The organism is Propioniciclava tarda (assembly GCF_900182665.1).
In the GTDB taxonomy this organism is placed as follows: domain Bacteria; phylum Actinomycetota; class Actinomycetes; order Propionibacteriales; family Propionibacteriaceae; genus Propioniciclava; species Propioniciclava tarda.
The window spans coordinates 113975-170771 of sequence record NZ_FXTL01000002.1 but is presented as its reverse complement, the minus strand read 5'-3'; the positions used below and the strand labels follow the sequence as shown (position 1 = coordinate 170771).

The 56797-nt window shown below is 69.9% G+C and carries 53 protein-coding genes, 1 tRNA gene and 1 pseudogene (1 of these 55 only partly in view); 11 read left to right on the top strand and 44 right to left on the bottom strand.

Annotated features, from left to right (window positions below; translation table 11 throughout):
- Positions 1-77 precede the first annotated feature (77 nt).
- The 3 genes from FN821_RS02750 (at position 78) to FN821_RS02740 (ending at position 1712) form a co-directional block, all read left to right on the top strand.
- A complete protein-coding gene (locus FN821_RS02750; RefSeq protein ID WP_131171026.1) occupies positions 78-551 on the top strand; it encodes a nucleotidyltransferase domain-containing protein in 474 nt (157 codons plus the stop codon).
- Positions 551-922, top strand: a complete 372-nt coding sequence (locus FN821_RS02745) for a HepT-like ribonuclease domain-containing protein (protein WP_131171025.1) — start codon at positions 551-553, stop codon at positions 920-922. Before FN821_RS02750 ends, FN821_RS02745 begins: the two co-directional genes overlap by 1 nt.
- A 367-nt stretch (positions 923-1289) precedes the next feature.
- Positions 1290-1712: a relaxase domain-containing protein gene (locus FN821_RS02740; protein ID WP_131171024.1), complete on the top strand. Its 423-nt coding sequence runs from the start codon at positions 1290-1292 to the stop codon at positions 1710-1712.
- Positions 1713-1731: 19 nt separating this feature from the next.
- On the opposite strand, the gene FN821_RS02735 is transcribed toward FN821_RS02740, so the two are convergent.
- Both FN821_RS02735 and FN821_RS02730 read right to left on the bottom strand, forming a co-directional pair.
- Positions 1732-2409 (bottom strand): potassium channel family protein, encoded by a 678-nt coding sequence (locus tag FN821_RS02735; RefSeq protein ID WP_131171023.1) that lies wholly within the window; start codon positions 2407-2409, stop codon positions 1732-1734.
- Between the two features lie 762 nt (positions 2410-3171).
- A tRNA-Pro gene (locus FN821_RS02730) sits at positions 3172-3245 on the bottom strand.
- A 95-nt stretch (positions 3246-3340) separates the two neighbouring features.
- Between FN821_RS02730 and FN821_RS02725 the strand changes: the two genes are divergently transcribed.
- Complete coding sequence (locus FN821_RS02725; RefSeq protein WP_131171022.1) at positions 3341-3979, top strand: class I SAM-dependent DNA methyltransferase; 639 nt, start codon at positions 3341-3343, stop codon at positions 3977-3979.
- Here FN821_RS02725 and FN821_RS02720 read toward each other — a convergent pair.
- The 7 genes from FN821_RS02720 to FN821_RS02690 form a co-directional block, all read right to left on the bottom strand.
- Positions 3968-5263: an MFS transporter gene (locus FN821_RS02720; RefSeq protein ID WP_131171021.1), complete on the bottom strand. Its 1296-nt coding sequence runs from the start codon at positions 5261-5263 to the stop codon at positions 3968-3970. The genes FN821_RS02725 and FN821_RS02720 overlap by 12 nt on opposite strands.
- A gap of 42 nt (positions 5264-5305) precedes the next feature.
- The gene (locus FN821_RS02715) at positions 5306-6346 is read right to left on the bottom strand and encodes an alanine racemase (protein ID WP_131171020.1); all 1041 of its coding nucleotides are present in this window, start codon (positions 6344-6346) and stop codon (positions 5306-5308) included.
- A gap of 63 nt (positions 6347-6409) precedes the next feature.
- The gene (gene der / locus FN821_RS02710) at positions 6410-7729 is read right to left on the bottom strand and encodes a ribosome biogenesis GTPase Der (RefSeq protein WP_131171019.1); all 1320 of its coding nucleotides are present in this window, start codon (positions 7727-7729) and stop codon (positions 6410-6412) included.
- Positions 7726-8397 carry a (d)CMP kinase gene (cmk, locus tag FN821_RS02705; RefSeq protein WP_131171018.1) on the bottom strand — a complete coding sequence of 224 codons (672 nt, stop codon included), beginning with the start codon at positions 8395-8397 and terminating at the stop codon, positions 7726-7728. Before cmk ends, der begins: the two co-directional genes overlap by 4 nt.
- Positions 8398-8444: 47 nt before the next feature.
- On the bottom strand, positions 8445-9527 hold the full coding sequence (locus FN821_RS02700) for a prephenate dehydrogenase (RefSeq protein ID WP_131171017.1): 1083 nt from the start codon (positions 9525-9527) through the stop codon (positions 8445-8447).
- Entirely contained in the window at positions 9524-9712 is a 189-nt protein-coding gene (locus tag FN821_RS02695) for a ubiquitin-like protein Pup (RefSeq protein WP_131171016.1), read from the bottom strand. The genes FN821_RS02700 and FN821_RS02695 overlap by 4 nt, the downstream gene beginning before the upstream one ends.
- Entirely contained in the window at positions 9709-11118 is a 1410-nt protein-coding gene (locus FN821_RS02690) for a proteasome accessory factor PafA2 family protein (RefSeq protein WP_165489207.1), read from the bottom strand. Before FN821_RS02690 ends, FN821_RS02695 begins: the two co-directional genes overlap by 4 nt.
- Positions 11119-11179: 61 nt before the next feature.
- Between FN821_RS02690 and FN821_RS02685 the strand changes: the two genes are divergently transcribed.
- From FN821_RS02685 to FN821_RS02660, 6 genes are all read left to right on the top strand, one after another.
- Positions 11180-11539, top strand: a complete 360-nt coding sequence (locus FN821_RS02685) for a DUF3054 domain-containing protein (protein ID WP_131171014.1) — start codon at positions 11180-11182, stop codon at positions 11537-11539.
- Entirely contained in the window at positions 11536-12294 is a 759-nt protein-coding gene (locus FN821_RS02680; protein ID WP_131171013.1) for an HAD-IIB family hydrolase, read from the top strand. Before FN821_RS02685 ends, FN821_RS02680 begins: the two co-directional genes overlap by 4 nt.
- 167 nt (positions 12295-12461) lie before the next feature.
- A complete protein-coding gene (locus tag FN821_RS02675) occupies positions 12462-14771 on the top strand; it encodes a carbon starvation CstA family protein (protein WP_131171012.1) in 2310 nt (769 codons plus the stop codon).
- Positions 14771-15040, top strand: a complete 270-nt coding sequence (locus FN821_RS02670) for a YbdD/YjiX family protein (protein ID WP_131171011.1) — start codon at positions 14771-14773, stop codon at positions 15038-15040. Before FN821_RS02675 ends, FN821_RS02670 begins: the two co-directional genes overlap by 1 nt.
- Positions 15041-15234: 194 nt before the next feature.
- On the top strand, positions 15235-16314 hold the full coding sequence (gene serC, locus FN821_RS02665) for a 3-phosphoserine/phosphohydroxythreonine transaminase (RefSeq protein WP_221929104.1): 1080 nt from the start codon (positions 15235-15237) through the stop codon (positions 16312-16314).
- Between the two features lie 21 nt (positions 16315-16335).
- Positions 16336-17508 (top strand): 3-phosphoglycerate dehydrogenase family protein, encoded by a 1173-nt coding sequence (locus tag FN821_RS02660; protein ID WP_131171009.1) that lies wholly within the window; start codon positions 16336-16338, stop codon positions 17506-17508.
- 27 nt (positions 17509-17535) lie between these two features.
- Here the strand turns inward: FN821_RS02660 and FN821_RS02655 are convergent, their stop codons facing one another.
- The 5 genes and pseudogenes from FN821_RS02655 to metH form a co-directional block, all read right to left on the bottom strand.
- Positions 17536-18168, bottom strand: coding sequence for a DUF2087 domain-containing protein (locus FN821_RS02655; RefSeq protein WP_131171008.1), 633 nt, complete (start codon positions 18166-18168; stop codon positions 17536-17538).
- Positions 18169-18228: 60 nt separating this feature from the next.
- Positions 18229-19245 (bottom strand): potassium channel family protein, encoded by a 1017-nt coding sequence (locus tag FN821_RS02650; protein ID WP_131171007.1) that lies wholly within the window; start codon positions 19243-19245, stop codon positions 18229-18231.
- Positions 19246-19328: 83 nt separating this feature from the next.
- Positions 19329-20942, bottom strand: a complete 1614-nt coding sequence (gene arc, locus FN821_RS02645; RefSeq protein WP_165489206.1) for a proteasome ATPase — start codon at positions 20940-20942, stop codon at positions 19329-19331.
- A pseudogene (locus FN821_RS02640) lies at positions 20939-21829 on the bottom strand (tRNA (adenine-N1)-methyltransferase); the annotation flags it as partial. The pseudogene FN821_RS02640 and the gene arc, both read right to left, overlap by 4 nt.
- Before the next feature lie 28 nt (positions 21830-21857).
- Positions 21858-25325 carry a methionine synthase gene (gene metH, locus FN821_RS02635; protein ID WP_131171004.1) on the bottom strand — a complete coding sequence of 1156 codons (3468 nt, stop codon included), beginning with the start codon at positions 25323-25325 and terminating at the stop codon, positions 21858-21860.
- Positions 25326-25399: 74 nt separating this feature from the next.
- Between metH and FN821_RS02630 the strand changes: the two genes are divergently transcribed.
- Complete coding sequence (locus FN821_RS02630) at positions 25400-26194, top strand: PAC2 family protein (RefSeq protein WP_131171003.1); 795 nt, start codon at positions 25400-25402, stop codon at positions 26192-26194.
- Here the strand turns inward: FN821_RS02630 and rpe are convergent, their stop codons facing one another.
- The 30 genes from rpe to FN821_RS02480 form a co-directional block, all read right to left on the bottom strand.
- Positions 26195-26872 (bottom strand): ribulose-phosphate 3-epimerase, encoded by a 678-nt coding sequence (gene rpe, locus FN821_RS02625; protein ID WP_131171002.1) that lies wholly within the window; start codon positions 26870-26872, stop codon positions 26195-26197.
- Between the two features lie 10 nt (positions 26873-26882).
- Entirely contained in the window at positions 26883-27347 is a 465-nt protein-coding gene (locus FN821_RS02620) for a hypothetical protein (RefSeq protein ID WP_131171001.1), read from the bottom strand.
- A gap of 42 nt (positions 27348-27389) precedes the next feature.
- Positions 27390-28004 (bottom strand): NADPH-dependent F420 reductase, encoded by a 615-nt coding sequence (locus FN821_RS02615; RefSeq protein ID WP_131171000.1) that lies wholly within the window; start codon positions 28002-28004, stop codon positions 27390-27392.
- A 56-nt stretch (positions 28005-28060) separates the two neighbouring features.
- Positions 28061-29410, bottom strand: coding sequence for an RsmB/NOP family class I SAM-dependent RNA methyltransferase (locus FN821_RS02610; protein WP_421958033.1), 1350 nt, complete (start codon positions 29408-29410; stop codon positions 28061-28063).
- On the bottom strand, positions 29407-30330 hold the full coding sequence (fmt, locus tag FN821_RS02605) for a methionyl-tRNA formyltransferase (RefSeq protein ID WP_131170998.1): 924 nt from the start codon (positions 30328-30330) through the stop codon (positions 29407-29409). The genes FN821_RS02610 and fmt overlap by 4 nt, the downstream gene beginning before the upstream one ends.
- A 196-nt stretch (positions 30331-30526) precedes the next feature.
- Positions 30527-32488: a primosomal protein N' gene (locus FN821_RS02600; protein ID WP_131170997.1), complete on the bottom strand. Its 1962-nt coding sequence runs from the start codon at positions 32486-32488 to the stop codon at positions 30527-30529.
- Between the two features lie 42 nt (positions 32489-32530).
- Positions 32531-33721 carry a methionine adenosyltransferase gene (metK, locus tag FN821_RS02595; RefSeq protein ID WP_165489205.1) on the bottom strand — a complete coding sequence of 397 codons (1191 nt, stop codon included), beginning with the start codon at positions 33719-33721 and terminating at the stop codon, positions 32531-32533.
- Between the two features lie 14 nt (positions 33722-33735).
- Positions 33736-35151 carry an adenosylhomocysteinase gene (gene ahcY / locus FN821_RS02590; protein ID WP_131170995.1) on the bottom strand — a complete coding sequence of 472 codons (1416 nt, stop codon included), beginning with the start codon at positions 35149-35151 and terminating at the stop codon, positions 33736-33738.
- A 53-nt stretch (positions 35152-35204) separates the two neighbouring features.
- Positions 35205-36413: a bifunctional phosphopantothenoylcysteine decarboxylase/phosphopantothenate--cysteine ligase CoaBC gene (gene coaBC / locus FN821_RS02585; RefSeq protein ID WP_131170994.1), complete on the bottom strand. Its 1209-nt coding sequence runs from the start codon at positions 36411-36413 to the stop codon at positions 35205-35207.
- A gap of 10 nt (positions 36414-36423) precedes the next feature.
- Positions 36424-36762, bottom strand: coding sequence for a DNA-directed RNA polymerase subunit omega (gene rpoZ, locus FN821_RS02580; protein ID WP_277751005.1), 339 nt, complete (start codon positions 36760-36762; stop codon positions 36424-36426).
- Positions 36759-37340: a guanylate kinase gene (gmk, locus tag FN821_RS02575; protein ID WP_131170993.1), complete on the bottom strand. Its 582-nt coding sequence runs from the start codon at positions 37338-37340 to the stop codon at positions 36759-36761. The genes rpoZ and gmk overlap by 4 nt, the downstream gene beginning before the upstream one ends.
- Positions 37337-37660 carry an integration host factor, actinobacterial type gene (gene mihF, locus FN821_RS02570; RefSeq protein WP_131170992.1) on the bottom strand — a complete coding sequence of 108 codons (324 nt, stop codon included), beginning with the start codon at positions 37658-37660 and terminating at the stop codon, positions 37337-37339. The genes gmk and mihF overlap by 4 nt, the downstream gene beginning before the upstream one ends.
- A 63-nt stretch (positions 37661-37723) precedes the next feature.
- The gene (gene pyrF / locus FN821_RS02565; protein ID WP_131170991.1) at positions 37724-38527 is read right to left on the bottom strand and encodes an orotidine-5'-phosphate decarboxylase; all 804 of its coding nucleotides are present in this window, start codon (positions 38525-38527) and stop codon (positions 37724-37726) included.
- Between the two features lie 9 nt (positions 38528-38536).
- A complete protein-coding gene (locus FN821_RS02560) occupies positions 38537-39622 on the bottom strand; it encodes a quinone-dependent dihydroorotate dehydrogenase (RefSeq protein ID WP_131170990.1) in 1086 nt (361 codons plus the stop codon).
- The gene (carB, locus tag FN821_RS02555) at positions 39619-42948 is read right to left on the bottom strand and encodes a carbamoyl-phosphate synthase large subunit (protein ID WP_131170989.1); all 3330 of its coding nucleotides are present in this window, start codon (positions 42946-42948) and stop codon (positions 39619-39621) included. Before carB ends, FN821_RS02560 begins: the two co-directional genes overlap by 4 nt.
- A gap of 1 nt (position 42949) precedes the next feature.
- The gene (gene carA / locus FN821_RS02550) at positions 42950-44098 is read right to left on the bottom strand and encodes a glutamine-hydrolyzing carbamoyl-phosphate synthase small subunit (protein WP_131170988.1); all 1149 of its coding nucleotides are present in this window, start codon (positions 44096-44098) and stop codon (positions 42950-42952) included.
- Positions 44099-44122: 24 nt separating this feature from the next.
- On the bottom strand, positions 44123-44656 hold the full coding sequence (gene nusB / locus FN821_RS02545; protein ID WP_241660060.1) for a transcription antitermination factor NusB: 534 nt from the start codon (positions 44654-44656) through the stop codon (positions 44123-44125).
- Entirely contained in the window at positions 44649-45212 is a 564-nt protein-coding gene (gene efp, locus FN821_RS02540) for an elongation factor P (protein WP_131170987.1), read from the bottom strand. Before efp ends, nusB begins: the two co-directional genes overlap by 8 nt.
- Positions 45213-45304: 92 nt before the next feature.
- Positions 45305-45925 carry a response regulator gene (locus FN821_RS02535; RefSeq protein WP_131170986.1) on the bottom strand — a complete coding sequence of 207 codons (621 nt, stop codon included), beginning with the start codon at positions 45923-45925 and terminating at the stop codon, positions 45305-45307.
- Positions 45922-47118, bottom strand: a complete 1197-nt coding sequence (locus FN821_RS02530; protein ID WP_131170985.1) for a sensor histidine kinase — start codon at positions 47116-47118, stop codon at positions 45922-45924. The genes FN821_RS02535 and FN821_RS02530 overlap by 4 nt, the downstream gene beginning before the upstream one ends.
- A gap of 20 nt (positions 47119-47138) precedes the next feature.
- Positions 47139-47603, bottom strand: a complete 465-nt coding sequence (locus tag FN821_RS02525; protein ID WP_206661964.1) for a DUF2871 domain-containing protein — start codon at positions 47601-47603, stop codon at positions 47139-47141.
- A 22-nt stretch (positions 47604-47625) separates the two neighbouring features.
- Positions 47626-48021, bottom strand: coding sequence for an HsmA family protein (locus FN821_RS02520; protein ID WP_131170984.1), 396 nt, complete (start codon positions 48019-48021; stop codon positions 47626-47628).
- A 64-nt stretch (positions 48022-48085) separates the two neighbouring features.
- Positions 48086-48781 (bottom strand): FMN-binding negative transcriptional regulator, encoded by a 696-nt coding sequence (locus tag FN821_RS02515; RefSeq protein ID WP_165489204.1) that lies wholly within the window; start codon positions 48779-48781, stop codon positions 48086-48088.
- Between the two features lie 4 nt (positions 48782-48785).
- Positions 48786-49862, bottom strand: coding sequence for a 3-dehydroquinate synthase (gene aroB / locus FN821_RS02510; protein ID WP_131170982.1), 1077 nt, complete (start codon positions 49860-49862; stop codon positions 48786-48788).
- Positions 49859-50371 (bottom strand): shikimate kinase, encoded by a 513-nt coding sequence (locus FN821_RS02505; protein ID WP_131170981.1) that lies wholly within the window; start codon positions 50369-50371, stop codon positions 49859-49861. Before FN821_RS02505 ends, aroB begins: the two co-directional genes overlap by 4 nt.
- A complete protein-coding gene (gene aroC / locus FN821_RS02500) occupies positions 50368-51552 on the bottom strand; it encodes a chorismate synthase (RefSeq protein ID WP_131170980.1) in 1185 nt (394 codons plus the stop codon). Before aroC ends, FN821_RS02505 begins: the two co-directional genes overlap by 4 nt.
- A 55-nt stretch (positions 51553-51607) precedes the next feature.
- Complete coding sequence (gene mltG, locus FN821_RS02495; RefSeq protein ID WP_165489203.1) at positions 51608-52807, bottom strand: endolytic transglycosylase MltG; 1200 nt, start codon at positions 52805-52807, stop codon at positions 51608-51610.
- 23 nt (positions 52808-52830) lie between these two features.
- The gene (gene ruvX, locus FN821_RS02490; RefSeq protein WP_131170978.1) at positions 52831-53328 is read right to left on the bottom strand and encodes a Holliday junction resolvase RuvX; all 498 of its coding nucleotides are present in this window, start codon (positions 53326-53328) and stop codon (positions 52831-52833) included.
- Positions 53325-56003 carry an alanine--tRNA ligase gene (gene alaS, locus FN821_RS02485; RefSeq protein ID WP_131171192.1) on the bottom strand — a complete coding sequence of 893 codons (2679 nt, stop codon included), beginning with the start codon at positions 56001-56003 and terminating at the stop codon, positions 53325-53327. The genes ruvX and alaS overlap by 4 nt, the downstream gene beginning before the upstream one ends.
- Positions 56004-56153: 150 nt before the next feature.
- Positions 56154-56797: the final stretch of a replication-associated recombination protein A gene (locus tag FN821_RS02480; protein ID WP_131170977.1), read on the bottom strand. 724 nt of this gene lie beyond the right edge of the window; the window shows 644 of its 1368 coding nt (coding positions 725-1368); its start codon lies beyond the right edge, outside the window — the gene reads right to left on this strand; it ends in the stop codon at positions 56154-56156.

Sequence of the window (56797 nt, the reverse complement as noted above, 5' to 3'; positions counted from 1 at the left end):
TCGCCGCGGATCGACGTCGTCGCACGGCTACCGATGGCGTATCCGAGCGGCCTTGACCGGCCAGATAAGATGTCCTTATGAGCTTGGTGGTGGAGTATCGCAGCGCGCGGCATCAGGAGGAGGTCGCGAAGCTCCGGCGCGCGCTGGCGTTGCGTGCCCTGGTCGCCGCCGGCTCCAGCCAGCGTGAGATCGCGGAGGTTCTGGGTGTCAGCCAGCCGGCGGTCAGCCAGCAGCTCAAGGCCGCGCAGTCAGTCGCCACAGTGCACCCTGAGACCCTCCTCGAGGCTGCCGCGCCGATCCTGGTCGATGTCGCCCGGACTCGCGGGTTCGCCCGGTTGGCCGTGTTCGGGTCCGTGGCCCGAAGGAAGGCTCGGTCAGACTCCGACATCGACCTGCTCGTCGAGGCACCCGCGGATGCTGGCATCAAGGACGTGCTCGCCCTCCGTGACGCATTTCAGGCGATCCTGGGGCGTCCGGTCGACCTGGTGACCTACGCCGGACTGCGGGCTGGCCTCGACGACGACGTCCGACGCGAGGCGGTGCTGCTGTGATGGATCGCAAGGTCGCCAAGGATCTCCTCCACGTTCGCGATTGGCTCGACCGCGCGCGCGACATCGTCAGCCGTGGTCAGGACGCCTACGCTGAAGACGCGCTGCTTCAAGAAGCTGGCGACTCGCTGATGATGAAGCTCGGCGAGGCGGCGAGCCGGCTGGCCCGCGCCAACGTCGAGCCGCCCCCAGGGGTCGCGTGGTCCGATGCCATCGCCAACCGCAACTGGCTGATCCACCAGTACGACCAGATCGACCGAGGACTCACATGGGTGACGCTCACCCGTGACCTCGCAGGATGGCGAGCCGCGCTCGAGGCACTGTTCACCGGGGCTCAGCGTGCGTTGGCGTCCGAGCAGTCCGAAGCCGGCTGATCAGAGCGAGTAGCTGACCCTCGCCCTGGGCGAGCTCGCCGTTGCCAGAATACGGGCCCGCCCGACACTGGCGCAGGAGCCGACCGGGCGTTCCGTGGTCCTTGCCCTGAGCCCCGCCTTCGAGAACCCCGTCGGCTCACCAACGTCAGGCCAGCCCGACCCCGGGCCACACGTCGACCCTTCGCCGACCGCAGCACGGACCTGCAACCACGCGCGCTCCTCCGACGCCGACGCGACGAACGCCGACGGTGAATGTCCCTCCCCAATGTCCCGACGTCCTCATGTGGCACACACCTAGTGCACGCGGTTGAGAAAGTCCGGCCGAGGTGTCCGTGGAGGGGGTCGAACGTTACTTCTGGATAGTGTGATGAGCCTGCACAAGATCCCCGCCGGATCAGGGTACGACTACCTCACCCGGCAGGTCGCCGTGCAGGACACCAGCGAGAGAGGCCACCTCGGACTGGCCTCCTACTACACCGAACGCGGCGAAACCCCCGGCCAATGGATGGGCTCCGGGATAGCCGGCATCGACGGCTTGACCGCCGGCGACATCGTGACCGCCGAGCAGATGCAGAACCTGTTCGGCGCCGGCTTGCACCCGTTGGCGCAGCAGCGGATGGACGCCCTCCACGGTCCCGGGCTCACCGAGGCCGACTACCTGGCGGTGTCCCGGCTGGGGTCACCGTTCAAGATCCACGCCGGCGACGTCTCGCCGTTCCGGGCATCGAAGACGCTCGGCGCGGTAAAGGGCCTAGAAACAGCGAGAACGCCCCCACCCGGCAAAGGGTAGGGGCGTTTCCTCGTCGCTGCTAGTTCTCTCCGGCCCGGCGTTGCTCGGCCTCCACCTGTTCGGCGGCGACGTCCGCGCGGACCCGTTCAACCATCCACGACGCCAACATGGCCGTGACCGTGCTCAAGATCGTGACGCCTCCCACCATCAACCCGACCGCGACGAAACGCCCCATTGTGGTTACCGGGTAGCGGTCGCCGTAGCCGACGGTCGTCATGGTCGTGAACGCCCACCACAGGGCGTCGCCGAACGTGTCGATGTTGCCGCCGGGCACCTCGCGTTCGGCGTCCAGCACGGCCAGGGCCCCGACGAACCCGAGCAGCGACGCCCCGCCGATCACGTACGTGAGGATGCGGCCGCGCAGTCGACTCGCGGCGCTCGTGTCGATGAACTTGAGCATCGTCACCAGCCGTAACAGCCGCAGCGGGCGCATCAGGGGAAGGGCGATGATCGCCAAGTCGAGCAGGTGCCGCCGGACGTAGGCGCGCCGGTCGGGCGACAGCATCAGCCGCACCGCGTAGTCGACCGCGAACGCGCCCCACACGAGCCAAGTGAGGACCTCGCAGGTGTCCCGGATCGTCACCGGGAGTTCGGGCCAGATGATCGGCACGGCGTAGGCGACCAGGAACGCGACGGCCGCGGCTGTCAATGCCGGGTCGGCTCGTCGCTCCCACGTCGCCAGTCGTCCCCCCGCCATAGACGCGAGGCTATCGCCTCCCCCTGGTTGAACGCCGAAAACGCCCGCATCCGCGAAGGGTGTGGGCGTTCCTCGTGTTCGGTCGTTCTACGGGGCAGACGGACGGCCGCGGGCACACCAGACGGACCAGTCGCCCGCGACTTCCTCGGCGACCGGCCGCTCGACATCCTCCCGGTCAAGCTCCCACAACAGCAGGCCGCGGCGCCGCCCGGCGCGGGCGTGGATCGCTTCGAGGGCGGCTGCCCGGGCGTCCTCGCGGCGTGTCCAGTCGGCGGCGATGATCGCCGGAGCTCGGCAACCTCGGCCGGGGTGAAGTCGCGCGGCCCGAACGCCGTCGGCACTGTTGCGGCCGTCTCGCGGCGCTTCATCACCCCGACGACGGCCGAACCCCACCGGGCCCGCGCCGCCCGGATCGCCCGATCCGAGGCGGTCGACGGGCGCCGCACGTCCCGGCCGCCCTGGTCGGCATCGTCGGCGGCCGCATCCTGCAGCCCGAGTTGCCGCAGCAGCGAGCCGAGCAGCGCCCGCGACTGCCGCGCCTCCCGCAACAGCGGCTGGGCGGCATGCGTCGGTGGCGATCACTGGCGACGTTTACGGGCATGTCGCGCCGGACGTGGCGTCGGATGCGCTGGCCCGGTTGGGTGCGGCACTGTCCGCCGCGAAATAGGTGTGCCGAAATGGTGTGCAGACAACGAAACCGCTCCCCTCCCCTGCCGTGATGGCCGGGTCAGAAAGCGGTTGCGACTAGGACTTTCGTCCTTGTCGGGCTGACAGGATTTGAACCTGCGACCCCTTGACCCCCAGTCAAGTGCGCTACCAAGCTGCGCTACAGCCCGCCTCGGTGGCCGCAGCCACCGAGGGTTTACCTTACACGGTCGGTTAGTCCTTGTCGTATCGGACACCCACGGGCCGCGACTGGCACAATCGCGCCATGCACGAGACGTTCTTCGATGAGGCCGCGGCAACCTGGGACGACGATCCGGCCAAGGTGGTTCGAGCCCGGGAAATCGCGGACGGCATCGCCGCCGCCATCCCGCTCACCGGCAACGAGGACGCCCTCGAGTTCGGCTGCGGCACCGGACTCATCACCTTCGCCCTCGGCGACCGCGTCGGACACGTCACCCTGGCCGACTCCTCCCCCGGCATGCTGGCGGTGGTCCGCGACCGCATCGCCGCCCTACCGGACGCCTCCCGCGGACGCTACGAGGCGTCCCTGCTCGATCTGACGACGGACGCCCTCGCGCCGGCGTCCGTCGACCTGATCTATGCCTCCATGTCGCTGCACCACGTGGCCGACGTCGCGGCGGTGCTGGCCACGTTCCGGACGGCCCTTCGCCCCGGCGGGCACCTTGCCATCGCCGACCTCGACCATGACCCCGACGGACAGTTCCACGCCCATCACGACCACTTCGTCGGCCACCACGGCTTCGATCGCGACGCGCTGGCGTCCGAGCTGGAGACTGCTGGCTTCAGCCGTCCGACGTTCACGACGGTCAGCACCATCAACAAGCACACCCACGAGGGGACCGCCGACTTCGACGTCTTCCTCGCCGTCTGCTCAGTGGTCTGACGGCAGCGCCGCCTCGACCCGATAGCGCCAGAAGGCGGGGGCGGCCACCGCGGCCACCAGCACCAGAACCACGACGAGCACCCCTCCTCCACCGGCGGCCCAGGCCGTCCCCACGGCGCTCGCCGCGAAGCCGTGCACCACGTCGGCGAGCCGAGGACCACCCGCGACCACGACGATGAAAATGCCCTGCAGGCGTCCACGGACGGCATCATCGGCAGCGTTGAGCAGCATCGTGCTGCGGAACGCGGCCGAGACCATGTCTGCCGTGCCGCCGACGACCTGGGCGAGCAACGCGACGACCAGCATCGGGTACAGCGCGCCCGGAGCCAGCCCCACGGCCAGCCCGAACACGGCCATCGCCGCTCCCCACACGGTGATCGCCCAGATCACCGCGCGGCCCTGGTACCGGACGCGAGACACCCAGCCCGAGAACACGCCCCCGATCAGGACGCCCACCGGCATCGCCGCGTACAGCAGCGCGAAGACGGTGCCGCCCTCGGTCGGACCCCCGAAGCTCTCGTGCGCGATCTGCGGGAACAAAGCCCGCGCCATCCCGAACACCATCGCGATCAGGTCGACGACGAACGACATCAGCAGGACGGTCCGGCCGCGCAGGTAGGCAAAGCCCTCGACCACCGAGCGGAGACCGGGCGAGCCCTGCGGGTTGTCCACCGGCAGCGAGGGCAGCTTGACCACCGCGTAGAGGGTCGCGAACAAGAAGACCGTGTCGATCAAGTAGAGGACGGGAAAGCCCAGCACCGGGATCAGCGCCCCGCCCACCAGCGGGCCCGCGATGGCGCCGAACGAGAACACCGTCATGGCCAGTGATTGCGCCGCGGGCAACTGCTCGGCTGGCAGCAGCTTCGGCAGGATGGCGCTGCGCGTCGGTTGATTGATCCCGAACATGGCCTGCTGGACCGCGAAGATCCCGAGCAGCAGCCACACGTTGTTCAGCCCCAGAGCGGCCTGGACGAAGAAGGCCGCGCTGGTCGCGATGATGCCGAGCGTCGTCAGGATCAGCAGCGTGCGCCGGTTCAGATGATCGGCCAGCGCACCTCCGTAGAGGCCGAAGATGATCAAGGGGACCAGCCCGAACAGTCCGGTCAGGCCCACATAGGCCGAGCTCTCGGTGATCGCGAAGATCTGGGCCGGCACCGCGACCACGGTCAGCTGCGCGCCGATCACCGTGACGATGTTGGCCTGGAAGAGCCGCCGATACGCCGGCGTCCGCAGCGGTGTGGTGTCGGCCACCATGCCGCGCAGTCGCCGCGTCAGTTGAGCCATCCGAGCATCAAATCAGAAGGCGGACGCCGTCCCGCGCACGTCTCAACTGTTCCGTCCGCGCGCCGCGACGGCCCAGGTGCCGACGCGGCGTCCAGAGTCGAAGACCGCCAACTCGTCGGCCAAGTTCACCGCGTTGCAGGCGTGATGAGGCACGACGCGAACCGTCGATCCCAGGGGCGGCAGCGCCTCGCCAACAAGGTCGGCGACCGCGTGGTGCTCGGACAAGATCACGAGCCGCGCGTCCGGGTGGTCGAGGAGTCGTCCGAAGCCGGACGCCCACGGCGCGCGATCCGCGCCGAGGGCCTTCGAGCCCGCGTCGAGGACGAGGCGACCGCCCGCGTGCGACACGACGGTCGCGTGACAGGTGAGGGCGATCCGGTCGGGGGTGCACGAGCCCAACTCCCATTGCTGCGCGTCGTTGAACACGTAGACGCCCGGACGCGACTCGGTCATCCCGAACCCCGTGCCTTCCAGGCTCGGCGTCGAGCCCCCGGAGATGATCACCGGCTCGACCCCCGCGCCCCGCAGGGCGGACGCGGCCTCGGCCAGGGCGTCCTGCTCATCGAGGGCGGCGTCCAGGCGGCCGGTGGGGCTATAGCTGTGTCCGGGGAAGGTGAAGATCCCGACCACGTCCAGACCGGACGCCGCCGCGTCCGTCGCCAGCTGGCCCGCATCGGCCGGTCTCACGCCGCTGCGATGGTGTCCCGAGTCCACCTCGACCAACGCACGCGCGCCGACGCCGGACCAGCCGCGCGCGGCGTCCAGGCTGTCGATGCCGATCAGGACGCGCCGCCGCGACGCCAACGCGGCGAGCCGCGCGCGGGCGTCCGGGTGGGGCCAGAGCGGGTAGGCGATGAAGAGATCGTTGAAGCCGGCGTCCGCGAAGACCTCTGCCTCGCCGATCGTGGCGACGGTGATCCCGGACGCGCCGGCCTCGACCTGGAGGCGTCCGATCTCGATGCACTTGTGGGTCTTGACGTGCGGGCGCAGGCGCAGTCCCCTGGCGTCCGCCCAGGTCTGGGCACGGGCGATGTTGGCCTGGAGCACCGGCAGATCGACGGCCAGAAAGGGCGTGTCAGTCATGGCGCCTACGTAGGCCACGTTCGCGGCGGAGTTGTTGTTCCAGGACACCAGCAACTCCGCCCGCTATTTCTTGCCGCGCTTCTCCCGCGCCTTGACCTCGACCCGGACGGGAGTCCCGACGAACCCGAACTCCTCGCGCAGCCGCCGCTCGACAAAGCGCGTGTACTGCGGGTCGAGCAGCCCGGACGTGAACAGCACGAACGTCGGCGGGCAGTTCTGCGCCTCGGTGCCGAACAGGATGCGCGGCTGCTTGCCGCCGCGGACCGGGTGCGGATGCGACGCCGCGACGCGGCCGAGGAACGAGTTCAACTGGCCCGTGGTGATCCGCGTCTCCCAGCCGGCGAGTGCGTCGTCGATGGCCTTCTTCAGCTTGTCGACGTTGCGTCCGGACAGGGCCGAGATGTTGACGCTGGGCGCCCACTTGAACGCCTGGATGTCCTGCTCGATCTCACGGGTGAGGTAGCGGCGGCGCTCTTCGTCGGTGAGGTCCCACTTGTTGTAAGCGATCACCAGCGCCTTGCCGGCTTCCTCGACCATGCTCAGGATCTTGAGATCCTGGTCGGAGATCGTCTCGGACGCGTCCAGGACGACGACGCACACCTCCGCGCGCTCGATGGCGCCTTGGGTGCGCAGCGACGCGTAGTACTCATGGCCGGACGCCTCCTTGACCCGCTTGCGCAGGCCGGCGGTGTCGATGAAGCGGTAGAGCTCGCCGCCCAACTCGACCAACTCGTCGACCGGGTCGACGGTCGTGCCGGCCACGTTGTCGACGACGGAGCGCTGCTGGCCCGTCAGCTTGTTCAGCAGGGACGACTTGCCCACGTTCGGCTTGCCGACGATCGCGATGCGCCGCGGACCGCCGACCTCCTCCTCGGCCCGCTCGGGCGCGTCCGGCAGGACGGCCAGGACGGCGTCCAGCAGGTCGCCGGACCCGCGTCCATGCAGGGCAGAGACTCCGAACGGCTCCCCCAGCCCGAGGTTCCACATCGAGGACGCCTCGGCTTCCGTCCGCTGGTCGTCGACCTTGTTCGCGGCCAGGATCACCGGCTTCTTCGACTGCCGCAGCACCCGGACGACCGCCTCGTCCTCGTCGGTGATGCCGACGGTGGCGTCCACGACGAACAGCACGGCGTCCGAGGCGTCGATGGCCAGCTCGGCCTGCTCGGCGATGCGTGCGGCCATGCCCTTGGCGTCGCTGATCCAGCCGCCGGTGTCGACCACCACGAACTCGCGTCCGTTCCAGGTCGCGTCGTAGCTGACGCGGTCGCGGGTGACGCCCGGCAGGTCCTGAACGACCGCCTCGCGGCGGCCCAGGATGCGGTTGACGAGCATGGACTTGCCCACGTTGGGGCGTCCGACGACGGCGAGAACGGGCTTGGTCATGAGCGGGCCTCCTCGGCCATGGCGACGATGGTGGAGACCGCTTCGTCGAAGGTCAGGTTGGTGGTGTCGAGCAGGTGGACGCCGTCGGCCGGCCTCGTGAACTCGACGAGTTTCGAGTCGGCCTTGTCGCGGTTCAGGACCTGATCGCGCAGCTTCTCGGCGCTGACGGACGCCCCGACGTCGCCCCGGCGGCGCGCCAGGCGGGCGTCCTCGGAGGCGGTCAGCAGGATGCGCACGGCGGCGTCCGGGTAGACGACCGTGGTGATGTCGCGGCCTTCGGCGACGCAGCCGCGGGCGTCCGAGTCGATCAGCGCCCGCTGGCGGCGCACGAGGTCGGCGCGGCAGTCGGGGTTGGTGGAGACGGCTGAGGCGTTCTCGGTGACGCGTCCGCTGCGGATCTCGTGCGTGACGTCGCGTCCGTTCACCTTGACCCAGTAGTCGTCCGGGTCGAGCGAGATGTCGATAGCGGCCTCGCGGGTAGCGCGAGCGACGGCGTCCGCATCGTCACGGCTGACGCCGGAGTCCAGGAACGCGACCGTCACCGCGCGGTACATCGCGCCGGTGTCGAGGTAGCCGATGCCGAGTCGACGCGCGACCTCTTTGGACGTCGTCGACTTGCCGGACCCAGCGGGTCCGTCGATGGCGATCACGAGGGGCTTCGAACTCACCGGATGATTCTACGGGGGAAGTCCGGTCGCCTCGACCAGGGCCCCGGCTAGTGCCGAACCGTCCAGCCCGCCGCTTCCATGGTCTGCTCCAGCTCGGACGCCTTCGCCTCCGTCACCTGGACCGCCAGCCAGCCGACCTCACGCTCGGCGTCGTGCTCGATGGACACGTCCTCGACGTTGAAGCCCGCCTCGCCGATGTCGGCGAACAGCCGCGCCAGCGCGCCGGGGGCGTCCGGGATCTCGATGGTGACCTGCGCGAACTCGCGCGCCGGCGTCCCGTGTTTGCCCGGGATGAGGCGGGTGCCCTGGCGTCCCCACTCCAGGAAGTCTTCGAGGTCGGCGTCCGTCCGGTCGGGGTCGTCGAGGATGTCGATCAGGCGCCCCAGGGCGGCCTGGACCTCGACCAACTGCTCGCGGACGGCGTCCGCGTTGGCGGAGATGATCTGCCGCCAGAGTCCGGGATCCCCGGTCGAGATGCGGGTGACGTCCCGCAGGCCCTGCCCAGCCAGCTTCAGGTGCGACGCCGGCACCTCGTTCAGGACGCCTCCGGTCAGCGCGCTCATCAGGTGTGGCAGATGCGACACCTGGGCGACGGCCTCGTCGTGGTGCGCCGGACCCAACGTCACGATCCGCGCGCCGCAGAGGCGGGCGAGTTCCTGGACGTCCAGAACGGTGGCGGCCGCCGCCGTGTCGTGCGGAGCCACCACCCAGGTGCGATCGACGAACAGGTCGGCGCGGGCCGCGACCGGTCCGGCGAGGTGCGAGCCCGCCATCGGGTGCCCCCCGCAGTACCGCTTCAGCCCGGACGCCCGCCGCGCGCGCAGGTCATTGATCACCGTCCCCTTCACCGAGCCGACGTCGGTCACGGTCGCGTGCGGGTAGGTCTTCAGCGCGGACGCCACCACGTCGGAGAGCCGGTCCGGCGGCACGGCCACGACGACGAGCCGGACGTCCCCCGGAGCCACCGGATCGGTCGTCCCCGCGCCCCTGGACGCGGCCACTGCGACGTGCGCCGGAACCAGGTCCGTGACGTGGACGGCGATGCCCGCCGCCGTCAGCGCGCAGCCGACGGACGCCCCCACCAGCCCGGACCCGATGATCAGCGTCGGCGACAGCTCGATGGCCCTCACTGTCCGCCCTTCTGCACGAAGCTGCGGACGTACTCCTCGGCGTCCGCCTCCAGGACGCTGTCGATCTCGTCGAGGATGGCGTCGTAGTCGACGGCCTTCGCCGCGCGATGCGTCGACGTGAGCTCGGACGCCGACGCGTCGTCGGTCGCCTGCCGCGTCCGCCGACGCTGGATCCGTTCGCTCACGAGCGGGCAGTGTAGTCGGACGCCGCCGCGCGGCCCGCGCTGGCCGCATCCCAGTCGGCGCACAGCCGGTCGATGGTCGCGGACACGTCGATGCTGCCGCGCGCATGCCCGAGCGGTTCGCTCATCCGCAGGTTGTGGATGCGCCCTCGCGAGTCCCGGACGTGGACCGAGTCCCAGGTCGCCGCGACGACGGCGTCCGGGTGGTTGGCGACGAGGTGACCGCGTGCGAAGGCGCGCGTGTCCGTCGGCGGCCCCGCGACCGCCTCGGCGACCGCCGCCGGCTCGATCCACCGGACGAGGCGTCCTGCTCGTTCCAGCGCCGAGAACGGGGACGCCGAGGCGTCCAGGTCGGCCCAGGCGAGATCGAGCTGAGCCACCCTCGGCGCATCCCAAGCCAGTCCCTGCCGCTCCCGGACGGCCTCGAGGAGGCCCAACTTGGCCGTCCAGTCCAGGCGATCGGCGGTCGAGGCTGGATCCCGGTCCAGGTCGTCCAGCACCTCGGACCACTCCCGCACGACCTCGTCGCCCTCGGCGAACTCAGCGGTGGCCAGGTAGGCCGCGCAGGCGTCCCGGTGGCGCCGCTGGAGGTCGATCGCGGACGCCGTCCCGCCGCCGACCAGGGGCAGGGCCGCGCGCACGGAAAGATCCCGACTGACCGTGCGGAAGGCGGCGACCGGGTCGGCGAGGCGTCCGGGCGGGGTGAAGCCCGCCTCCAAGGCGGCGAGCGACAGGGACGCCGTCGCCAGCTTCAGCCAGGTGGCGTAGGGGCTGCGGTTGGCGTCACCGGCGATGACGTGCAGCCGCCGCCACCGGGACGGACGCGCGTGCGGCTCATCGCGCGTGTTGACCAGGCCGCGGTTGGCCGTCGTGTCCAGCCCGGACACGCGCTCGAAGAAGTCGGCACGCTGCGACAGTTGATACTCGGCCGAATCGCCGTGCGTGCCCAGCCCGACCCGTCCGGCACCGGTGAAAACCACCCGGGTCACCAGGAACGTGGGCAGGGCGTCGACGATGCTCTCCCACTCCAGGGCGCGCGACAGCAGGTAGTTCTCGTGGAACCCGTACGAACTGCCCTTGCCGTCGGTGTTGTTCTTGAACAGTTTCAGCCGAACCCCCAGCCGGCGGGACGCCTCCGCCGCCGCCCGCAGGACGATCGCGTCCCCGGCCAGGTCGTGCGCGGTGGCGTCCGCCGCATTGGTCGTCTCCGGCGTGGAGTACTCGGGATGTCCATGGTCGACATAGAGCCGGGCACCGTTACCCAACACGCGGTTGTGGGTCTCGGCGAGCGACGGCGTCCCCGGGCCGGGGTAGCTGTCGACGACGGCGGCAGACAGCACCTCCGGGTCGGCGGCGGGCTCGTCGGGGGCGAGGATCCCGTACTCCGTCTCGGTACCGATGATGGCCATCCCCCGATCGTACGAGGGTCGCTCGCGCGGGAGGCGTCCGGGGTGAAGTAGCCTCGTCGCCATGCCCAGGGTGCTCGCCATCGTGCTCGACGTCGCGTCGGTCCTCGTCTTCGCCGCCATCGGACGCCTCTCGCACGGCGAGTCCCTCGACGCCACCCAGCTCGGCCGGACCGCAGCCCCGTTCCTGGCGGCCACGCTGATGGTCTGGGTCGCGATGATCATGAAGCCGTTCCTGGAGTCGTCCTCGCGCCAGGGCCTGGCCGTCTGGGCCGTCACGCTGGTGCTCGGCATGTTGTTCCGAGCCATGCTGGGCGGAGGCGTCCAGGTGTCGTTCGTCATCGTCGCGGGCATCGCGCTCGGCGTCCTGATGCTCGGCTGGCGGGCGCTCGCGCACCTCGCGACGCGAAAGGCAGCACGGTGACCAACCCGCCGCGCCTGGTCGCCTTCGATCTGGACGACACCCTCGCTCCGTCCAAGTCGCCGCTCCCCCAGCCGATCACCGACCTGCTCACGACCCTGCTCACGCGCGTGCCCGTCTGCATCATCTCCGGCGGTCAGTTCGAGCAGTTCGACAAGCAGGTCATCGCCCGCCTGGCAGACGGGCCGCAGCTCGAGCGCCTCCACCTGATGCCCACCAACGGCACCCGCTACGACACCTACAGCGACGGCCGCTGGAGGGTCCAGTACAAGCACGACCTGCCACGCGACCTTCGCGACCGAGCGCTGGCCGTGCTCGAAGAGCAGGCCAAACGGCTCGGCCTCTGGGAGAGCCAGACGTGGGGGCCCATCCTCGAGGACCGCGGCTCGCAGATCACGTTCTCCGCCCTAGGCCAAGCGGCCCCGGTCGACGCCAAGAAGGCGTGGGATCCGGACGGCTCGAAGCGCGCCGGCCTGCAGGCCGCCGTGGCACCGCACCTGCCGGAATTGGACGTGCACGCCGGCGGGTCGACGTCGATCGATATCACCAGCAAGGGCATCGACAAGGCCCACGGCATCTCCCGACTCGCTCAGATGCTGGGCCTGGAGTTCGACGAGATCCTCTTCGTGGGCGACCGGCTCGAGCCCGGCGGCAACGACTTCCCGGTGAAGGCGCTGGGCGTGGCGACCCACCAGGTCACCGGCTGGGAGGACACCCTCACGTACGTCACCGACCTCCTGCCGCGCCTGGATTCGTAGCCGTCGGACGCCTTCGCCGCGGTTCGGTGTTTTTTGCACGCACCGACACACCACAGGCGTAGTGTCCTGAACGGTGGCGGGGTGAACCAGATCCCAAGGACCACGCCACTAGGGAAGAAGAAGTCCCTCACCGATCCAACAGAGTTGTTGCTGCGTCAGGAGTCCCTATGACCGCGCCCCTCACCTTGGGCAACAAGATCAAGGCCGACCCGGAGCTGCCTCCGGTCGCCGTGATCGAGCCCCCGACCATGTCCGCACGAACCAAGATCATCTACGGCATCATCGGCGTCCTCGCGGCCGTCGCCTGGGGCGTCATCGCCTTCATGCGTGGCGAGAACGTCAGCGCCGGCTGGTTCGTCCTCGCTGCCGTGGGCAGCTATCTCATCGCCCTACGCTTCTACGCCCGGCTGATCGAGCTGAAGATCAACCAGCCTGACGACACCCGTGCCACCCCGGCCGAGGAGTTCGCCAACGGCAAGGACTTCATGCCCACCCACCGCGTCGTCCTGTTCGGCCACCACTTCGCCGCGATCGCCGGCGCCGGCCCGCTCGTCGGACCCGTCCTCGCGGCCCAGATGGGCTACCTGCCCGGAACGCTGTGGATCATCTTCGGCGTCATCCTCGCCGGCGCCGTCCAGGACTACATGGTCATGCACCTGGCCATCCGCCGCCGCGGCCGCTCGCTCGGGCAGATGTGCCGCGACGAACTCGGCTTCGTCGGTGGCTGGCTCGCCATCATCGGCGTCATGACGATCATGCTCATCTTGATCGCCGTCCTCGTGATCGTCATCATCGGCGCCCTCGCCGAGTCCCCCTGGGGCGTGTTCTCCATCGCGATGACCATCCCGATCGCCCTCTTCATGGGCGTCTACATGCGCTACCTGCGTCCGGGCAAGGTCTCTGAGGCGTCCGTCATCGGTCTGGTCCTCCTGCTCGCCGCCATCGCCGGCGGCAGCCTGGTCGCCAACAACCCGGCACTGGCCGCGATCTTCACGATGAGCAAGCTCAACCTGGCCTACGCGATCTGCATCTACGGCTTCGCGGCCGCCATCCTGCCGGTCTGGCTGCTGCTGGCCCCCCGCGACTACCTGTCCACCTTCATGAAGGTCGGCACCATCGTGATGCTCGCGCTCGCCGTCCTGGTCGTGCTCCCCGTCATGCAGATGCCGGCGGTCACCAAGTTCGCGCTCACGGGCACCGGCCCGGCCTTCGCCGGCAACCTGTTCCCGTTCCTCTTCATCACGATCGCGTGTGGAGCGCTGTCCGGCTTCCATTCGCTGATCAGCTCGGGCACGACGCCCAAGATGATCCAGAAGGAGTCTCAGGCCCGCATGATCGGCTACGGCGGCATGCTGACCGAGTCGTTCGTCGCGATCAACGCGTTGATCATGGCGTGCGTCCTCGACCCGCACATCTACTTCGGCATGAACGCCCCCGCCGGTCTCACCGGTGGCACTCCGGAGACCGCGGCCGCCTACGTCAACAAGCTCGGCCTCGTCAGCGGCGCCGGAAATCCGCTCCCGGACGCCTCCGCCGCCGTCTTCTCCAACGCCGCCACCTCGGTGGGCGAGAAGTCGATCATCTCGCGCACCGGCGGCGCCCCGACGCTCGCGTTCGGCATGGCCGACGTGCTCGCCCAGATCCCGTTCCTGCCCGCGATGAAGGCCTTCTGGTACCACTTCGCGGTCATGTTCGAGGCGCTGTTCATCCTGACGACGGTGGACGCCGGCACGCGCGTCGCCCGCTTCATGCTGTCCGACACGATCTCCAACATCCCCGGGCTCATCAAGTTCCGCGATCCCTCGTGGCGTCCGGGTGCCTGGGCCGCCACCGCGCTCGTGGTGCTCGGCTGGGGCTCGATCGTCGTCATGGGCGTCACCGACCCCCTCGGCGGCATCTACGTGCTCTACCCGCTGTTCGGCATCGCCAACCAGCTCCTCGCGGCGATCGCGTTGACCCTCGTCTTCACGGTCGTGATGAAGCGTGGCCTGTTCAAGTGGGCCTGGATCCCCGGCATCCCGCTGGTCTGGGATCTCTTCATCACCATGTGGGCGAGCTTCGAGAAGATCTTCAGCAGCAACCCGGCGATCGGCTACTGGGCGTCCAACGCGGCAGCCGCCAAGGCGCTGGCCGCCGGCAAGCCCTACTCGACCGCCACCACGCCCGCTCAGGTCGAGACGGTCGTCCGCAACACCGCCATCCAGGGGAGCCTGTCGATCCTGTACGCGGTGCTGGTGCTCGGCGTGTTCGTCGTCGGTGTCTGGGTGTCCATCAAGGCCTTCCGGGCCGGCGGACTCCCCACCAGCGAGCAGAAGGGGATTCCGTCGAAGATCTTCGGACCGGCGGGCTTCGTCGCCACGCCCCTGGAGAAGGAAGTCCTCGCCGACTGGAAGGCGGCGGGCAAGGATCCCGACGGCGGCTTCAGCCACGCCCACACGGAAGCCGATCACAAGGTCTCGGACCTGATCGCCGACTGATGAACCAGTTCGCCACCAGCTCGGAGCCGGGCGGAGTGATCCGCCCGGCTTCGGCCGGCGTCCGTTCAGACGACGAAGGGACGCCGCTGGCTCGGCTCTTCGCCGGGACCACGCAGTTCCTCAAGGGCATTTCCGGCCTGGACGCCTACGAGCGCTATCTCCGCCATCAGGCGGCCCATCACCCGGACGCCGCCGTCCTCGGCGAGGCCGACTTCTGGCGCAGCCGCTGGGCCAACGAGGAGAAGAACCCCAAAGCGCGCTGCTGCTAAGGCCCGCGCCAGGCGCTGTGAAACCCGACTGATAACTAAAGCTCGGGTTCGTTCTACTTTGCGCAAAGTATTGGTCCGTTCCGCCACCGCGGACCGGACTTTTCACTATCGTGAGAGGTGACCGGTTGACCCGGTGAGACCCACCGACCGGCCCCACGGCCGGACGTCGCGCCCTGTCATAGGAAGGACGAATCGTGCGCGTTTACAACTTCTCTGCTGGCCCCGCAATGCTGCCGCTGGAGGTGCTGGAGCGGGCCAAGGACGAACTGCTCGACTGGGCAGGCACCGGCATGTCCGTCATGGAGCACTCACACCGCGGCAAGGCTTACGTCGAGCGTGCGGCCGCCGTCGAGGCGTCCCTGCGCGAGGTCATGGGCGTCCCGGACAACTACAAGTGCCTGTTCCTCCAGGGCGGCGCCTACGGCGAGTTCGCCGCGCTGCCCCTGAACCTCTCGGCCGCCGGCCAGAGCATCGACTTCATCAACACCGGCGACTGGTCCACGAAGGCCATCGCCGAGGCCAAGAAGTACGCCGTCCCGAACGTCATCGCGTCCACCAAGGAGGGTGGCTTCACCGACGTCCCGGACGCCGACAGCTTCACGGTCAACCCGGACTCGGCTTACCTGCACTACACGCCCAACGAGACGATCCGTGGCGTCGAGTTCGACTACATCCCTGATTCCAAGGGCCTGCCGCTGATCGCGGACTTCTCCTCGACGATCCTGTCGCGGCCGATCAACGTCACCGACTTCGACGTCATCTTCGCGGGCGCCCAGAAGAACATGGGCCCCTCGGGCCTCGTCACCGTCATCGTCAAGGACGACCTGCTGGGCAAGGCTCGGGTCGAGTGCCCGAGCGTCTGGGACTACACCCAGCAGGCGGCCGCCGACTCGATGCTCAACACCCCGAACACCTTCGGCTGGTACCTGCTCGGCCTCGTGCTCGACTGGGTCAAGGACAACGGCGGACTCGAGGGCATGGGCCAGCGCAACAAGGCCAAGGCCGACGTGCTGTACGACTACATCGACGGCTCCGGCTACTGGACGAACCCGGTCGCCAAGCGCGCCCGCTCGTGGATGAACATCCCGTTCCTCCAGCCGAACGCCGAGCTCGACAAGCAGTTCGTGTCCGAGGCGGCCAAGGCCGGCCTGACGAACCTCGCCGGTCACCGCTCCGTCGGCGGCATGCGCGCGTCGATCTACAACGCCGTCCCGCTGGAAGGCGTCCAGGCCCTCGTCGAGTTCATGAAGGAGTTCGCGCAGAAGAACGGCTAGTCCGTTCGCGCGGTGAGAACCATGTACAAGATCGCAACGCTCAACAACATCAGCCCCCTGGGCCTGGATCGGCTGCCGAAGGATCGCTACGAGATCGGCAACGACCTCGTTGATCCGGACGCCTACATCCTGCGCTCGTTCAAGATGCACGGCATGGAGGTCCCGGCCTCCGTCGTGGCCGTCGCCCGCGCCGGCGCCGGCACGAACAACATTCCCGTCGACGAGTACGCCAAGGCGGGCATCGTCGTGTTCAACACCCCGGGCGCCAACGCGAACGCGGTGAAGGAGCTCGTGCTGGCCGGCATGCTGGTCGGCGCGCGCAACATCTCCAAGGGCGCGACGTTTGCCGACGGCCTCGAAGGCACTGACGAGGAGATCACCAAGGCGGTCGAGGCTGGCAAGAAGAACTTCGTCGGCTTCGAGCTCCCCGGCAAGACGCTCGGCGTCATCGGCCTGGGCGCCATCGGTGGCGGCGTGGCCAACTCGGCCGTGGCCCTGGGCATGAACGTGATCGGGTACGACCCCGCCATCACGATCAACCACGCCTGGAACCTGTCCAGCAGCGTCGAGCGGGTCAACGACGTCGACGAGATCTTCAAGCGAGCCGACGTCGTCACGGTGCACGTGCCGCTGATCGAGCCGACCAAGAACCTCGTCAACGCCGAGCGGCTCGCGATGATGAAGCCCAACGGGACCGTGTTGAACTTCGCCCGCGGCGGCATCGTCGACGACGCCGCGATCGTCGAGGCCCTCAACGCCGGACGCCTCGGGGCGTACGTCTGCGACTTCCCGAGCAACGCCCTCAAGGGCTGCGCGAAGGTGCTGGCGCTGCCGCACCTCGGGGCGTCCACGAATGAGGCCGAGGACAACTGCGCGGTCATGGCCGCTCAGGAACTCCGCGACTTCCTGGAGAACGGGAACATCACCAACTCGGTCAACTTCCCCGAGGCCATGCTGCACGCTCGTGAGGACGGCGAGACCCGCCTCTCGATCGCCAGCGACAACGCTCCCGACACGATCGCCCGCCTGACCGGCGCCATCAGCGCGGCCGGCCTGGCCGTCGCCCACCTGGTGCACAAGTCGCGCGGCGACCTCGACTACACGCTCCTCGATGTCCCGGGCTCCGTCCCCGGCGACGTGGTCGAGAAGCTGAAGTCCATGCCGGGCGTCCGCAAGGTGCGCGTGATGGCCTGACCGGCCCCCATCGGCGGCGCCCGGGGCTCAGGCCCCGGGCGCCGTTGCGTTCAGCGACGACCGGATGAGGGCCCCCAGCCACGCAGACTCCCCCGCGGGCACCTCCTGGCGCTCGTTCGCGTCGCGCTCGGGTGGGGCGTCCACGACGCGGTAGATGCCGCCCGAGCGGGTCAGGTAGCGGTAGTCGACCAGCTCGCGGCGCAGGAAGGCGACGTCGTCGTGCGCCGGACGCAGCAGGTCGTTCACCTCGGGCTCGGTGTAGTCGCGTCCGGCCTCGAAGCGGCGCAGCAGTTCGACCAGCACGGCGACCCGGGCGCGGCGCTTCGCCGGGATCGCGGTGAGGCGTCCATTGATGAAGAAGGTCCGCACGACCTTGGCCTGGTAGGGATCGTCCAGAGCGGGGGCCTGCGGGCCGTCGGCGCCCACGGAACGTAGCAACTCGGAGTTGAGGCGGTAGAGGCGCCGGTTGCCGTCCGGGGTGACGGTGACGATGCCGACCTCGCTCAGCCGCTTCATGTGGTGGCTGATCGTCGGAGCCGACAGCTTCAGGGCCTCGGCGAGTTCGGCGCCGGTCTTAGGCTCGGACGCCACCAGGCCCAGGATCTTGAGGCGGGTTTCGTCCGCGATGGTCTTCAGCAGGGTCACGGCGTCAGCGGCCATGGCGACTCCCTTCGATGATGGTCTAACTTCACATTAGACACACATCGAACCTAGGACCAATCAGAGCCCTTCGCTCATCGCCCGCATCGCCGAGGTGGAGCCCGAGACGATCAGCGACTCCCCCAGCTCCAAGCAGCGCTCGTCGACCGGGTTCGGCTCGTAGATGCCGGGGTCGTGGCGGATCGCCAGGGTGAACAGGCCCCGCTTGCGCAGCTGGCCCACCGTCTGGCCGGCCAGGCGCTTGTCGACCGTGATCTCCTCCATGCCGAACGACAGGTCGCCGCGCGAGAGCGCCGCGTCGATGAAGTCGACGACGCCCGGCTTGAGGGCCAGCTGGACGACGCGGCGTCCGGCCATCTCGTACGGGGAAATCGTGCGGTCGGCACCGGCCTGAAGCACCTTCTTCATGACCGCCCCGGTGCTGGCGCGTCCGACGATGAAGAGGTCGGGATTGAGCGAGCGAGCCGAGATCACGACGTACACGTTGTTGGCGTCGGAGTCGATAACGCTGACCAGGCCCTTCGCCTGTTCGACGCCGGCGCGGAGCAGCACCGAGTCGGACGTGCCGTCGCCAGGAACGACGAGAAAACCGTCCGAGACGGCCCGATCCAGCGAGTCTTGCCCGACGTCCAGGACCACCACCTGCTGCCCGTCGTCGCGCAGCTCGGCGGCGACGAGCGATCCGACCCGGCCGTAGCCGCAGACGATGAAGTGCCCGCGCAGGGCGTCCACTTGCTTCTGCATCCGTTTGACCTCTCGCTTGCCGCTGGCCATTTCGCTGACGAGGCTTTCCGCCGCGATGCCCACCGTGCCGAAGATGATGGCCACGCCCAGGATCGACAGGAACATCGTCCACAGCTCGCCCGGCCGATCCATGGGGTGGATCTCTTTCAGCCCCAGCGTGGCCAGGACGCCGATCGTCATGTAGATGGAGTCGAAGAAGTCCCAGCCCTCGATGACCATGTAGCCGAAGGCACCCACCAGGGCCACCAGCCCCATCCCGACCAGCCATAACAAGGCGTTTCGCACCGGGCGGGAAACGTGGGGCCAGAGCCGCCTCCGCACGATGTCGGGCATGGCGGGAGTCTAAGGCTCAGCCCCCGTCGCGGAGGGGGCTATGCCTCACCCCGCGAACGTCCTTCTGCCGAGTCGGCGCGGAATCAGTCGACGGGCAGCGACCTGCTTCCGTGCAGGGTGCGCAGGAAGACGATGCGCTCTCCGCGGCGTCCGGACACGCGGGCCCAGTCGTCGGGGTTCGTCGTGTTCGGCAGCTCTTCGTTCTCGGCGATCTCGGTGCGGCACGCGTCCAGGACGTGGGCGCGGCGGATGCCACGTTCGCCGCCCGCGAGCAGCTCCTTGATCGCGAGCTTCTTGGCCCGCGCCACGATGTTGGCCAGCATCGCGCCGGAGACGAAGTCGCCGACGTACAGGGTCTCCTTGGCCCCCGAGGCATAGGTGACCTCGACGAACCGGTTGGCGTCCGAGCGGTCGTACAGGGCCGCGACGGCGTCCGCCAAGAGCTGTCGGCGGTACGGGTCTGGTCCGCCGGCGGCGTCCAGCTCGCGCTCGTTGAGAGGCACGGACGCCGTGAGGTACCGGTCCAGGATCTCGGCGGCGCCGACCTCGTCGGGGCGCTCCAGCTTGATCTTCACGTCGAGGCGTCCCGGACGCAGGATGGCCGGGTCGATGAGGTCCTCGCGGTTGGTGGCCCCGATCACGATGACGTTCTCGAGCGACTCGACGCCGTCGATCTCGGCGAGCAACTGCGGCACGACCGTCGACTCGACGTCGGAGCTGACGCCCGAGCCGCGGGTGCGGAAGAGCGAGTCCATCTCGTCGAAGAACACCACCACCGGACGCCCCTCGGCGGCCAGTTCGCGGGCGCGGGCGAAGATCACGCGGATCTGCCGCTCGGTCTCGCCCACGTACTTGTCGAGCAACTCCGGGCCCTTGACGTTGAGGAAATACGAGCCGGACGCGTTGGCCACCGCCTTGGCGATCATGGTCTTGCCGCAGCCGGGCGGCCCGTAGAGCAGCACGCCCTTGGGCGCGGCCAGGCCAAACTCGGCGAAGAGGTCGCGGTGCAGGAACGGCAGCTCGATGGCGTCCGTGATGAGTTCGATCTGCGCGCCGAGGCCACCGATGTCGGCGTAGGTGACGTCCGGAACCTCGTCGAGGCGCAGTTCCTCGACATCGCTGCGGACGACTCGTTGGAGGGCAAGGAGTGCCCGCCGATCTGCGATCAGCGAGTCCCCCGGCGCGATCTCAACCTCGACGAGCCCGGACGCCCGGGCAAGCAGCACCTGCTCGTCGCCTCCGGTCGAGACCAGCAGCAGGTCACCGATGGCCTCCCTCACCCGGACGAGCTCTCCCCCCGGCTGGTCGTCGGCCACGCCGACGATGGTGTGGGCCTCGTTCAGCAGCACCCGTTGCCCGATCCGCAGACCGGACGCCGACACGTCCGGAACGCACGCCACGCGCAGGAGGCGTCCGGACGCCGACACGTCGACGGCGTCCTCGCCAGGCAGCCCGACGACGATCGCGAAGGACGCCGGGGGGCGCCCGAGGGACTCCAGCTGCTCGCGCACCGCCAGCAGCGACTCACGCGCGTCGCGCAGGGTGGCGTTCAGCTTCTCGTTCGTCTGGGCGAGCGCCCGTGCGTCCGCGCGCGCCTCGGCGAGGCGGCGCTCCGTCAGCTCGGACGCCCTGATGCGCGCGTCCAGCAAGCGCCGAGCCTCGTCCAGCTCGGCCTGCGGCGTCCGCTCGGTGCTCACTCGTCGTCCTTGTCGGGAGGCAGCTGCTGGACCCAGGCCGGCCTCGGTCCGTTGTAGTCGGGGCCGTAGGCCCCAGGGGCCGGACGCCGACGCCGCAGCGGCGCCTTCACCCCGGGCGCCAACCGCCGGGCGAAGACGAGGTAGCCCGTGTGACCGGTGGTGGTGTGCGCCGGACGGATCGCCAGGCCCTCGGCATGCCACTCCCGGACGGAGTACTCGCGGGCCCACGGCTCGGTGAAGCCCTCGTGGGTGCGGATCATGTCCATGACGCGGCCCATCTGGGTGGTGGTGGCGACGTAGCAGCACAGATAGCCACCCGGGACGAGCACCTCGGCGATCGAGGCGACGCAGTCCCACGGGGCGAGCATGTCGAGGATGACGCGGTCGACAGGCTCGGGGCCGCGCGTCTCGACGAGGTCGCCCACCCGCAGCTGCCAGGCCGGATGGGGCGCGCCGAAGAACGTCTCGACGTTCTTGCGGGCGACCTTTGCGAACTCCTCGCGGCGCTCGTAGGAGTAGACCGTGCCGGACTCGCCGACCGCGCGAAGCAGGGCCATCGTGAGCGCGCCCGAGCCGACCCCGGCCTCCAAGACGCGGGCGCCGGGGAAGATGTCGGCCTGCATCAGAATCGCGGCGGCGTCCTTGGGGTAAATCACGGCGGCTCCGCGGGGCATCGAGACCGTGAACTCGTTGAGCACCGGCCGGAATGCCAGGAACAGGTGCCCTCCGACCGAGCGCGCGACGCAGCCTTCCGGCTGGCCGATGAGGTCGTCGTGCGAGACGCCGCCGTGCGTGGTGTGGAAGGTCCCGCCCTCGCGCAGCAGCACCGAGTGGCGGCGTCCCTTCTGGTCGGTCACGGTGACGCGCTCGCCCGCCACCAGCGGTCCGGTCAGGACGCCCGAGAGCACCTGGTCATCAGCGGGCATTGAAGTACTTCGCTTCCGGGTGGTGGACGACGAGGGCGTCCGTGGCCTGTTCGGGGTGTAGCTGGAACTCCTCGCTCAGCTCGACGCCGATCCGCGAGGGATCAAGCAGGGCGACGACCTTGGCCCGCTCCTCCAGGTCGGGGCAGGCGGGATAGCCGAAGCTGTACCGGGACCCGCGGTGCGCCTGATGGGCGATGATCTCGCGGATGCTGCCCTCGCCTTCAGCCAGGCCGAGTTCGGCGCGAACGCGGGCGTGCCACATCTCGGCCAGGGCCTCGGTGAGCTGGACGGAGAGGCCGTGCAGTTCCAGGTAGTCGCGGTAGGAGTTCGACTCGAACAGCTTCGCGGTCGCGTTCGAGACGGCCGAGCCCATCGTGGCGAGTTGGAAAGGAATGACGTCCATGCCCAGCTCCCGGGCCTCGTCGGCGTCCCGGAAGAAGTCGGCCAGGCAGAGGCGGCGTCCGGCGGGCTGCCGCGGGAACGTGAACCGGGTCAGCTCGCGGGTGTGATCGTCCGGATCGACGACGACCAGGTCGTTGCCGGTGGAGTAGCAGGGCCAGTAGCCGTAGACGACCGCGAACTCGCCGAGTTGATCGGTCTTGATGCGGTCCAGCCAGGCCCGCAGGCGTGGGCGTCCGTCGGTCTCGACAAGTTCTTCGTAGCTGCGGTCCTTGGACGCCCGCAGTCCCCAGCGGCCCTTGAAGGTCGCGTCCTCGTCGAGCCAGTCAACGATCTCGGCGAGCTTGATGCCCTTGACGACCCGGCTGCCCCAGAACGGCGGCTTGGGCACGTCGACGCCCCGAGCTACCTCCGACCGGACGCCGTCGGCGTCCGCCTCGATCTCGGGGCGGTCGACCTGGGCGATGCGCCGCAGGCGCGGCGCCGGCAGGGACGCCCCCGGCTCGCCCCGCTTGACGGCCATGACGGCGTCCATCAACGCGAGCCCCTCGAAGGCATCCTTGGCGTAGCGGACCTCGCCCGAGTACAGGCCGTTCAAGTCCTCCTCGACGTAGGTGCGGGTCAGCGCGGCGCCCCCCAGCAGCACCGGGAAGTGGCCCAGGCCGCGGGCGTCCATCTCGAGCAGGTTGTCGCGCATGACGACCGTGGACTTCACCAGCAAGCCGGACATGCCGATCGCGTCGGCCTTGCTCGCTTCTGCCGCCTCCAGGATCGCGGCGACCGGCTGCTTGATGCCGATGTTGACGACGGTGTAGCCGTTGTTGGTGAGGATGATGTCGACGAGGTTCTTGCCGATGTCGTGGACGTCGCCCTTCACTGTGGCCAGCACGATCGTGCCCTTGCCCGCATCATCGGTCGACTCGATGTGGGGCTCGAGGTGCGCGACCGCCTTCTTCATCACCTCGGCGGACGCCAGCACGAACGGCAGCTGCATCTGCCCGGAGCCGAACAGCTCGCCCACCGTCTTCATGCCAGCCAGCAGGTCGTCGTTGATGATGTCGAGCGCGGGCTTGGCCGCCAGCGCCTCGTCGAGGTCGTCGGCGAGGCCGCGATCGTCGGCGTCCACGATGCGCCGCTGCAGCCGCTCGCCCAGGGGCAGGCCGGCCAGCTCGGCCGCGCGGGCCTCCTTGGTGGCGGCCGTCGTCACGCCGTCGAACAGCTCCAGGAAGCGGGCCAGCGGGTCGTAGCCCTCGCGGCGGCGGTCGTAGACCATGTCGAGCGCGACCTCGCGCTGCTCCTCGGGGATGCGCGCCATCGGCAGGATCTTGGAGGGATGCACGATCGCGCTGCTGAGGCCGGCGTCCACGCACTCGTTGAGGAACACCGAGTTGAGGACGACCCGCGCGGCCGGGTTCAGCCCGAAGCTGACGTTCGAGACGCCCAGGGTCGTCTGCACGTCGGGGTGCGCGGCGGTGATCCGGCGAATGGCCTCGATCGTCTCCAGGGCGTCGCGGCGGGTCTCCTCCTGGCCGGTGCCGATGGGGAACGTCAGGCAGTCGACGATGATGTCGGACGTCGCCATGCCCCAGTTGGTGGTCAGGTCGTTGATGAGCCGCTCGGCGACCTTGACCTTCCAGTCGGCGGTCCGGGCTTGGCCCTCCTCGTCGATGGTCAGCGCCACGACGGCGGCGCCGTGCTCAGCCACCATCGGCATCACGCGCGCGTAGCGGGAGCCCGGGCCGTCGCCGTCCTCGTAGTTGACCGAGTTGATGACGCTGCGTCCGGCCAAGGACTCGAGCCCGGCCTGGATGACGTGCGGCTCGGTCGAGTCGATCACGATGGGCAGCGGCACCGCCGTGTTGAGGCGGAACGCCAGCTCGCGCATGTCGGCGGCGCCGTCGCGTCCGACGTAGTCAGCGCACAGATCCAGCAGGTGGGCGCCCTCGCGCGACTGCGCTTTGGCGATGTTGACGCACTCGTCCCAGTTGCCCGCCAGCATCGCGTCGCGGAAGGCCTTCGACCCGTTGGCGTTGGTGCGCTCGCCGATGGCGAGGTAGGACGTGTCCTGCCGCAGCGGCGTCTCCGAGTACAGCGACGAGATGGACGCCACGTGCTGCGGCGTCCGGGCCACGACGGGGCGCGCGCGGACGGCGTCCGACAGCAGCCGGATGTGCTCGGGGGTGGTGCCGCAGCAGCCGCCGACCAGGCAGAGACCGAACTCGTCGGCGTAGGCGGCCAAGGCGTCCCGGAGTTCGGGCGCCGTCAGCGGGTAGTAGGCGCCGTCCTTGGTGAGGACCGGCAGGCCCGCGTTGGGCATGCACGAGACCCCGATGGACGCGTGCCGCGCGAGGTGGCGCAGGTGCTCGCGCATCTCCTCGGGTCCGGTGGAACAGTTGAGGCCGATGACGTCGATGCCGAGCGGCTCCAGCGCAGTCAGCGCGGCCCCGATCTCGGAGCCCACCAGCATCGTGCCGGTCGTCTCGACGGTGACGCTCACGATGACCGGCACGTCGCGGCCTACGGACGCCATCGCCCGCTTCGCCCCGATCACGGCGGCCTTCGCTGCCAGGACGTCCTGGCAGGTCTCGACGATGATGCCGTCGGCGCCGCCACGCAGGAGGCCCTCCGCACAGGTCTGGTAGCCGTCGCGCAGCGCCTCGAACGTGACGTGCCCCAGGCTGGGCAGCTTCGTGCCCGGACCCATCGAGCCCAGCACGTACCGCGGCCACTCGGGCGTCGAGAGTCGATCAGCGACCTCGCGGGCGATGCGCGCGCCCGCCTCGGCCAGCTCGAAGATCCGGTCGGCGATCGCGTACTCCCCCAGCGCCGACACGTTGGCGCCGAAGGTGTTCGTCTCCACGGCGTCCGCGCCGGCTTCGAAGTAAGCCTGGTGGATCTGGGCCACCACGTCCGGACGCGTCACGTTGAGGATCTCGTTGCAGCCCTCGAGGTCGGCGAAGTCGGCCAGCGTCAGGTCGAAGCCCTGCAGCATGGTGCCCATGCCACCGTCGGCGACGAGGACGCGACTGGCCAGGGCGGAACGAAGATCCTGATTCACCGGCACAGGATAGTTCTCTGGGGCTGCGGCGGCCCCATTCGGTCCGGCCGGACGCCCTGGGTAGAGTGGCTGCCATGTCTGGCCCGTCCCCGCTCCGCGATCTGAACCGGCCCGTCGTGATCGCCGCGTTCGGCGGCTGGAATGACGCCGGCGACGCGGCGACCGGCGTCCTGGACCACCTTGCGGACCTGTCCTCGGCCGAGTTGGCCTTCGCGCTCGACCCCGACGAGTTCTACGACTTCACCTCCAGCCGTCCCGTGGTCATCAACGGCGACGACGGACGCCGGATCATCGAGTGGCCCACGGTCGAGGTGCTCGTCGGCCACCTCCCGGAGCGCGACCTGGTGCTCATCGGCGGACCCGAGCCGAACTACCACTGGAGCGCCTTCTGCGCGAAGTTGGTCTCGGCGATGATGTCCGTCAAGCCGGAGCACGTCATCTTGCTGGGCTCGATGCTCGCCGACGCGCCGCATCGGCGTCCGGTGCAGATCGCGATGAACTCGACGGAGTACGAGGGCCCGACGGGCATCGTCGGCGTCCTCACCCAGGCCTGCAACAACGCCGGCTTCGAGGTGACCACGCTGTGGGCGGCCGTGCCGCACTACGTCGCCGAGCCGCCGAACCCCAAGGCCACGTTGGCGCTGCTGGGTCAGGTCGAAGACGTTTTGGACGCCACCCTGGAGGTCCGCGACCTGCCGCAGCAGGCCGCCGCCTGGGAGGGTCGCGTCAACGACCTCGCCGCGGACGATCCGGACATCCAGACGTACATCTCGACGCTCGAAGAGCACTACGACACCGACGAAGAGACCGACGTCGCCGAGGCCTTGGCGGCCGAGGCCGAGCGCTTTCTTCGGCGCCGCAACCGCTGATCAGTGCGCCCGGCAGCCGCAGCGTAGGTCGGCCTGGCCCTTGAGGGCGCGGACCACGGCGTCCGGGTCGTCCGACCGGAACACGGCCGAGCCGGCGACGAACACGTCCGCGCCGGCGTCCACGCAGCGATCGATGGTCTCCTCGGAGACTCCCCCGTCGACCTGAATCCAGATGTCGGTGCCGGACGCCTTCACGAGCTGACGTGTCCGGGCGATCTTGCCGAGCATGCCGTCCAGGAAGCGCTGGCCCCCAAAGCCGGGGTCCACGGTCATGATCAGGATCATGTCGAACTCGGTGATGATGTCGGCCAGCGGCTCGATCGGCGTCTGTGGACGCAGGCCCACGGCCGCCCGCGAGCCCAGGCTGCGCAGCTGCCGGGCCGTCCGGATCGGGGCCTGGGACGCCTCCAGGTGGAACGTCACGGACTCGCAGCCCAGCTCGGCGTACTGCGGGGCCCAGACGTCCGCGTTCTCGATCATGAGATGGATGTCGAGGAAGCGTCCGGCGTTGTTCTTGCGCAGGCACTCGATGACGGGCAGGCCGAGGGTGAGGTTGGGCACGAAGTGGCCATCCATGACGTCGAGGTGGATCGCGTCCGCGCTCGGGATGCGCGCGATCTCGCTGTCGAGCGCGGCCAGATTTGCGTTGAGGATGCTGGGATGGATGCGGTTCGCCACGCTCGCGACCCTATCGCTCGACGGTCACGCCCTGCCGAGCGGCCAGGGCAAGAAGTGGCTCGAGGGCGTCCGGCTTGACCTCGAACCGGCGAGTCTTGGCCCGGCCGATGAGGTAGTCGCTGGTCACCTTCTGGCCGTCCCGCAGGGTCATCACGACGTACCCGGCCCTGGGGCGAGACTGCCCCTTCAGCGAGGCCAGCTGCGACCACGACAGGTCGAAGCCGCCGAGTCCCTCCATCCGGACGCCCCTGGCGTCGGCCCGGACCCGTTGCCGCAGCAGGCCCAGGCCTCGCCAGAACTGCGCGATCGAGAAGAGGACGCCCGCCGCGTAGAGGGCGGTCCATGGGCTGGCCGCGTCCGCCGAGTTGACCTGCTTCACGAAAAGCAGCAGCCAGAGCGGAAGCAAGGCCAGGTAGGCCACTCCGATGAGCGGGCTGTAGAGGTCGCTGACCACCTGATCCGTCGTGTCGGGCATGAACTCAAGTCTGGCAGCAGCTCTGCGCAGGAGCTTGAAGGCTCAGTGCAGCAGCTTGAAGGCGTGGGTCCATTCGCCGTTGTTGAAGCCCCGGATGCACCACAGCATGCACAGCGCCTCGATGGCCCTCGCCGACACCGGACCACCCATGTCCTCGACCTCCCAGCCGAGCGACTCCACGAGCGGGGCGACCACGCCCTTGGCAACGTCTGGGCCGCACATGAACATGCTCGGACGCCCCTCCTGATACGTCGGATGCACCATCCGGGCCGCGCCGACGCTGTTGAAGGCCTTCACGAAGGACGCTTCCGGCGCGGCCGCGGCGAGTCGCTCCAGCAACGAGTCGCCCGTGGTGAAGAACGTCAGGACGCCGTCGACGGGCGGGGCGTCCGCGATGGGGTTCGTGGTGTCGATGACGACCTTGCCGGCGAGGTTCGAGGCCAGCGAGCGGACGAGGTTCTCAGCGACCGAGCCCTTGACCGCGAGGACCGCGACGTCGGCGTCCACGAGGAGCTCGGCGAAGGTGCCGACGGCTCCCTCCCAGCCGTCGACCGGGCCGCCGGCTCGGCTGCCGATGGCGATCTGGTGGCCTTCGTCGGCCAGGCCGTGCGCGAGCGTGCGTCCGACGATGCCGGTGCCGAGAACTGCGATCTTCATGGAACCTCCTGTGGTGTCGATCGCTGCAACGCGGGTGGCAGGCTCGACACTCCGGGTCAGTCGACGCGCAGCAACGACAGGAACATCGCGTCCGTGCCGTGCCGGTGCGGCCACAGCTGGACGTCGTCGCCGACTGCGCAGTCGGCCACGCCGGTCAGCCAGTCGGACGCCGTCAGCCGGCGGACGCGTCCGGGCCGGGCCGCGACGGCGGCGTCCACGATCTCGACCGTTTCGCGGCGGTGCGGCGAGCAGGTGACGTACGCGACGACCCCGCCCGGCGCGGCGGCATCCAGCGCCGAGTCGAGCAGGGCGCGTTGCAGCGGCACGAGGTCGTCGAGGTCCGACTCGCTGCGTCGCCAGCGAGACTCCGGACGCCGACGCAGGGCTCCCAGGCCGGTGCAGGGGACATCCGCCATGACGCGCGCGAACGCGCCGTCACGCCACGCGGGACGTGTGCCGTCGGCGCAGATCACCACCGGCGCGTGGTCGCCGCCGTAGGCGCGGAGGCTCTGCGCCACCAGGGCCGCGCGATGCTCCGAGACCTCGGACGCCAGCAACCGCTGCCCGGCGGCGATGGCCAGGCCCGCCAGCAAGGCCGCCTTGCCGCCCGGGCCGGCACACAGGTCGAGCCACGGCCCGGCCGGGGCGTCCGGACGCGCCAGGGCCCACGCCACGAGCTGAGAGCCCTCATCCTGGACGCCCGCGCGACCCTCCCGCACCGCCGGCACGTCGCCGGGATTACCCGCCCGCCGTGCTCCGAACGGGCTGTGCGACGTCCGCTCGCCGGCCAGCTCGGTCGTGTTCGCCAAGCCCGGGCGGACCACCAGGGTCGTCACCGGGGGCTCGTTGTTCGCGGCGAGGCCCGCCTCGGCCTCGTCGCCCAGCAGGTCGACGTACGCCTGTGCGATCCAGCGCGGGTGATGCGTCCGGGTGGCCAGGGCGCCGACGGCGTCCTCGCCGGCCGACAGCAGCGCGACCCACTCGTCCAACGACTTCGCTGCGACCTTCCGCAGCACGGCGTTCGTCAGGCCGACCACCTTCTCGCCGATCTCGGCTCCGGCCAGCTCAACCGTGGCGGCCACCGCCGCCCGCTGTGGGACGCGCATCGAGAGCAGCTGGTGCGTCCCCAGTCGGAGGGCGTCCAGGGCGTCCGGCTTGAGGCCGCTGCTGGGCCGTCCGGACGCCTCCGCCAGCACGCGGTCGTACGTGCCCTGAAGGCGGGACGTGCCCGACACCAACTCGGTGGCGAAGGCGGCATCGCGGGCGTCCAGGCCGGCGTCGGCGAGCCGGCGGCCGAGCTCGAGGTTCGTGTAGGCGCCCTCGGACGACACGGCGCGCAGGGTGCGGTACGCCAGGACGCGAGCCGCATCCGGACGCCGACGAGCCAGTCGCTGATGCGGCATCACGCCACCGGATCGAAGGCGAGATCGGACGCCTTGAGGCCGCGTCCCCAGTCGGCCCCGGGCATCTCCTTCTTGCCCTGGGGCAGCACTCTGATCAGCTCCAGATCGACGGTGCCGGTGCCGACCAGTAGGCGTCGACGCTCGGGGCGGAGCTGCCCGGGCTCCAGGTCACTCGACGGCAGGGGCCGGGCCAGCGCGACCTTGACCCGCTCGCCGTGCAGGGTCGTCCAGGCCATCGGATCCGGCGAGCACCCCCGGATCAATCGATCGAGGTGCTCGCCCGCTAGGCTCCAGTCCAGCCGCGCCTCGTCGACGGTGAGCTTCGGCGCCAGGGTCATGCCGTGCGTGGTTTGCTCGGTCGGCGTCCGGGAGCTCAGGTCGTCGAGCGTGTCCAGCAAGAGCCGCGCGCCTGTGTGCGAGAGCGCGGACAGCAACTCGCCGGCCGTCTCAGTACCGTCCAGTGGGTGGGTGAGCGTTCGGTAGACGGGCCCCGCATCCAGCGGACGCGTCAGACGGAACGTCGTCGCCCCCGCCACGGCGTCCCCGGCCATGATCGTGCGCTGCACCGGCGCCGCCCCACGCCAGCGCGGGAGGAGCGAGAAGTGCAGGTTGATCCAGCCGTAGGCGGGAATGTCGAGGGCCGGCTGCGTCAGCAGGTTGCCGTAGGCGACGACCGGGCAGGCGTCCGGGGCGAGGTCCGCGAGCTGAGCGAGGAAGTCCGGGTCGGACGCCTTGGCCGGCTTCAGCGCCACCACGCCGTGGTCCGCTGCCCATTCGCCCACCGGCGACGGGACAGGACGTGCCGAGCGGCCGCGAGCGGCGTCCGGTCTGGTGACGACCGCGACCACCTCGTGACCGGAGTTTGCCAGCAGCTCCAGGGACGGAAGCGCCACCTCGGGGGTGCCGGCAAAGACGAGTCGCACGACACCAACCCTAGGCCCTTCCCTGACGCACTCCGACGACGTAGCATGCACGCAACCGGGAAGCACCCGGACACCCGGAGGAGGGAGCGGCGTTATGGCAGAACTCTCTGAGAAGGTCAGGGGCTAAGAGCCCACCACATCTCACGCGAAGGCCGCCCGGCGATCACGCCCGGCGGCCTTCGTTTGTCTAGACGAGCTAGTCGATCTCTTGCGGGTCGACGGTGATTCGCACCGCGGACTCCTTCGCGCTCGACCGGCGTCCGGCTTCGGCGCGCAGGGCCGAGAGCAGGTCGGACGCCCGTGCCGGGGTCGTGCGGAGGCTGAGCCGCCAGTGCTCCTCGTCCAGCGCCAAGGGGCCGAACCGCTCCACCTGAGGGACGGCAGCGGCCACCGAGTCGAACGCGTCGACGGCTTGCCGCGAGCCCTCGACCACCACCAGCTTCGCGGCGGGTGGGAAGCCAGCCGCGCGTCGATCGGCCAGCTCGCGCTCCGCGAACCCCACCGGGTCCAGCCGGACCAGGGCCTGCAGCGCGCGGGCGTCCGCCTCCCCCACCGCCATGACGGTTCCGCCGCGGTCCGCCGGCCGGACCAGGGCGCAGACGCCAGTCCACCGCCTCAGCGCCTCCTCGGCCGCCCGCAGGTCGGCGCGGTTCAACAGCAGCCACGTGTCGAGCAGCACCGCTGCCGCGTACCCCTGGTCGGCGGTCGGCTCGGCCCCCGGAGTGGCCAGCACGAGCGCCGGCTCGTCCGGCACACTCGCCACGAGGCGTCCGGACCAGGACTCGATCACACGGGTCTGCGGGAAGGCCTTACCCAGCTCTTCGGCCGTCCGCCGGACGCCGACGCGCGGCGCCCGGAGCCGGCGTCCACCGCACTCGGAGCAGGCCCAGCCGCCCCCCACCGGACCGCACAGCGCGCAGGTCAGCCGCAGGGCCGCGTCGCCCGCCTCGCCACGGAGCAGCCGCGAGCAGCGCGGGCACCGGGCGGTCGCTCGACAGGCCTCGCAGGCGACGGTCGAGACGTACCCGGCGCGGGGCACCTGGACCAGCACCGGGCCCTGGGTCAGCCCCTGGCGGATCGCGGCGAAGACGTCGTGCGGCAGGCGTGCGGCGCGCGCGGCCGGATCGCGCTCGAGGGCCCAGTCCGTGTCGGACGCGATGCGCACCACCGGAGCGATCCGCCGGGCCTCGGCCGGCGGCAGTACCAGCGGCACGAGCCAACCGCGCTCGACCAGCGCCTGGGTCTCAGCCGTGCGCGCGTACCCCGCGATCAGCAGCGCGCAGTGCTGCTCGGCGGCCCGAAGCGCGGCGACCTCCCGCGCGTGCGGGTAGGGGGCCCGGGGCTCGGCCAGGGAATCGTTGCCCTCGTCCCACACCGCGATCAGTCCGAGGTCGGGCACCGGCGCGTAGACAGCGTTCCTGGTGCCGAGCACCAGGCGGACGCCTCCCCGCACGGCCGCCAGGAAGGCCCGATAGCGGGCCGCCGGACCAAGGTCGGCGCTGAGCGTCACGAACGAGCCGGCGCCGAAGGCCTCCGTGCAGGCGCTGGCCAGGACGGCGAGGGCCGCGGCGTCCGGGACGACCAGAACGACACCCCGGCCGGACGCCACCGTGGCGCCCGCCGCCTCCGCGAAGCCGGCCGCCCAGTCCCCCGGGGGGGCGGCGACGGGCACGGCGGTCCAGGCGGCGCGCAGGGGCCGTCCCTCACCGAGCGCGCCGAGAAACTCCGAGCCCCCCGGGTACAGAGGCAGGACGACCGGCGCCGGCGGCGTCCCCGGCTCGGGGTAGGCGACGGGGCTCGCGGACTCCGTCGCGGCATGACGGGTCGGAACCGCCATCCGCAGGACGTCGCCCAGGGTGCCCCCGTAGTGATCGGCCACCCGTCGGCACAGGGCCGCGACAGGCGGTGTGAGCACCACCTCGGGCGACAGCACCCGCTCCAGCGGACGCAACTTGTCGCCGGCGTCCGAGGTATCGGTCAGGCCCAGGACGAACCCGTCCCGCAGCTTGCCGGCGAACCGGACCCGCACCCGCACACCGGGCGCGACGGCGTCGCGATCCTTGGCCGGGACCTCGTAGTCGAAGACACGGTCGAGGTGCGGCAGCGAGACGTCGACGGCGACCTGCGCGATGAGGCGCGGCTCCGGCGAGGTCGTCATGGAGACGATCCTGCCACCCGGCCCCGACGAAAACCCGCCCGCTCAGCCGCGGACGGCCGCCGCCAAGGCCTCCGCCCGATCGGTGCGCTCCCAGGTCATGACGTCCAACTCGCGGCCGAAGTGACCGTAGTTCGTCACTTGCGAGTAGATCGGACGCAGCAGGTCGAGGTCACGGATGATCGCCGCCGGACGGAGGTCGAAGACGCTCAGCACGGCGTCGTTGATCTGCTCGACCGGAACCGTCTCGGTGCCGAAGCACTGGGTGTAAAAGCCGACCGGATGCGCCCGCCCGATGGCGTACGCCACCTGCACTTCGCAGCGGGTCGCGAGCCCAGCGGCGACCACGTTCTTGGCGACCCAGCGCATGGCGTACGCCGCGGAGCGGTCGACCTTGGAGGGGTCCTTGCCCGAGAACGCGCCGCCGCCGTGGCGGGCCATGCCGCCGTAGGTGTCGACGATGATCTTGCGCCCGGTGACGCCGGCGTCGCCCATGGGTCCGCCGATGACGAACTTGCCCGTGGGGTTGACGAACACCTTGAGATCGGGGTGCGCGATGTCGTAGCGCGCCACCACGGGATCGATGACCCGCGCCCGAATCTCGGCGGCGATCGTCGCGTGGTCGACGGACTCCAGGTGCTGGGTCGACACGACGACGGTGTCGAGGCGCACGGCCTGGTCGCCGTCGTACTCGATCGTGACTTGGGTCTTGCCGTCGGGCAGCACCCAGTCGAGCTCGCCGGTCTGCCGCACCTGGGCCAGCCGCTCCGAAAGGCGGTGGGCGATGTCGATGGGCAGGGGCATGAGCGTCGGCGTGTCGGTGCAGGCGTAGCCGAACATCAGACCTTGGTCGCCGGCCCCCTGCCGATCCAGCGGATCGACGTCGGCGGCGTCCAGGCGGACCTCCTCGGCGGCGTCCACGCCCTGGGCGATGTCGGGCGACTGCGCACCCAGGGACACCAGGACGCCGCAGGACTTGCCGTCGAAGGACGCCTCCGCGCGGTCGTAGCCGATCGCGAGGATGCGCTCGCGCGCGATGCCGGAAATGTCGGCGTAGGCCTCGGTCGTCACCTCTCCCGCCACGACGACCGTGCCGGTGGTCACGAGCGTCTCGACGGCCACCCGCGACCGCGGGTCTTGGGCCAGGAGGGCGTCGAGGACGGCGTCCGAGACCGCGTCAGCGACCTTGTCCGGGTGCCCTTCGGTCACGGACTCCGACGTGAACAGCCTGCTCATGATGTGTCTCCGGCTCAGTAGCGGTAGTGATCGGGCTTGAACGGACCAGCCACGGGGACGCCGAGGTAGTCGGCCTGCTCGTCGGTCAGGGTCGTCAGCCGGACGCCGAGGGCGTCCAGGTGCAGCCGCGCGACCTCCTCGTCCAGTTCCTTGGGCAGCGTGTAGACGCCGATGGGGTACTCGTCGGGCTTGGTGAACAGCTCCATCTGGGCCAGCACCTGGTTGGTGAAGCTGTTGCTCATCACGAAACTGGGGTGCCCGGTGGCGTTGCCCAGGTTCAGGAGGCGGCCTTCACTGAGGACGATGATCGAGTGCCCGTCCGGGAACGTCCACGTGTCGACCTGCGGCTTGATGTTCGTGCGCTTGATGCCCGGGACCTTCTCCAGCCCGGCCATGTCAATTTCGTTGTCGAAGTGGCCGATGTTGCCGACGATCGCCAGATCCTTCATGGCGGCCATGTGGTCGGCGGTGATGACGTTCACGCAGCCGGTCGTGGTGACGAAGATGTCGACCTGGCCGACGACGTCTTCGAGGCGCGCAACCTGGTAGCCGTCCATGGACGCCTGGAGCGCGCAGATCGGATCGACCTCGGTGACGATGACGCGGGCGCCCTGGCCGGCCAGCGCTTCGGCCGAGCCCTTGCCGACGTCGCCGTACCCGCAGACCAGCGCCACTTTGCCGCCGATCAGGACGTCGGTGGCGCGGTTGATGCCGTCGATCAGGCTGTGCCGGATGCCGTACTTGTTGTCGAACTTGCTCTTGGTCACCGAGTCGTTGACGTTGATCGCCGGGAACAGCAAGGCCTGAGCGCGCGCCATCTCGTACAGCCGGTGGACGCCGGTCGTGGTCTCCTCGGTGACGCCTTGGATGGCGTTGGCGAGCTCGATCCAGTTGAGGGTCGACTTCCGCAACTGGGCGAGAACGACCGAGTACTCGTGCGAATCGGACGCCGACGCCTCCGGCACCGCTCCCGCCTTGGTGAACTCCACGCCCTTGTGCACCAGCAGCGTCGCGTCGCCGCCGTCGTCCAGGATCATGTTCGGGGTCGTCCCCTCCCAGGTCAGGATGCGTTCGGTGCAGTCCCAGTACTCCTCGAGTGTCTCGCCCTTCCAGGCGAACACCGGGACGCCGCGGGGGTCTTCGGGGGTGCCGTCCGGGCCGACGACGACGGCTGCGGCCGCCTCGTCCTGGGTCGAGAAGATGTTGCAGGACGCCCACCGCACCTCGGCGCCGAGCGCGACCAACGTCTCGATCAGCACCGCGGTCTGCACCGTCATGTGGAGCGAGCCCGCGATCCTGGCGCCCGTGAGCGGCTTGGACGCCCCGAACCGCTCGCGCATCGCCATCAAGCCGGGCATTTCGCGCTCGGCGAGGTTGATCTGCTTGCGTCCGTACTCGGCCAGGCTCAGGTCAGCGACTTGGTAATCCACAACGAGTCAGCTTACCTGCAACCCTGAGGGGTGCCTTTCGGGCGGCACCTCGCTTAGCGCCCGGCGACGGCGTCCAAGATGCGATGGGCGACGACCGACTTCTCACCGGAGACGGTGCAGACCACCCCGTCGGCGTCCAGGATGACGACGTCGTTCGACGGCTGGCCGAACACGGCTCCGCCGGACACGTTGTTGAGGACCAGAAGGTCGCAGCCCTTGCGCGCGAGCTTCGCGCGACCGAGCGCCAGGAGGTCGTCCCGATCGGACGCCGTCTCTGCGGCGAAGCCGACGACGACCTGGGCGCGGGCCCGGTGGGCCGACAGGCCAGCGAGGATGTCGGTCGTCTGCACCAGGTGCAGGTCGAGCCCGTTGTCGCCGGACTTCTTGATCTTGACGTCGGACGCCGCGGCCGGGGTGAAGTCGGCGGGGGCGGCGGCCATCACGATGACGTCGGCATCCGCTGCGGCGGCTGTCATCGCGTCCGCCAGCTCACCGGTCGTGTGCGCTCGGACGAGCCGGACGCCGGACGGCAGTCCCACCTCGACGTGCGCGGCCACCAGGGTGACCCGGGCGCCGCGCAGGGCCGCGGCACGGGCGATCTCGACGCCCTGGCGTCCGGACGACGCGTTGCCGAGGAACCGCACCGGATCCAGGTGCTCGCGGGTGCCTCCCGCGCTGACGACGACGCTGCGTCCGGCCAGGTCACGGCGGCGCACCGCGGCGACGGTCGCCTCGTCGCCGAGCAGGGAGAGTGCCACGGCCTCGATGTCCTCGGGCTCGGGCAGGCGTCCAGGACCGGTATCGGCGCCGGTCAGGCGCCCGTCCGCCGGGTCGAGGACGATCACGCCACGCGACCGCAGGGTCGCGACGTTGGCCTGGGTGGCGGGGTGCAGCCACATCTCGGTGTGCATCGCCGGCGCCATCAACACGGGGCAGGACGCCGTCAGCAGCACGTTGGTGAGCAGGTCGTCCGCGCGTCCGGTCGCCGCCCTGGCCAGCAGGTCAGCCGTGGCGGGGGCCACCACCACGAGTTCGGCGGCTTGCCCCAGCGCGACGTGCGGGACGGCGTCCACACGCTCGAAGACCGACGTCGACACGGGGTGTCCGGACAGCGCCGCCCACGTGGTGGCGCCGACGAACTCCAGCGCGTTGGCGGTGGGGACGACGGTGACGTCGTGTCCAGCCTCGGTGAAGCGGCGCAGCAACAAGCAGGCCTTGTAGGCAGCGATTCCGCCCGCGACCCCGAGGAGGATGCGGCTCATGTCGGGCCGGTCAGCCCAGGTCGACCGGGTCGAACGGGTCGAGGGAGAAGTCGGGATCGGCCTCGGCGGCGGCGCGCGCGGCGGCCTCAGCCTCGGGATCGATCTGGGTGCAGTCCAGCACGTCGGCGTTGATCTCGCGGAGCGCGATCGTCAGCGGCTTCTCTTGAACCGAGGTCTCGACGAGCGGACCCACGTTCTCCAGCAGGCCCTCGCCGAGCTGGCTGTAGTACGCGTTGATCTGACGCGCCCGCTTGGCGGCGAACAGGACGAGCCGATACTTGCTGTCGACCTTCGTCAAGAGCTCGTCGATCGGCGGGTTCGTGATGCCTTCAGGAATGAGGTTGCTCAAGGATTGACCTTTGTGACGTGTGTGTGCGATAAGCCAAGCAAGCCTACCAAAGCATCTACCGTATCTCCCAAATCCTCATTCACCACCACGTGGTCGAACTCGGACGCCGCCGCCAGCTCCATCCGCGCCGTCGACAGCCGCCGATTGCGCTGCTCGGACGTCTCGGTTCCCCGCCCCTCGAGCCGCGAGACGAGCACGTCCCAGCTCGGGGGTTCGAGGAAGATCGAGCGGACGCCGGGGAGCTTCGCCTTGACCTGGCGGGCTCCCTGAAGGTCGATCTCGAGGATGACGCGGCGTCCGGCGGCGACGGCCGCCTCGACCGGCGCCACCGGCGTCCCGTAGCGATCGCGGCCATGCACCTGGGCCCACTCCAACAGGCCGTCGGTGGCGACGAGGTGGTCGAACTCGGTGTTCGACACGAAGAGATAGTCGACCCCGTCGCGCTCCAAAGGACGCGGCGACCGGGTCGTGGCCGATACCGACACCCACACGTCCGGACAGCGCAACTTCAGGGCCGACACCACGGTTCCCTTGCCGACTGCGGTCGGACCGGAGATGACCGTGATGTCACCTCTCACTTGAACTCGGCCTTCAGCCCTGCGATCTGGTGGCGACCGAGCCCACGGATGCGACGGTTGGGCGCAATGTCGAGGCGCTCCATGACGGCGGCTGCTCGCTTCTCCCCCACGCGGGGCAGTGCCTTGAGGAGGTCGACGACCTTGACGTGCGCGAGCACGTCGTCTCCCATCGCCGAGTCGAGCGCCTTGGACAAGGTGATGGCCCCCGACCGAACACCGGCCTTGAGATCGGCGCGCTGGCGGCGCGCGAGCGTTGCGGCGGCGCGCGCTGCCTGCAACTGCTCAGTGGTCAACTGCGGAATAGACACGTTTGTCTCCATCGAAAGCTGCGGGGTCTATGCAGCTGAGAACAAACCTAGCGGGTTCTCATCCGCCTGTGAACGCTACGTGGCTAGGAGATCAAGCACCCGACGGCGCAGCGCGACCGGGTCCGGACCGGCCGAAATCACCCCGCGACTCACCGACGGAAGGACGTGCCGAACGGCGTCCCCGAAGAGCCCGGGCAGGTCCTCGAGGCGTCCGCCCTGGACGCCGATGCCTGGCACGAGGATCGAACCGTTGAACTCCGAGACGTCGCAGCCCAGGTTGGCGTGGGTGCCGCCGACGACGAGGCCGATGGCGCGCGTCGGCAGCTTGCGGTTCAGCTCGGCGGCAGCGTCGATGATCTCCTGGACCACGGAGCCGTCCTCACCGAGCGCCAGCTGCACCTGGCCGCCCTCTGGATTGGACGTGCGGGCCAGAACGTAGACGCCGCGGTCGTTCGCGACGGCGCGCTCGAACGCCGGCTGCAGCGACCCGAAGCCCAGGTACGGCGAGATCGTGATGGCGTCCGCGGCCAACGGTGCGCCGTCGGCCAGGTAGGCGTCGGCGTAGGCGTCCATGGTCGAGCCGATGTCGCCGCGCTTCACGTCGAGAATGCTCAGGGCGCCGTGTGAGCGAATGTCGGCGAGCACCCGCTCCAGCACGGCGATGCCGGCCGATCCGTAGGTCTCGAAGAAGGCCGACTGCGGCTTGAGGACGGCCACCACGTCGCCGATGGCTTCGACCAGGCCGCGCGCGCAGCGCTCGAGGCCGGAGGCCGTCCGCGGCAGCCCCCAGGCGTCCAGGAGGCCGGGGTGCGGGTCGACTCCGACGACCAGGGCGCCGCGCGCCTCGACGACCGCTCTCAACCGCTGCCGGTAGGTCATGAAGCCTCCTTATGCCCTTGCCAGGGCCGCATTGATCGACCCGATCAGTGCCGGCCCGCCGTAGATGAAGCCAGTGTAGAGCTGTACCAGGCTGGCGCCGGCGTCCAGCAGGGCGGTCGCGTCCGCGGCGGTCATGATGCCGCCCGCCCCGATCACGGGCAGGTCGGTATGCCTGCACAGGTAGGAGACGACCTCGCGCGCGCGTTCGGTCAGCGGTGCGCCTGACAGCCCGCCCGCCTCGGACGCCTGCGCCTGGTCGGACGCCGCCAGGCCGTCGCGTCCGAGGGTCGTGTTGGTGGCGATCAGGCCCGCCACGCCGGCGTCCGAGGCCGCCTGCAGAATCTCGTCCAGCTGCGGCTCGGTGAGATCGGGCGCCATCTTGACGAACACCGGGACGGGCGTCCCGCCGACGGCCAGTGTCTTCGACTCCCCGACCAGCGCGGTGAGCAGGCCGGCGAGCGCTCCCCCGTCCTGGAGCGAGCGCAGTCCGGGGGTGTTGGGGCTGGACACATTGACGGCCACGTAGTCGGCGTGCGGCGCGAGGATGCGCAGGGACGTCAGGTAGTCGTCGACCGCGTCCTCGACCGGCACGACCTTCGTCTTGCCGATGGAGATCCCGAGTGGGATGCCGGCAGCACCGTTGCCGCGGAAGATGCCCCCCACCGCGAGGCGGTTCGCCAGCGCGAGCGCTCCGTCGTTGTTGAAGCCCATGCGGTTGATGAGGGCCTTCGAGTCGCGCAGCCGGAAGATGCGCGGCCTGGGGTTGCCGGGCTGAGCCTGGGCGGTCACCGTGCCCAGCTCGGCGAAGGCGAAGCCGAGGTGCTGCCAAGCCTTCGCCGCCTTGCCTTCCTTGTCCATGCCGGCGGCCAAGCCGACCCGGCCCGGGAAGTCGATGCCGGCCACCGTCACCGGCGACGCCGGCACCGAGGTCAGCGCGCGGACGGCGTCCCGCAGGCCCGGGAGGGACTGCAGCAGGCCGAGGGCCGCGATCATGTCGACGTGGATCTTCTCCGGGTCGCCGCCGTGGGCGGCGAACATCACCGGACGCAGCAGGCGCGCGTAGCCCTGCTCGACGAGGGTGGCACGGAGGGTCATGGCTTGCTCTCCAGCTCGGTGCGGACGGCGTCCGCCCAGGATTGCAGAGATCGGACGCCGACGGTGTCGGCTTGCTGCGCCTCGATGCCCTGGACGCCTGCGCCCAGGCCCTGGACGGTGGTGATGATCGGGATGGACCTCAGGACGGCCGCCGCCCGGATCGTCCAGCCATCCCGACGGGGGGCCCCGTCGGCACCTGCCCCCTGCGGCGTGTTGAAGATCAGGTCGATCTCGCCGTCCATGATCGCGTCGATGACCGTCTTGGTGCCGTCCGGGCCGGTGCCCTCGTGCGCCTTGCGGTAGACCTCGACCTCGATGCCGTTGCGGCGGAGCACCTGGGCGGTGCCTTCGGACGCCGTGATCTTGAAGCCGAGATCGGCCAGCCGCTTCACGGGGAAGATGGCATGGCGCTTGTCGCGGTTGGCGATCGACACGTACGCCGTGCCACTCATCGGAAGCCCCCCGTAGGCGGCCGTCTGGCTCTTGGCGAACGCGGTGCCGAAGGTCAGATCGAGCCCCAGGACCTCGCCCGTCGACTTCATCTCGGGGCCGAGCAGGGTGTCGACGGACGAGCCCTCTTGGGTGCGGAAGCGGTTGAACGGCATGACCGCCTCCTTGACCGCGATCGGCGCCGACTCCAGCAGGGCGCTGCCGTCGCCGTTGCGGCGCAGGACGCCGGCGCGGCGGAGATCCGCGATCGACTCCCCCAGCATGACGCGCGCGCAGGCCTTGCCGAGCTGGGTGTCGGTGGCCTTGGACACGAACGGCACGGTGCGGGACGCCCGCGGGTTCGCCTCCAGGACGTAGAGCGTGTCGCCCTGCAGCGCGTACTGAATGTTGATCAGACCCCGGACGCCGACGCCGCGGGCGATCGCCTCGGTCGAGGTGCGGATCCGCTCGATCACGTCCTTGCCGAGCGTGATCGGCGGCAGCGAGCACGCCGAGTCGCCCGAGTGGATGCCGGCCTCCTCGATGTGCTCCATGACGCCGCCGAGGTAGAGGTCGTCACCGTCGTAGAGGGCGTCCACGTCGATCTCGATGGCGTCGTCGAGGAAGCGGTCGATCAGGACGGGAGCCTCGGCGGTGATCGACGTCGAGCGCTCGATGTAGGCCACGAGGGCGGCGTCGTCGTAGACGATCTCCATGCCGCGTCCGCCCAGCACGTAGCTCGGACGCGCCAGCACCGGGTAGCCGATCGCCTCGGCGATGCTGAGCGCCTGCTTGACGTCGCTCGCCATGCCGTAGCGCGGCGCGGGCAGGCCGGCCGCGACCAGGACGCGTCCGAAGGCACCCCGCTCTTCGGCCAGGTGGATCGCCTCGGGCGACGTCCCGACGATCGGAACGCCGTTGTCCTTCAGAGCCTGCGCGAGCTTCAGCGGGGTCTGCCCACCTAGTTGCACGACGACGCCGGCCACCGGCCCGACGGAAAGCTCGGCCCGGTAGACCTCCAGCACGTCCTCAAGCGTCAGCGGCTCGAAGTAGAGCCGATCGGAGGTGTCGTAGTCGGTCGAGACGGTCTCGGGGTTGCAGTTGACCATGACGGTCTCGTAGCCCGCCCCGCGCAGGGCCATCGCCGCGTGGACGCAGCTGTAGTCGAACTCGATCCCCTGACCGATCCGGTTCGGGCCCGAGCCGAGGATCAGCACCGCCGGCTTGGTGCGCGGCTGGACCTCGGTCTCCTCGTCGTAGCTCGAGTAGTGGTACGGCGTCAGCGCCGCGAACTCGGCGGCGCAGGTGTCGACCGTCTTGAACACCGGCGTGATGCCGAGCGCCCAGCGGACGCCGCGGACGACCTCCTCGCTGCAGCCGCGGAGGCGTCCGATCTGGGCATCGGAGAGGCCTACCCGCTTGGCGCGACGCAGCACAGCCGGGGACATGGCCGGAGCCGCGGCGACGGCGTCCGCGGTCTCTTTGATGAGCAACAGCTGGTCCAGGAACCAGGGATCGATGCCGGTCGCGTCGTGCAGCCGCTCGACGGACGCTCCGGCTCGGAGCGCGCGCATGACCAGCTGGAGGCGTCCGTCATGGGGACGCGACGCGCGCTCGACCAGCTCGTCCAGGTCGTCGTCGACGACGGACGTGAAGTCGAACGGCGCCTTGGGATCTTCGAGCGAGCGCAGCGCCTTGTTGAGCGCCTCGGGGAAGTTGCGCCCCATGGCCATCGCCTCGCCCACCGACTTCATGTGCGTGGTCAGCGTGTTCTCGGCGGTCGGGAACTTCTCGAACGCGAACCGCGGCACCTTGACCACCACGTAGTCGAGCGTCGGCTCGAACGACGCGGGCGTCACCCCGGTGATGTCGTTGTCGATCTCGTCCAGGGTGTAGCCGACCGCAACCTTGGCCGCGATCTTTGCGATCGGGAAGCCGGTCGCTTTGGACGCCAGCGCCGAGCTCCGCGACACGCGCGGGTTCATCTCGATGACGACGAGGCGTCCGTTGTCGGGGTGGACCGCGAACTGGATGTTGCAGCCCCCGGTGTCGACGCCGACCTTGCGGATGACCGCCAGGGCCACGTCACGCATCGCCTGGTACTCGCGATCGGTCAGGGTCATCGCGGGCGCCACGGTGATGGAGTCGCCGGTGTGGACGCCCATCGGGTCGAGGTTCTCGATCGAGCAGATGATCACGACGTTGTCGGCCGTGTCCCGCATCACCTCGAGCTCGTACTCCTTCCAGCCCAGGATCGACTCCTCGGCCAGAATCTCGCTGACCGGCGATGCGTCCAGGCCGATGGCGGCCAGCTCGCGCAGTTCCGCCTCGTCGTGGGCGAACCCGGACCCCACGCCGCCCATCGTGAACGACGGCCGCAGCACCACCGGGTAGCCGAGCTGATCTGCGGCCGCGAGCACCTCGTCGAGGCTATGGCAGACCACCGACCGAGCCGACTCGGGGTTCACGCCTGGGATGTCGAGGGAGTCGACGATCGCCTTGAACTTCTCGCGGTCCTCGCCGGCCTGGATGGCGTCGAAGGACGCCCCGATCATCTCGACGCCGTACTTAGCCAGCACTCCCGACGAGTGCAGCGCGACGGCCGTGTTCAGGGCCGTCTGGCCGCCCAGGGTGGCGAGGATGGCGTCCGGCCGCTCGGCGGCGATCACCTTCTCGACGAACTCGGGGGTGATGGGCTCGATGTAGGTGGCGTCCGCGAACTCGGGGTCGGTCATGATCGTCGCCGGGTTCGAGTTCACCAGGACGACGCGGAAGCCCTCCTCGCGCAGGACGCGGCACGCCTGGGTGCCCGAGTAGTCGAACTCGCAGGCCTGGCCGATGACGATGGGGCCCGAGCCGATCACCAGGATCGATGAGATGTCCGTGCGGCGCGGCATGTCAGTGGGCTCCCTTGCTGCGGGCGAGAAGGTCGACGAAGCGGTCGAAGAGATAGGCCGAATCGTGGGGTCCGGCGGCCGCCTCCGGGTGGTACTGGACGCTGAACGCGCGGACCGCACCGTCGGCGTCCAGCAGTTCGAGGCCCTCGACGACGTCGTCGTTGAGGCAGACGTGGCTGACCCGTGCCTGCCCCCAACGGGTGGCCGTGGTGCCCTCGCGCGGCGCGTCGACGGCGAAGCCGTGGTTCTGGGCGGTGATCTCGACCTTGCGGGTGGCCAGGTCCATGACCGGCTGGTTGATGCCGCGGTGGCCGTATTTGAGCTTGTAGGTGCCGAAGCCGAGGGCGCGTCCGAAGATCTGGTGGCCGAAGCAGATGCCGAAATACGGCAGGCCGGCATCCAGCACCTGCTGCAGGAGGGCCATGGGCCCGTCCGCCGTGGCCGGGTCGCCGGGTCCGTTGCTGAAGAACACTCCGTCCGCGCCGACGGCGCGAACATCGTCGATGGACGCCGTCGCTGGCAGCACGTGCACCTCGACCCCGCGCTCGGCCAGCATCGTCGGGGTCATGTCCTTGATGCCCAGGTCCACGGCAGCCAGGGTGAACCTCTTCTCGCCCACCGCGGGGACGATCGCTGCGGCGTCCACCGTGACCTCGCCGACCAGGTTGGCGCCGCTCATGGCGGGCTGTTCGAGGACGCGCGCGAGCAGCCGCGCGGCGTCCAACTCGGTCGTCGAGATGCCGACGCGCATGGCGCCCCGTTCGCGCAGGTGACGGGTCAGGGCGCGCGTGTCGATCTCGGCGATGCCGACCACGCCCTGGTCGCGGAGCACGTCGTTGAGGGAGCGGTTCGAGCGCCAGTTCGACCGGACGCGCGAGAGGTCCCGGACGACGTAGCCCGCAACCCAGATCCGTCGGGACTCGTCGTCGACGTCGTTCCAGCCGGTGTTGCCGATCTGCGGGGCGGTCGCGATGACGACCTGGCGTCGGTACGAGGGATCGGTCAGCGTCTCCTGGTAACCCGTCATGCCCGTCGAGAACACGGCCTCGCCGAAGGTCTCGCCGGGGGCACCGAACGACACGCCGAGGAAGGATCGACCATCCTCCAACACCAACAATGCCGGGATCTCGTCGCCTGTCGTGGCTGTCATCGGTGTCCTTTCCCGGCGGGGCGATCAGTCGCCCGCTGGATCGTCCTCGGGGTCGTCGGTGTCGTCGTCACCCGGTTCGGCGGCGTCGTCCGCCTCGCCTCGGGCTGCCTTGGGGTACGTCTCGCGGAGCGCGCGCAGAGCCTTGCCCAGCAGCCCGTTGAGGAAGTCGGCGCTCTCGTCGGTGGACAACGAAGCGCCCAGGTCGACCGCCTGGCTCACGGCGATCTCGGGGGCCAACTCGGTGAACCACATCTCGAAGATGGCGATCCTGGCCAGGTTGCGGTCGATGCAGGGCATGCGGTCCAGCGTCCACTTGCCGGTCAGGCTGGCCGCGATGACGCCGTCGATCTGATCGCGCTCGGCGCAGACGCCCTCGACCAGATGCCGGGTGAACTCCCGCACGGGCGGTTCGGCCAACTCGACGCGCTCGGCGAGGGTGGCCAGGGCGTCGTCGCCGCGCAGATCCGACTCGAACAGGATGTCGAGCGCGCGCTTGCGCGCCTTCGACCGGGTGCCCCCGGCCCCGCGTTTGACCGGCGCGTCAACCACCTCAGACACGACCGAGATACGAGCCGTCCTCGGTGCGGACCTTCACCCGAGTGCCCGACTCGATGAACAGGGGAACCTGGATCTGCTTGCCCGTCTCGAGGGTCGCAGGCTTGGTGCCGGCCGAGGAGCGGTCGCCCTGCAGCCCGGGCTCGGTGTAGGTGATCTCGAGTTCCACCGACGGGGGCAGGTCGATGTAGAGGGGGTTGCCCTCGTGCGTGGCGACCGTGGCCATCATGTTCTCGAGCAGGTAGTCCTTGCCGTCGCCGACGACGGCGTCCGGGATCGGGAGCTGCTCGTAGCTGGTGGCGTCCATGAACACGAAGGCTTCGCCGTCGTGGTACAGGTACTGCATCTCGCGGCGGTCGACGGAAGCGCTCTCGACCTTGGTGTCGGAGTTGAAGGTGCGGTCGACGACCTTGCCGCTCAGGACGTGCTTGAGCTTGCTGCGGACGACCGTGTTGCCCTTGCCCGGCTTGTGGTGCTGGAACCAAATGACGGCCCACAGCTGACCGTCCAGGTCGAGAACCGTGCCGTTCTTCAGGTCGTTCGTCGAGATCTGAACCATCCGCGTGCCTTCCTCCAGTACTCCGACGCCGGAGTCTACCGAGAATGTCGCGAGGTCGAGAAACCGGCCCCGACTGTGAACCGGTGACGGGCTCAGCCGAGGAGTCCGTGATCGCGGGCGCGTGCCAAGGCCTCGGTGCGGTTGCCGGCGCCCAGCTTGGAGTACGCGTGGACGAGATGCGTCTTCACCGTCGCCTCCGAGATGAACAGCGCCTTGGCGACCTCGCGATTGGTCCGGCCCAGCGCGACCTCGCGCAGGACGGCCAGCTCGCGCTCGCTCAGGTCCGGGACGCCCTTGGTCATCCGGTCGCTCACGCGTCCGAGGAGCTCCGGTGTTAGGACGAGGCGTCCGGCGATCGCGTCCCGGATGCCGTCGGCGATCGCCTCGGCGGGAGCGTCCTTCAACAGGTAGCCCGCCGCCCCGGCCATCACGGCGCGGACGATGTCGCTGTCGTTGTCGAAGGTGGTCAGGATCAGCACCGCGGGCGGGTCCGGGAGCGCCCTCAGGGCGGTCGTCACCTCGACGCCGTCGATGCCGGGGCCCAGGCGAAGGTCGCACAGGACCAGGCTGGGACGCACGTCGTCGACCATGGCCAGCGCCTCCTCACCGGACGCGGCCGACGCCACGACCTGCAGGTCCGGCTCGCCGCTCAGCAGGGCGGCCAGGCCTCCTCGGATCACCGGGTGGTCGTCCACCACCAACACGCGGATCATGGCGTCACCCGCCGCGACAAGGGCAGATGCGCCGACATGGCGGTACCTTCGCCGGGGGCGCTTTCGATCTCCAGCCCGCCGCCGAGGACGCCCAGCCGCTCCCGCAGTGCCCGGAGCCCATAGCCGCCCGCCAGGGTCGGCTCCCCTGAGACCTGGCTGGGATCGAAGCCACGCCCGTCGTCGACCACGTCGATGCGAACCTCGTCCTGCGCCGCCACGAGCGACACGTGCACCTGGGACGCCGCAGCGTGCGTCTCCACGTTGGCCAGCAGCCCCTGCGCCGCCCGGAGCAGCGCCACCTCGGTGCCCGTGTCGAGGCGGGGCAGGTCCGGGTCAATATCAAGGTGGACCTCGAGTCCGGTCTGCCGCAAGCGGTCGGCCAGCCTGGCCAACGGGGCACGCAGCCCGGAGCCGGACAGGTCCTCGGGGGCCAGCGCGTAGACGACCGACCGCACCTCGGCCAGGTTCTCCAGGGCGGCCCGTTCGATGCCTGCCAGCGCGGACGCCGAGCCCGCGGCGTCCGGCTGCTTCTGCCCTGCTCGCGCCAACATGACGATGGACGAGAAGCCCTGGGCGAGCGTGTCGTGCAGGTCGGCCGCCAGCCGGGCCCGTTCGGCCTGGACGCCCGCGAGGCGCTGGGCTTCGGCGACCTCAGCGGACAGCCGGTCGGTCTCAGCTTGGGCCTTGAGTACGGACGCCAACAGCGCCCGACTGCGTCGCGCCTCCGCCTCGATCAGGACGACCCCGCGCGACAGCCCCAGCGCCACCACCGCCCCGACCAGCGGGCCAACCACCCCCGCCGTGGTCGTGGGGCCCTGAGCCAGCACGACCAACGTCACGCTGACCGCACCGACCGACAGTGCCAGCGGCAGGGGCAAGAGTTGGCCCATCGCCAGCCAGACGGGGAAGGCGACCCAGCTGAAGTCAGGCGAGAGGAGCGTGAGCCCGTGCACGGCCGCGAGCACCAGCAGCACCCACACGACACGCCCCCGGGCGCCCAGTCGGCGGTGCACGACGAGCCCCCCGACGAAGAGCGCGCCCGCGGCCACAGCGGCCACGGGCGCGAGCGACGAGCCGGTGCGCGCCGACGAGGCCGCCGCCAGCGCCAGCAGCACCACGACGAGGACGGACTGGCCGATCTCCAAAGCGGTCAGCGCAGCGGACCGCGTGGCGTGACGCACGGCGTCCGGCATGTCGATCTCCTGGGTCGTGGTCAGCTCACGCTAGCGGGTGCGACCTCCGCGGCCGGCGTCGGGGTGGAACCCAGACCCTTGCGGACGATCAGGAAGAGGACGACGAACGATCCGGCCAACAGGATGTGGCCCAGCCCGGACACCCCCGCGACCGCCTTGTGGTTCGCGAGCTCGTTGCCGAGGACCTGGAGCGTGCCCTTGGTGACGAGCATGCCGAACGTCAGTGCGAGACCGGCGTTCCAGAAGCCCAAGAGGTAGCCCAACCGCTCGTCGGTGGCCAGAGAGAAGACGCGGGTCAGGATGAGGACGATCAGCAGCATCACGGTGCCGAGCACGAGAGCGTGGGTGTGGGCGACGGCCAGCTGCGTCTTGCCCGTGAACTCCAGCGTGCGGGTCAGCTCGCGGTAGCCGAGCCCCGACAGCAGCCCCAGCACGGTCCAGATGGCGGCCGAGTTGAAGATGCGCCGCTCGATGGTGGTGGTCATGGTGGTTTCCTTTCGTAGAGGTTCAGCGGACCATCGAGCTGGCCATGCCGGTGAAGTACGGCACGAGCCAGATGGCCCAGACGATGAGCGAGAAGCGGTGGAAGGTGGCCTTCTCGGCGGCCCGGTTCCGGATCAGGACGACTAGAGCCCACAGCAGGTGCACGGCCATCAGGACGAGTGCGAGGGCTCCCGTGACGGCCATCATCGACTGCAGGACGCCAGCGGTCCCGTCCTTGACTGCGGTGCCCGCGTTCTGGATCAGGGACATGACATACGTGCCGGACGCGTCCGCTGAGAGGCCCAACGCGAACAGGACCGAGTGGGTGGGCGCCAGGACGCCAGTGCGGTGCTCGGCCCACACGCCCGCCGTGTAGCAGGCAAGGGCGGCGGTGATGAGCAGGATCGCGGTCAGGAGCATGTCTCCAGCATCGTCGCGACGCAGTGTCGCGATCCACCCGGGGGCATCGTCCTTTCGGTTGAACTCAGCCGCGGTCGACGGGCGCCGCGAAGCCGAGCTGGTGCTCGGCCCGGATGCCGGCCACCAGTTCCTCGCGGGCTGCCGCATGCGGCACCGAGATCTGGGTCATCGCGGACGCCAGCGCCTCATCCTGGGCGCCGCCGCGCTCGCTGAGCCCGGCGATGACCGAGCCCAGGAACTCCGTGGACTTGTTCTGCGACAGCTTTCCCTTGCCGAGCACGCGGGTCAGCTTCAACTCGATGCCCACGATGGAGCGCAGCATGAGCTCCATGGACCGCTCGTCGACCTGGTCGACGTCGTACCCATGGGACGCCGACAACCGGGCGACCTTCGACCGGCACCACGCGGCGTCGTCATGAACGATCAGCTGACCGTACGCGTGAACGGTGACGTAGTTCCACGTCGGCACCTCGGCGCGCTCCGGGTAGCCGGGGAACCAGGTGGGCGACACGTAGGCGTCCGGACCCGAGACGATCGCCAGGACCTCGCCCAGCGGCGTCCTCTTCCACAGGTCGTTCGTGCGCGTCACGTGCGCGACCAGGGAGCCGAGCCCGCCGTCGGCGTCCGCCTCGTAGGAGACGGGCAGCAACGTCGCCTCCGGCCCCTCGGGATAGGCGGCGACGACCTCGGCCGTGACGGCCGAGGTCAGCAGCTCGCTGACGCGTTCCGGTGCCAGCTCGAAGTGCTTGGCGATGTACACAGATCTACCTCGTGATCTCGTCGTACGCCGTGGCCAGGGCGGCTTCGTCCGGGGCCACAGCAATGAAGGGGTCCGCGACGCCGTCGAGCAGCACGAAACGGACGGCGTCGCCGCGGGCCTTTTTGTCGAGGTTCATCGTGGCACGCAGGTCGGCCCAGGCGTCGGACTCATAACTGATCGGTAATCCGACCGACGTCAGGATGGCTCGGTGGCGCTCGACGTCGGACGCCGACAGGTGTCCGAGCACGTGGCTCAGGGTGGCCGCGAAGTTGAGGCCGACGGCGACGGCGTCCCCGTGCCGCCAGGTGTAGTGCTCACGCTTCTCGATGGCGTGGGCGAGGGTGTGGCCGTAGTTCAGCAGCTCGCGTCCGACCTGCTTGCCCACCGAGGTCGCCTCGCGCAGATCGGCCGACACCACGGACGCCTTGACCGCGATCGACCGCTCGATCGCCTCGGCCAACGCCGGGGAGGCCGAGTCGAGCATCGCGGCCGGGTCGGCCTCGAAGAGCTCCAGGGTGCGCGGATCGGCGATGAAGCCGTGCTTGATCATCTCGGCCAGCCCGCCGCGGAGTTCGTCGATGGACAGGGTCGCGAGGGCGTCCAGGTCGGCCACTACGGCGGCTGGCTCCCAGAAGGCGCCGACGAGGTTCTTGCCCTGCGGCAGGTCGATGCCGGTCTTACCGCCGACGGCGGCGTCCACCATGGCCAGCACGGTCGTCGGGACGCTCACGTACCGCACCCCCCGCAGCCAGCTGGACGCCACGAAGCCGGCCAGATCGGTGGTCGCGCCACCGCCGACGCCGACGACGGCGTCCGAGCGAGTGAAGCCCGCATCGGCGAGAGCCTCCCAGACCGATGCCAGGACGGACGCGGTCTTCGCGGCCTCGCCGTCCGGCAGGACGATCGGGATGACCTCGCCCGCGATGCCGGCCGTCCATCGCGCCACCTCGTCGGCCAGGACGGGCGGGTGCAGCACGGCGACCTTGGCGCAGCCCGCGACGGCGTCTGCTAGGCCGGCCACCGCACCGTGCCCGACGGTGACGTCGTACGGCCGCTCGGCGTTCACTCGGATCGTCTTCATACGGACGCCTCCGCCGCCGCCGCGATCAGCTGGGCCTTGGCGTCCGCGTCGTCGCCGTCGGCGTCCACGATCTGATCGGCGAGGCGCGCGTAGGTGGCGCCCCGGGCGTCCAGCATCCGGGTCAGCTTCGCGACGAGGTCGTCGTCATTCAGCAGCGGACGGTCGCCGTGGCCGGCAACCCGGGACGCCGCGACCGCAGGCGAGACGCGGAGCCACACCACGTGGACGCCGCGCAGGGCATCGGCGATGGCGGGCGTCATCGGCGCTCCCCCGCCCAGGGAGACGACCGTCCGGGGGCGTCCGAGGGCCTCGACGCAGACGTCGGACTCGGCGGCCCGGAAGGCGGCCTCGCCGTCCGTGGCGAAGATGTCGGCAATCGTGCGGCCCTGGCGGCGCTCGACCTCGGCGTCCACGTCGAGCAGGTCGACGCCGAGGCGGGCGGCCAGCGTCCGGCCGATCTTCGACTTGCCGGCCCCCGAGATGCCGATCAGCGCGATGGTGCGGCTCACCCCAGCCCACGCTCCGCGAGGCGGGCCAGGTAGGCCTGGTAGTTGCGGCGCGCTTCCTCCACCGAGTCTCCCCCGAACTTCTCCAACGCGACCTCCGCGAGGACCAACGCGACCATCGCCTCGGCGACCACGCCGGCCGCCGGGACCGCGCAGACGTCCGAGCGCTGGTGGTGCGCCTGGGCCGGCTCGTTGGACGCCACGTCGACCGTGCGCAACGCCCGGGGCACCGTGGAGATGGGCTTCATGATCGCCCGGACGCGCAGCAGTTCGCCGGTGCTCATCCCGCCCTCGGTGCCGCCCGAGCGGTTGCTCAGCCGCACCGGACCATGCTCGGAGGGCACCATCTCGTCGTGCGCGAGCGAGCCGCGGGTCGACATGTCGAAGCCGTCACCCACGGCGACGGCCTTGATGGCCTGGATGCCCATGAGCGCGCCAGCCAGCCGAGCGTCGAGGCGCCGGTCGCCCTGGATGTGCGATCCCAGACCGGCCGGGACGCCGTAGGCCAGCACTTCGACGATGCCGCCCAGGGTGTCGCCGTCGGCCTTGGCGGCCTCGACTTCGGCGAGCATGGCGTCGGCCACGGCCTCGTCGAAGCAGCGCACCGGATCGGCGTCGATCGCCGCCTGATCGTCCGGGGTCGGACGGACCTGCCCGCCGGACGCCACCGCCCCCAACTGCACGACGTGGCTAACCACCCGGATGCCGAACGCCTGGTCGAGGAAGTTCCGGGCGATCTGCCCGATGGCGACCCGGGCGGCGGTCTCGCGGGCCGAGGCCCGCTCGAGGATGGGCCGCGCCTCGTCCCAGTCGTACTTCTGCATGCCGGCCAGGTCCGCGTGGCCCGGACGCGGGCGCGTCAGGGCGGCGCTGCGCGCCTGAGCGGCCAGCTCCTCGGGGTCGACCGCGTCGGGCGACATCACGGTCTCCCACTTGTCCCACTCGGTGTTGTTGATCACCACCGCGATCGGCGAACCCAGCGTCTCGCCATGCCGGACGCCGGTCATCAGCGTCACCTCGTCGCGCTCGAACTTCATGCGCGCCCCGCGCCCGACCCCGAGGCGGCGCCGCGCGAGGGCGTCCGAAATCTCGTCGGTCGAAATGGCCACGTGCGCCGGAAGCCCCTCGATCGTGGCGATCAACGCGCGTCCGTGGGACTCCCCCGCGGTCAGGTAACGAAGCATGAGGGTCAGTCTGTCACGGCGTCCGGACGCGTCCTCGACGCGTCCGAGGGGACGCCTAGGCGCACTTCTTCTTGTTCTCCGGCGATGCCAAGCACCACGCCTGCAGTTCCGCGCGAGCCGCGTTGTGCTCGGCGTCCGTCACCGAGAACTTGGTCTCGCCCGTGTCCAGGTTGATGGGCACGAAGAACATCCAGTCGCCGGCTTCCGGGTTGAGCGCGGCCGACAGGGCCGCCTCGGCTGGCGCCGAGATCGGTGTGGGTGGCAGCCCCTTGACACAGTAGGTGTTGTACGGACTCGGGTTCTTTTTGCAGTCGCGCTCATCGGCGGTCGTCCAGACGGTGCCGGTCTTGTTCACCGAGTACGCCACCGTCGAGTCGAACTGGAGCTGCACGCCCTTCGCCAGGCGGTTGTAGATGACGCGGGCGACCTTGGCACGGTCCTCGGCGCGGAAGACCTCTTTCTCGATGATGCTGGCGACGATCAACGCCTTGTAAGCCTTGGTGTTCTCGGTGTCCTTCGGGTCGCCGAAGCTGAGCGCCTGGGCCTTGGTCTTGAAGTCCAGCCGCGCCATGACGGCGTTGAAGTTGCCGGCGATCGCCTTGGTCTGCGCCTCCAGGGTCGCGCCGTCCTGGACGTCGTACTTGTCGGGGAACAGCAGGCCCTCGAAGGCCACCGGGCCCGCCGCGCCCGTCGGGGACACCCAGGCGGGATAGCCGTAGTCGTTCGGGCGCGCCTTGGTGGTGAGGAATGCCTTGACGTCGGGTGCGGGCAGCTTCATGCCCTTGGCTAGGACGTCGACCAGCTGCGGGTCGATGCGCCAGCCCTCGGGGACGCTCATCCAGTTGTGGATCGCCCGGGTCGGATCGACCAGCTGCTGCAGCGCCGTCAGCGACGGCACCTCCTTGGCCAGCTTGAACTTGCCGGCTTGGACCTTGCCCCACAGGTCCGGACGGGTCAGGGCGGTGTCCTGGAACTTCTTGGCGTCCTTGATCACGCCGCCGTCGGCCAGGATCTTGCCGATCTGCAGCGCCGTGGAGCTCTTCGGGATGACCACCTGAGTCTCACCCGTGCCGGCTCCGACGTAGTCCTTGGCGGTCTTGGCCCCCATGTAGAACTCGTAGCCCTTGGCCGCGACGAGCGCGCCGCCGGCGCCCAGGACGGCCAGTGCGAGCAGGACCGCGGCCCAGCCCTTGGCGCGCCGCTTGATCTCGTCGGTGTTCCACTGCCCCGTGTCCGGATCGCGCAGCGGTTCCACGTCGCTGTACCTGTGACTCCGCATCAGCTTGGCGTCCTCTCGCTCACCTGTTCCCCCGCAGCCCGTCCAGTATGCCTTTCGACGTCCAGGGCATGGTCAAGGATCGCCACCGCCGCCGCCTGATCGATGACGGACCGTTGCTGTTTGGCGCTCCGTCCGGCTGACCGCAGGTTCGCCGCCGCACTGACGGTGGTCAGCCGCTCGTCGACCAGCCGGACGCCGACGCTCGGGAACAGCGCCGCGACCCAGGCCGCCTTCTCCCGGACACCTGCCGCCGCCGCCCCCTCGACGCCCTTGAGGTGCCGTGGCAGGCCGAGGACGATCTCCATGGGGTCGTACTCGGCGACGATCCGCTGCAGTTTCGCCTTGACGGCACTCAGATCGGACGCCGACGCGATCGTCTCCACGGGGTACGCCAGAGTGCCGTGGGCGTCGCAGGCAGCGACACCGATCCGGGCCTGCCCCCAGTCGAGGGCCAGCCGGACGCCGACGCGGAAGCCCGCGCCCGCGGCGTCCGTCATCCGGCCAGGGCGGCGCGGACCGCGGCGAAGGCGTCCGCCGCACCTGCCCCGTTGCTGCCGCCACCCTGGGCGATGTCGTCCTTGCCGCCGCCGCGTCCGCCGAGCTTCTCGGCCGCGACGCCCACGAGGACGCCCGCTTTGGCACCAGCGGCGCGCGCGGCGTCGTTGGTGACGACGGTCACAACGGGCTTGTCGTCGGTGCCGCCCACAAGGGCGACGACCGAGGCGTCCGACCCGAGCCGCTCGCGCAGGTCGATGCCGAGCGTCCGCAGGTCGTTGCCGCCGACGCCGCTCAGCTGCCGGGCGACGAGCCGGTAGGAGCCGACGGTCTCAGCCGATGCGGCCAGGGCCGCGGCGTTGCCGAGGAGCTCCTTGGCGCGCAGGTCCGCGACCTCCTTCTCGGCGGCCTTGAGCTGGGCGACCATGCGGCCGACGCGGTCCTCGAGTTGCTCCGGCTGGGCCTTGAGCAGGTCGGCCAGGGTCGCGACGAGCGCGCGCTCCTTCGCGAGGTGCGCGAAGGCGTCCTTGCCGGTCAGCGCCTCCACGCGCCGGACGCCCGACCCGATGGACGACTCACCCAGCAGGGTGAGCATCCCGATCTGAGCGGTGTTCGTGACGTGGGTGCCGCCGCAGAGCTCGCGGCTGAAGGGTCCACCCATCTCGACGACGCGCACGACGTCGGGGTACTTCTCGCCGAACATCGCCATCGCCCCCAACGCCTTGGCGTCGGCCAGCGACATCTGGGTGTCGGTGACGTCGTAGCCGGCGTCGATGGCCTCATTGGAGAGGCCCTCGAGCTCCTCGCGCATGCCCTTGGACAGCCCCGCGTTGGCGTTGAAGTCGAACCGCAGGTAGCCCGGCTTGTTGTACGAGCCCGCCTGGACCGCCGTGGGTCCGAGGATCTTGCGCAGCACCGCGTGCACGATGTGGGTCGCCGAGTGGGACGCCGCACCGTGCCGCCGCGCGACCGGGTCGACGCTGGCGAGCAGGGTGTCCCCGGGCCGCACCTCGCCCTCGCCGACGAGCACCTTGTGCGAGATGAGGCCATCGACCGGCTTCTGCACGTCCAAGACGTCCAGCTGGACGCCGTTGGCCGTCAGGATGCCGCTGTCGGCGTCCTGACCACCGGACTCGGCGTAGAAGGGCGTCGCGTCCAGGACGATCTCGACGATCTCACCGGGATGCGCGGCGTCCACGAGGCGTCCGCCCGAGACGATGCCGAGGACGCGGCCCTCGGCGCTCAGGTCGCTATAGCCCACGAATCGCGACTCGCCGGCCCGGCGCACGTCGGTGAAAGCCGCCGTGTCGACCGCGCCGCCCTTCTTGGCGCGGGCGTCCGCCTTCGCGCGGTCCTTCTGCTCCTGCATGAGGCGCTTGAAACCGTCCCGATCGACGTCCAGGCCCTGCTCGGACGCCATCTCGAGCGTCAGGTCGATCGGGAAGCCGTAGGTGTCGTGCAGTTGGAACGCCCGCTCGCCCGACAGCACGGACGCCCCCGCGCCCTTCGCCTGGGACGCCGCCGCCTCGAAGATCTGCGTGCCCGCGGCCAGGGTGCGCCGGAAGGCGTCCTCCTCGGCGTAGGCGTTGGCCGAGACGCGGTCCCATTCCTTCAGGATCTCGGGGTAGGACGCGCTCATCAGGTCGCGCGACACCGGCAGCAAGGCGGGCAGCACCTTGGACTCGACCCCCAGCAGACGCATGGACCGGATCGAGCGGCGCAGCAGGCGGCGCAGCACGTACCCACGCGCCTCGTTGCCCGGCGCGACACCGTCGGTCATCAGCATCAGCGCGCTGCGGATGTGGTCGCCGACCACGCGCATCCGCACGTCGTCGTCACGATTCTCGCCGTAGACCTTGCCCGCGAGTTCGGCTGCCTTCTCGATGACCGGGAAGATCTCGTCGATCTCGTACATGTTGTCCTTGCCCTGCAGCAAGTACGCGATGCGCTCCAGGCCGGCGCCCGTGTCGATGTTCTGGCTGGGCAACTGGCGGGCGATGTCGAAGTCGTCCTTGGCGCGGACGGCCGAGAGGTCCTCCTGCTGGAAGACCAAGTTCCAGATCTCCAGGAAGCGGTCCTCGTCCACGACCGGGCCGCCGTCGGCGCCGAAGTCAGGGCCGCGGTCGACGTAGATCTCGGAGCAGGGGCCACCCGGACCGGGCACGCCCATGTTCCAGTAGTTGTCCTTGAGGCTGCGGCCCTGGATCCGCTCGTCCGGGATGCCGACCGCACGCCACAGCTCACGCGCCTCGGCGTCCCCCTCGGGGTAGTCGGGGTGGTAGCCGGGACCGAGCACGGTGACCCAGATCTTGTCGGGGTCGAAGCCGAAGCCGCCTTCGCTCTGCGGACCGGTGACCAGCTTCCAGGCGAACTCGATGGCGCCCGCCTTGAAGTAGTCGGCGAAGGCGAAGTTGCCGAGCATCTGGAAGAACGTGCCGTGGCGGGTCGTCTTGCCGACGTCGTCGATGTCGAGCGTCCGGACGCACTTCTGGCACGTCGCCACCCGAGGTGCGGGCGGCGGCTCGGCGCCGACGAAGTAGCTCTTGAACGGCACCATGCCGGCGTTCACGAACAGCAGCGTCGGATCGTTGTAGACCAACGAGGCCGAGGGCAGGATCTTGTGCCCGTTGCGCTCGAAGAAATCGAGAAAGCGGCGGCGGATCTCGGCCGTCAACATGTCGGTGCCCTCTTTCGTGTCTGCTGTGGACGCCGTGCGTCCGGCTGCGCCGTGGCTGAGCGCGGAACAGCCTGCCTGAGCGTAGTGCACGCGGCTTCAACGACGTTCGTCACGACTTCAACGCTCCTTCGTCGGACGCCATTCCTCGACTCAGTCCCGATGGCGGCCGAGGAGGCCGTCGATCACCGGGAGCCGCTCGGAGATCTGCGCCTCAGCGCCGTGCTGCGTCGGGCGGTAGTAGACCGCGTCAGCCAGGTCGTCCGGCAGATAAACCTGCGCCGCGACCCCGTGCGGGTGGTCGTGGGCGTACTGGTAGGCCACGCCGTGGCCGAGCTTCTTCGCTCCCGCGTAGTGGGCGTCCCTCAGATGAGGCGGGACGGCGCCGCCCTTGCCGGCCCGCACGTCGGCGGCGGCCTCGTTGATGGCGACAACGACGGCGTTCGACTTGGGCGCGGTGGCGCAGGCGATGACGGCGTGGGCCAGGTTGATCTGCGCCTCGGGCATCCCGATCAGCTGGACGGCCTGAGCGGCGGCCATGCACAGCGGTAAGGCGCTCGGCGCCGCCATGCCGATGTCCTCGCTGGCCAGGATCACCAGCCGCCGCGCGATGAAGCGGGGGTCCTCGCCGGCCTCCAACATCCTCGCCAGGTAGTGCAGAGCGGCCTGCACATCGGAGCCCCGCAGCGACTTGATGAACGCGCTGATCACGTCGTAGTGCTGGTCGCCGTCCGCGTCGTAGCGCAGGGCCGCCCGGTCGACGGCCTGCTCGACGACCTCCGGTGTGATCTCGGTCA

What these genes read in the sequence shown, in the direction of transcription:
- FN821_RS02525 (WP_206661964.1), bottom strand. Translation starts at nt 47,603, where the DNA reads ATGACCACCACCATCGAGCGGCGCATCTTCAACTCGGCCGCCATCTGG.
- FN821_RS02600 (WP_131170997.1), bottom strand. Translation starts at nt 32,488, where the DNA reads ATGACGACCTCGCCGGAGCCGCGCCTCATCGCGCAGGTCGCCGTCGAC.
- FN821_RS02745 (WP_131171025.1), top strand. Translation starts at nt 551, where the DNA reads ATGGATCGCAAGGTCGCCAAGGATCTCCTCCACGTTCGCGATTGGCTC.
- FN821_RS02670 (WP_131171011.1), top strand. Translation starts at nt 14,771, where the DNA reads ATGAACCAGTTCGCCACCAGCTCGGAGCCGGGCGGAGTGATCCGCCCG.
- carB (WP_131170989.1), bottom strand. Translation starts at nt 42,948, where the DNA reads ATGCCGCGCCGCACGGACATCTCATCGATCCTGGTGATCGGCTCGGGC.
- FN821_RS02630 (WP_131171003.1), top strand. Translation starts at nt 25,400, where the DNA reads ATGTCTGGCCCGTCCCCGCTCCGCGATCTGAACCGGCCCGTCGTGATC.
- FN821_RS02615 (WP_131171000.1), bottom strand. Translation starts at nt 28,004, where the DNA reads ATGAAGATCGCAGTTCTCGGCACCGGCATCGTCGGACGCACGCTCGCG.
- FN821_RS02750 (WP_131171026.1), top strand. Translation starts at nt 78, where the DNA reads ATGAGCTTGGTGGTGGAGTATCGCAGCGCGCGGCATCAGGAGGAGGTC.
- FN821_RS02690 (WP_165489207.1), bottom strand. Translation starts at nt 11,118, where the DNA reads ATGGCCATCATCGGTACCGAGACGGAGTACGGGATCCTCGCCCCCGAC.
- FN821_RS02620 (WP_131171001.1), bottom strand. Translation starts at nt 27,347, where the DNA reads ATGCCCGACACGACGGATCAGGTGGTCAGCGACCTCTACAGCCCGCTC.
- metK (WP_165489205.1), bottom strand. Translation starts at nt 33,721, where the DNA reads ATGAGCAGGCTGTTCACGTCGGAGTCCGTGACCGAAGGGCACCCGGAC.
- FN821_RS02560 (WP_131170990.1), bottom strand. Translation starts at nt 39,622, where the DNA reads ATGACCCTCCGTGCCACCCTCGTCGAGCAGGGCTACGCGCGCCTGCTG.
- FN821_RS02720 (WP_131171021.1), bottom strand. Translation starts at nt 5,263, where the DNA reads ATGGCTCAACTGACGCGGCGACTGCGCGGCATGGTGGCCGACACCACA.
- FN821_RS02685 (WP_131171014.1), top strand. Translation starts at nt 11,180, where the DNA reads ATGCCCAGGGTGCTCGCCATCGTGCTCGACGTCGCGTCGGTCCTCGTC.
- FN821_RS02530 (WP_131170985.1), bottom strand. Translation starts at nt 47,118, where the DNA reads ATGCCGGACGCCGTGCGTCACGCCACGCGGTCCGCTGCGCTGACCGCT.
- FN821_RS02535 (WP_131170986.1), bottom strand. Translation starts at nt 45,925, where the DNA reads ATGATCCGCGTGTTGGTGGTGGACGACCACCCGGTGATCCGAGGAGGC.
- aroC (WP_131170980.1), bottom strand. Translation starts at nt 51,552, where the DNA reads ATGCTTCGTTACCTGACCGCGGGGGAGTCCCACGGACGCGCGTTGATC.
- der (WP_131171019.1), bottom strand. Translation starts at nt 7,729, where the DNA reads ATGACCAAGCCCGTTCTCGCCGTCGTCGGACGCCCCAACGTGGGCAAG.
- FN821_RS02675 (WP_131171012.1), top strand. Translation starts at nt 12,462, where the DNA reads ATGACCGCGCCCCTCACCTTGGGCAACAAGATCAAGGCCGACCCGGAG.
- FN821_RS02725 (WP_131171022.1), top strand. Translation starts at nt 3,341, where the DNA reads ATGCACGAGACGTTCTTCGATGAGGCCGCGGCAACCTGGGACGACGAT.
- coaBC (WP_131170994.1), bottom strand. Translation starts at nt 36,413, where the DNA reads ATGAGCCGCATCCTCCTCGGGGTCGCGGGCGGAATCGCTGCCTACAAG.
- carA (WP_131170988.1), bottom strand. Translation starts at nt 44,098, where the DNA reads ATGACAGCCACGACAGGCGACGAGATCCCGGCATTGTTGGTGTTGGAG.
- efp (WP_131170987.1), bottom strand. Translation starts at nt 45,212, where the DNA reads ATGGTTCAGATCTCGACGAACGACCTGAAGAACGGCACGGTTCTCGAC.
- FN821_RS02735 (WP_131171023.1), bottom strand. Translation starts at nt 2,409, where the DNA reads ATGGCGGGGGGACGACTGGCGACGTGGGAGCGACGAGCCGACCCGGCA.
- FN821_RS02650 (WP_131171007.1), bottom strand. Translation starts at nt 19,245, where the DNA reads ATGCCCGACATCGTGCGGAGGCGGCTCTGGCCCCACGTTTCCCGCCCG.
- FN821_RS02740 (WP_131171024.1), top strand. Translation starts at nt 1,290, where the DNA reads ATGAGCCTGCACAAGATCCCCGCCGGATCAGGGTACGACTACCTCACC.
- alaS (WP_131171192.1), bottom strand. Translation starts at nt 56,003, where the DNA reads ATGTTGACGGCCGAGATCCGCCGCCGCTTTCTCGATTTCTTCGAGCGC.
- FN821_RS02660 (WP_131171009.1), top strand. Translation starts at nt 16,336, where the DNA reads ATGTACAAGATCGCAACGCTCAACAACATCAGCCCCCTGGGCCTGGAT.
- FN821_RS02520 (WP_131170984.1), bottom strand. Translation starts at nt 48,021, where the DNA reads ATGCTCCTGACCGCGATCCTGCTCATCACCGCCGCCCTTGCCTGCTAC.
- ruvX (WP_131170978.1), bottom strand. Translation starts at nt 53,328, where the DNA reads ATGACGGACGCCGCGGGCGCGGGCTTCCGCGTCGGCGTCCGGCTGGCC.
- FN821_RS02655 (WP_131171008.1), bottom strand. Translation starts at nt 18,168, where the DNA reads ATGGCCGCTGACGCCGTGACCCTGCTGAAGACCATCGCGGACGAAACC.
- FN821_RS02715 (WP_131171020.1), bottom strand. Translation starts at nt 6,346, where the DNA reads ATGACTGACACGCCCTTTCTGGCCGTCGATCTGCCGGTGCTCCAGGCC.
- mihF (WP_131170992.1), bottom strand. Translation starts at nt 37,660, where the DNA reads ATGGAGACAAACGTGTCTATTCCGCAGTTGACCACTGAGCAGTTGCAG.
- aroB (WP_131170982.1), bottom strand. Translation starts at nt 49,862, where the DNA reads ATGAAGACGATCCGAGTGAACGCCGAGCGGCCGTACGACGTCACCGTC.
- pyrF (WP_131170991.1), bottom strand. Translation starts at nt 38,527, where the DNA reads ATGACCTACCGGCAGCGGTTGAGAGCGGTCGTCGAGGCGCGCGGCGCC.